Source organism: Peteryoungia wuzhouensis (genome assembly GCF_003205195.1).
Classification (GTDB): Bacteria; Pseudomonadota; Alphaproteobacteria; order Rhizobiales; family Rhizobiaceae; genus Allorhizobium; species Allorhizobium wuzhouense.
This window is the reverse complement of the sequence record NZ_QJRY01000001.1, coordinates 110,273-164,108: the sequence shown is the minus strand read 5'-3', so window position 1 is coordinate 164,108 and position 53,836 is coordinate 110,273. Positions and strand designations below refer to the sequence as shown.

Here is a 53,836-nt window from a genome sequence, read left to right as displayed (position 1 = left end):
CTGACGCCGGGCACGCTTTCGGTCGACGTCTCCGAGGACCGGGGCACGCTGTTCATCCATGCCGTCGACTGCACCGACCTCGAAGCCGCGCGCCGCGACATTGCCGACGGCTTCGAGAAGAAGATCATGGAGGCCTTTCCAGAATGACGCCGGAACTGATCGTCGATACCGCCGGGCAGTTTGCGCTCGCCGTGCTGGTCCTCGCAACGCTGCTCACCGTCTGGCGCGCCGTGGTCGGCCCGACCCTGCCGGATCGTGTCGTGGCTCTCGACATGCTGGTCGGCATCGTCATCGGCCTGATTGCCGTCTTCGCGCTTCGAACGGGCTACACGCTTTATGTCGACATCGCGATTGCGCTCGGCCTCGTCGGTTTCCTCGCCACGGTCGCCTTCGCCCGCTTCATCCTTGCCCGCGGCACCACGCGTGAACGGCCGGGGCAGGGGGCGTCCGGCCCGCAGCCGGCGGCCGTGTCCAGGGCTGCGAAGGCGAATGCAAAACCGTCGGCCGGCAAACCGGCCAAATCCGCCGCCGGCAAGGGAGGCAAGGCATGACAGAACCGCTTCAACTCGCTCTGGCGCTTGCCGTCGCAGCCCTGATGGTGATCGGCGCGCTCTTCTCGCTCGTCGCCGCGATCGGCCTCTTGCGTTTTCCCGATGTCTACACCCGCATGCATGCCGCCTCGAAGGCCGGCACGGTCGGCTCCGGCCTGCTGCTTCTTGCCGTCGGCATTCATTCCGGTGATCTCTCAACCTTCGGCCGGGCCGCAGCCGGCATCGTCTTCTTCGTGCTCACCGCGCCGATCGCCGCCCATCTCCTCGCACGCGCCGCCCACAAGGCGGGATACAGATTGTCTGATGTATCGGTGCGTGACGATATGAGTAAATAGGCAGCAACGGATGATCAGAAGTTACGTCAATTCGAACTTTGCAATCTGAGCTTTCCGTCAGCTCGGAATGATGAACTAAAGTGGAATAGAACGGCTTTGCACCCGTTACATTTGATAGAAATAGCGGGTGGACATTTGGCCGTGGAGTGATAATCCAATGTCCAGTGAGCTGATCTGCTGTTAATCACGCTCCATCATCGCATTTTCGGCTTGTCTATTATAGTGAGACAAGTATTTTCAGGAAAATGCGGTGATGTTGAATAAGGCTTCCCAGAGGGAAGCGAGGGCGGATCTGTCATAAGTGGGGGTGGTCTGTGCAGTGTACCTGTTCTGGTTGGGGCCGGCAGGTGCAGAGTTGATTTTTTGCCACGTGCATCGGCGGACGCACGTGATCCTTGAATAGGAGAATGACATGAGTGAAGTACAACAGGGCCCTGGACAGCAGTTGCTGGTTGAACTGACGGCAGACATCGTCTCTGCCTATGTGAGCAACCACGTCGTGCCGGTCACCGACCTCACCAACCTGATTGCCGATATCCATCTGGCCCTCAGCAACACGTCCTCGCCCACCCCGGCGCCGGTTGTGGTCGAAAAGCCCAAGCCCCCGGTTCCGATCCGCAAGTCGATCGAGGACGACTACCTGATCTGCCTGGAAGACGGCCAGAAGTTCAAGTCGCTGAAGCGCCACCTGATGACCCATTACAACATGACTCCGGAAGAATACCGCGAGAAGTGGGGCCTGCCGGCCGATTATCCGATGGTCGCCCCCGCTTATGCCGAAGCGCGCTCGCGCCTCGCCAAGGAAATGGGCCTCGGCCAGCGCCGCAAGCGCGGCAAGTAAGTCATCCGGCAAACGCCGTTGACCAGAGATCGGCCGGGCCCCCAGGGTCCGGCCTTTTTGTTGGGTCGAAAAGGAAAATATTCCCTTCATTGCTGTGGTGTCGAGCCGGCATGAAATCAGCCCTCAATTTGTGGGGTTTATTTCGATGGAATCTCTGTTACCAATATAGGAAGAAAATCCTATTTGGAGATCGCCATGCAGATCGAGCATCCGACGTCACCCCCCTTCAGCCTCCGGCCGGTCTCGTCCTACGATCTGGCGACTGGCCCCGAGCCGGATCAGGGCGGGGAAGGCCGGGCCTCGCAGCCCGAGACGACCGACGGTGGCCATGCGGCGGCGGACGAGGGCGATCCCGCGATCGACCCCTTCGACCGCCCGCTGACCCCGGAGCGCCGGCTGCTCTGCATGATCGTGCGCCAGCTCACCCATGAACTGCTGCAGGCCGTCGGCCTCGACAGCGACAGCGGCGGCCGTCGCCGCGCCGCCGGCCATGTCCGCCAGGTGGCGATGTATGTCTGTCACGTCGCCTATTCCATGCCGATGGGCGAGGTGGCGCAGGCCTTCGGTCGCGACCGCTCCACCGTCGGCCATGCCTGCCGCATCGTCGAGGATCGCCGGGATGACGCCGCCTATGACGGCTTCGTCACCATTGTCGAGCGCATGGCAAGCGCCGTCTATCTGCTGGCAGGACGCCGCCCATGACCCGCAACACCGATCCCGCATCCGGGCCCCAGCCTGTGAGCCGCCCTCTCACCGCCGCCATGCCGCCGGCCCGCCAAACGCCGCTCTCCGCCCTGCTCGACAGCGCTGTCGGCCGCCATGCCCACAAACGCATCCGCGTGCTCCTGCGCCGCGCCCTGGATGGTCCGATCTTGCTGACCTCCGAGCCGTGTTCCGCCATCGTCCAATCCGACCCGCAACTGCTCGACCGTCTGGTGGCCGAAGGTCTGCTGACGCGCGCGCACGGCCATCTCCATGCAACGCCCGAGACCGCCGCCTATCTCAGGCGCGCCCTGTGCGACCAGGCCGGCGATCCCTTTGCCGATCAGCACCGCACGCTGGAACCGCAAACGCTGGTGACGCAGGATGGCCGCCAGCCTGTCCGCCGCAACCTGACGGAATCCCCGCTTTTTCCCCTGCTGCGGCTGAAGGAGAAGGATGGCCGGCCTTTCCTCACCGAAGACGCCGTCGCGGCCGGTGACCGGCTGGCACGCGATTTCGACCACGGCAATCTGCAGCCCCGCATCACCGCCAGCTGGCAGCCGCGTCTGTCGAGCCGGGTCAAGGGATCAGCGCCCGCCGGCCCGGATCTCGCCAACAGCCGCATCGCGGCCCGCACCCGCGTCAACAGGGCCATCGAGGCGATGGGGCCCGAACTGGCGGGCGTCGCCCTCGACATCTGCTGCTTTGGCAAGGGCCTGGAAACGGTCGAGCGCGAACGCCAATGGCCGGCCCGCTCCGCCAAGCTGATGCTGCGCGCCGCCCTTTTGGCGCTTGCCCGCCACTACACCCCGCCACCCCCGAAACCCCGCACCCGCCACTGGGGCGACGAGGGCTTTCGGCCGGAGATCGGGTGAGGGCAGGCTTAAACGCTCAGTCGCGCTCTGGCAGAGCAAACGCGGGCAGCGTGTCATCAGCTTCCGGATCAACGGCCGGCACCCGGTCGAGAACCCGAAGCGCTGCTTGCGGGTCGCCTTGATCAGCCCGCGCCTTCAGTCCCAGGATCGCCCGCCGATGGCCGATCCCGTCGGCAATCAGGCTGGAAAACAACTGGTTTAACGACACTTCATCCTCGGCCGCCGCCTTGCGGGCCTCTTCGAGCACATGCGCCGGCAGGCGCAGGGGATAGCTGGTCATTGGTACTGCCTCCTTAGAATTTCTTCCACAATTGCGCCGGCGCTACAGGTTTTGAGTCCGAAGGCCGACAGTGCTGGATGACGGAAATGACGATCATTGCTGACGATCCGGCTGGCGCCACCATTCAGGGCGCATTCGACATAAAGATCGTCTTTCGGGTCATCGAGAAACGGACGGTAGCGAATTCTTGGTGATACCAAGTGCGCTTGTTTGAACAGGCCATCCAGGATGATGTCGATGTCAGAAGACCGCAGGTCCGAAAATTGGCCGAGAATACCGGGTCTTTTCACAACGGATTCGTATTCCAATGCGACCGCTGGTGAAACGGCGAAAGGAACTCTCCCTTCAAGCATTGCACGCAGCACAATGTGCGACGCGCCGCGAGACGATCGCAAGGCAGATAGAATGACATGACATCGACGACGATCATCCACTTAAAGTGATATCGCAGGTGATATCAGTCAAGTGGTGCCATGGACCTCACACCAGCTTCCGCGCCGCCTCTTCGCGAATGCGTTGGATCATCGAGCGCAAGCCATTGGCGCGCTGCGCCGTCAGGTGTTCGAGAAGCCCGATCTGCTTGAAGAGCTCGAGCGCGTCGAAGGCGACGACTTCCGATGCCTTTTTGCCGGAATAGGCCGCAAGCACGATGGCGACCAGCCCGCGCACGATAAACGCATCGCTGTCGCCGCGAAACGTCATGACCGGATCGGCGCCGTCACCGGCCGAGACCGAGAGCCATACCTGGCTCGCACAGCCCTGCACCTTGTTCTCAGCGGTCTTCTGGTCGTCCGGCAGGTCTGGCAGCGCCTTTCCCAGCTCGATGACATACCGCATCCGGTCCTCCCAGTCGTCGAGAAAGCCGAAGTCGTCGATCATCGCTGCAAGTGTGGTCATTCGCGCACCCGTTTGTTCCGTCCGCCCCATATAGGCCAGCCGGGCTGCAAAATGAACCGCCTGGGATGAGGAATGCAGAAAGGAATGTTGCTGGCGAAATGTGGGAGGTGCTGAGGTCGTCACTCGTCAACTGGAAAATCCGGTTCCTCGCCATCGAGCACGAGGGTCTGCATTCTGCCATGGCGGATCGTCACGATCTCTAGCCCCGGACCGGCTCCAGATCCGACAAGGCGATAGTCAATCAGGCAATCTCCGACGACAAGAGTGCGTGTGCCGGGTATCCTAAGTCCGTGCAGCCTGTTGCCCGCTTCGGGAAAATCCTGAAGCAGCAGCCGTGCTTTCTTCATGGACTGCGCAAAGGCCTTTGCGGCGGCCGGACTTCGATCTCTGAGATAGGCGCTCTCGCGTCGGATGTAATCGGCCGCCCTGGGGGAGAGCCGGATGGAGATGATGCGACCTTGCCGGCTATGATGCGATCCATCTCGGCAAGAACGTCATCGAAGTCCTCGTGCTGTCCCGCATCCAGCTGCGCACCCCCTTCGATGGCCTCAAGAATATCAGCACCTTCCTGCAGCAGATAACCACGCAAGGCTCTGAGGATGATATGGCTTCGCGAACGCTCGGTCGCCCCGGCGATCGTGTCGATATCCGCCAGTATCTCCGTCGGGATCTGCAGTGTCACGGATTCGCTCTGCTTCGCCTGAGCCATGGGTCTTCCTCACTTGACGTTATGGATCATGAGCCAATTCCTTGCCTTTCTCAAGGCAGATGGCTCGCGAGCACCCAGCCGAAAAAAAAAAGGCCGCGAGAGGAAAATCTCGCGGCCCGGCAAATGCCGATAGGTGACAGTTTAGGGACAGGCAGACAGGCATCCCGGACCCACCAATGCGGGGAGGGATGCAAGGAGAAGGGGCGGCGGGCGCCCCTGAAATCTTCGTAAGTCAGGCCGGATCGTCTCTTCGGCGGTACCCGGCTTGGATCTCTCCGCTCAAGGCTTGGGCGGCGTATAGGGTTTCGGCAGGTTCTTCGGACGGGCGCTCGGAACCACCGTTCCGGTCACGATCGCTTCCGCCTGGGCCGCATTGACCGGCGTGGCGGCAAGAGCCGGAGCGGCGTCCGCCTCCTCGACTTCGGGCTTCACGATCTCGACAGTGCCCTTCTTCGGCAGCGGCACGTCTGCAGCCAGTTTGGCCGATCCGTCATCGGTAAACTGCTTGTCGAGCAGCTGATAGGCGACAAGCGCCCCTTCGCGGGCCCGCTGGCCAAGCGCCTGGAAGGTCTGCTTGCCCTTTTCGCAGACATCCGGCTTCTCGATGCAGAGCGAGCTCATATAGGCATAGGCGTCGGTCGCGGCCGCAAAGGCGTCGCCGATCTCGAAGGTCGGACCGCCCGCAGCCTCTTCCCGCGGCGGGCTGCCGAGATAGGACAGCGCCACGAGCGCCACCGAACAATAGAAAGTTCCCTTGATCAGAAACCACATGGTGTCACCGATATCCCTGTTGCCGGTCGTTGCCGGACTGCGTCGGGTTTGTCCCGAACTCGTGATCTCGACCCTAGGTTTGATTCGCGAAAATCGCTTTTCGAAAACCGCGGGCTTTCGAGGCGAATTTGATTAAAATTCGAACGATCGCCGGTTGTTTGCCCTTTCCCGTCAAAGTTTAGCCTTCGCCGTTAAGCATAACTGTGGCAGAGCCTCGACAATCCACCGCTTTTCGACGGCACGCCGCGCCGCAAGTCTTAACGGTGTTGCGAAAAGTAGAATGATTTCAGCAATTACGCTCCGTTAACCATAAATTTGAAAGCATGGCACACCTGTCTCGTTTCGGGTCGGATCGGCCCCTGCGACGGCATTCCGGGCCTTAGCCTTATCTATTCCTTAAGCGCGTCCGGCCTATGGTCGGCCGGTGAAATGAGATGAACCCATCGCGGATTTCTGGCGTGGTTGTATTGCGTAAAATGTCGGATGCTTGGACGATGGCGATGGACGCTGCGCTGACGCACGTCTTGTCCAGCGAGGCCGGTGCGCGGGTCGCCGATGCCGCCGAACTCCGCATTCTGCGCCGTCTGACCGCCGGGTTCCTCGCCGGCCTCCTGCTCCTGCCGGCCGGCCTCTCCGCTCTGATCGGCGCGGCTGCCGGTCTCCCGATCGGCGTCTCGCTCGCCGTCAGCCTTTATCTGATCACGGCGGTTGCACTCGTGGCCGGCACCCGTTTCGGCGCCCGCCTCGCCAGCCGTGCGGCCGATCCGCAGGCCGACAACTCCGTCGATCCCTGGGATTATTGCCCCGGCCTCTTCCTGACGCTCGACACCACCGGCGTGGTGCGTGGCTCGGGTGGGCGCGACCGCGACATGTTCCTCTCCTTCCTGCGCGAGCCTTTGTCGCGGCCCTTCGTCGAACAGGTCCATGTCTCCGATCGCATCGCCTTTGCCCGCGCGCTGGATGATCTGCGCCTCGGGGCCGATGTCGTCGTCATCGATGTCAGGCTTGATCGCCCCGTGCTCGGCCTCGATCAGACCCAGTTTCTCAATGTCCGCCTCGACATGACCGCCATGCGCAACGCCGCAGGCGAACTCGTTGCCGTGCGCGCCCAGATGCTCGATATCGAAGGCGAGATGAAGATGCGCGATGCCGTGCGCGTCAAGGAGCATGAGGCGCATGCCGCCCACGAGCTGAAGAGCCGCTTCCTCGCCGCCGTCAGCCACGAGATGCGCACGCCGCTCAACGCCATTCTCGGTTTCTCCGACATCCTCGCCGGCGAATATTTCGGCAAGCTCGAAAACGACCGCCAGCGCGAATATGTCCAGCTGATCCGCCAGTCGGGCGCCCATCTCCTGTCTGTCGTCAACACCATGCTCGACATGTCGAAGATCGAGGCCGGCCGCTACGAGCTGATGATGGAGAGCTTCGATGCCGCCGAGACGCTCATCGAATGCGAGCGCATGCTCTCGCTGCAGGCAACCGCCAAGGGCGTCAAGCTCTCGAGCCGCCTGCCGCGCGGTCTCGGCGAAATCACCGCCGACAGCCGGGCGCTGCGCCAGATCGTCATCAACCTGATCGGCAATGCCATCAAGTTCACCGATGCCGGTGGCGCGGTCACGCTGGATGCCGCAAGGCGCGGTTCGGACTTCGTCGTCTCGATCAGCGATACCGGCGTCGGCATCGCGCCGGAGAAGATCGCGCTCCTCGGCCGGCCCTTCACCCAGATCCAGGATGACCTCAATCGCAATCATGAAGGCTCTGGCCTGGGGCTATCCTTGGTCAAGGGCTTGACTGCGCTGCACGGCGGCACCTTTATGATCGAGAGCCGCAAGGGCGAGGGGACAGTCGTGACCATCACCCTGCCGGCCGATGGCTCCGGCGTCCTGAACGCCGACGAGGACAACATGGTCGAATTCCCGCCGCGCCTGTCGCAGACGGTTTCGACAGACAAGGAAAGCGGGAAAGCAGCGCGGCATGACCAAGCGGAAGCGAAAATCGCCTGAGAAGAGAAAGCCGGCGCTCCGTGCGCTGTCGCTGCTTCTTGGCTGCGGCACCGCGCTCGCGCGGCTGGCCGGCCGCTATCCGCGTTCGGTGACCGGTGTCACGCTGTTTTCGCTGATCTTCGGAACGGTTGCCGCCAATGCCCTGTGGTACCAGCCCGGCCAGCATCCGTCGCCCTTCCTGCGCACCCGTGATGCCTCCGATTTCACTGCCCTGGCCGGCATGCCGAAGAGCCCGCTTCTGAAGGCTCACGATCCCGATACAGTCACCACCTTCAAGATCGAGCGGGAAGGGGAGGGCGCGACCGAGGGCGACGCTGCTGCTGCGCCCGCCGACGAGTCCGCATCGCCCCGGCCGGTGGCGACGAATGCCCCGCCGCCGGGCGTGCCCAAGGCGAGCCTTCCGGCCGCCCAGCTGCCGGCCGCCGCCAGTGAAACCGCCGCCCTGATCCGCCAGGTCCAGGCCGAGCTTCTGCGCCGTGGCCTCTACCAGGGTGAACCCGATGGCGTCGTCGGCCCGCGCACGGAAACGGCCATTGCCGTCTTCCAGAAGACCGTCGGCATGCCTGCGGACGGCCTTGTCAGCCCCGAACTGATCGCCGCTCTCGCGCTCGACCGCAATGTCACCGCCGCCGTGCCCGCCCAGCGTCCGGCGCCGGAAATCTCCGGCCCGGCCGAGGATCCCGTCGCCGCCGCGATCCGCAGCGCGGAAACCCGCGTCGTCACGGCGCCGCGCCGCCCGGTGACCGCCCCCGGCAAGGTCTCGGCACCGGCCACCCTGCCGCCGCAGGACGTGAAACCCGCCATCGACCAGCCGACGCCTGTCCAGCAGGCGAGCTTCGATCCCGGCCTCGTCATGGAAATCCAGCGTGGCCTGTCCAACATGGCCTACAAGGACGTGACCATCGACGGCGTGCCCGGCGAACAGACCCGCGCCGCCATCCGCCGCTTCGAGCGCCACTACCAGCTGCCCGAGACCGGCGAACCCAGCGCCGCCGTGCTCAAGAAGCTGAGATCCATCGGCGCTCTCTAATGCGCGCGGCCTTAAGCCTTTCGTCTAAGTGAAATGTAAGGTTGTCGACGGCAAGAACTCGTTAAGCATAAGGCCGGCATACTCCTTCGATTGGAGGAGGACCTGTCCATGAGTGCCGCGATGTCTGCTGCGACCGATTTTGCCGTGGATCGAGACCCCCTGGCCGGGGAGGCTGGGGACAATAACCCCGCGCCCGAAGCCGCGGTTGACCAGCACCCGGATGCAAACGCCGATGCGGCCAGGCTGCGCGGCATCGTCGAGCGGCTGGCAAACGAAGCCTCGACCCTGGGCGTCGATCTCGTCGATATCGCCGGTGCCATCCAGGATGTCGCCGCCGTCTCCAAGCGCCATGCCGGCACCTTCGACCAGATCACCCGCACCGCCCTTTCGATTGCCGAAACCAATCGCGATGTCGCAGCCTCGCTGCGCGCGACCGACGAGACCGCCGGCGAGGCCCGCCGCATGCTCTCCGACAGCGCGACGCGCCTCCAAGGGGCCGTCGGCAAGATCGACACCATGGTCGAGGCGTCAGAGGAAATCGGCACCGAGATCGGCAGCTTCTCCCGCTCGCTCGCGGAAGTCGACAAGGTCGCCGAGGAGATCGGCACCATCGCCCGCCAGACCAATCTCCTGGCGCTGAATGCCGCGATCGAGGCGGCCCGCGCCGGCGAGGCCGGCAAGGGGTTTGCCGTCGTCGCAGCCGAAGTGCGGGCACTCGCGCTCCAGACCTCCCAGGCGACCGGCGCCATCCAGCAGACGCTGAACGAAATCCGCCAGAAGATCATAAGGCTGACCGAAGCCGGTCGTGGCGCCACCGACAGCGCTCGCGACGTGCGCGAAACCTCCCAGGCGATGAACGCCTCCTTCGGCGCCATGGAAGGCGTCATCACCCGCATTCTCGACGGCTCCTCGACGATCTCGGCCACCACCGACCGCGTCGACCGTCAATGTTCGGAATTCGTCGCCACGCTCGACACCATGGCCGGCGAAGTCCGCCAGTCCGACCAGCATCTGCAACAGACGGCCGGCCGCATCGACAAGGTCGTCGCCCTCTCGGAAACGCTGATCCAGCTCACCGCCAGCGCCGGCATCGAGACGGCCGACAGCCGCTGGATCAACACTGCCGTTTCGGTCGCAGCCCAGATCTCCGAGACCTTCCAGCGCGCCGTGGATACGGGCCGCATCCGCATGGCCGATCTCTTCGACCGCAACTATCGCCCGATCCCGGGCACCGACCCGGTGCAGATGCTGACCGCCTTTACCGATTTCACCGACCAGGTCCTGCCGGCGATCCAGGAGCCGGTGACCCAGCTCTCCGACCGCATCGGTTTCTGCGCTGCAATCGACGAAAACGGCTATCTGCCCACCCACAACAAGAAATTCGCCCAAGCCCAGCGCCCCGGCGACACCGTCTGGAACACCGCCAACTGCCGCAACCGCCGCATCTTCAACGACCGCGTCGGTTTGGCCGCCGGCCGCTCGCAAGCCCCCTTCCTCGTCCAGACCTACCGCCGCGACATGGGCGGCGGCCAGTTCGTCCTGATGAAGGACATCTCCGCCCCGATCACCGTCGGCGGGCGGCACTGGGGCGGGTTGAGGTTGGCGGTGAAGGTGTAAAGCGTCACTTGACGCTATGCAGCCTCTCGCCTATCTTTTGGCATGAAGATCAGGTCGGTGTTGCACAGGGGATTGCGACGTTTGATCGAGGCGGATGATGCGTCCGGCCTACAACCGGCTGTTGTTCCGAAACTGCGCCGTATGCTGTCCTTTCTGCAGGACATGCAGCGTGAAGAGGAGTTGCAGTCGGTCCCGAGTTGGAAGGCGCATCGGCTGACCGGAGACCGCAAAGGCACTTGGAGCCTGTTCGTCACCAAGAACTGGCGATTGACCTTTCGCATCGACAGAGACGCAATCGAGATCGTCGATCTTGACTATGAGGACTATCACTAGAGCGATTTCAGCAAAATTGCGCAGCGGTTTTGCGTCCGAAATTGTGAGAAAACAAAGAGATAGAGCATTGAGCGCGGGATGGTTTTCGCCGGATATGCTCCAGGAGTTTTGGGCATGAACATCGACGCCGGATACCGCATGAAGTCACCGGTCCACCCAGGCGATTTCATCCGCTACGAGATCATTGAGCCCCTCGACCTCTCCGTCACCGGCGCAGCGGCAGCCCTTGGCGTGACAAGGGCTGCCCTCTCGGCATTGCTCAACCAACGGGCCAGTCTCTCGCCCGAGATGGCGCTGCGCCTGGAAAAGGCCTTCGGTGTCTCCATGGATACGCTGATGCGCATGCAGAACAGCTATGACATCGCCGCGATGCGCCAGAGAGCGGAGAGTATCGACGTAAAGCCTTATGGCGGCATTCCTGCCGATCATGGCGCCGGGCAGTAGGCTAGTCTGGCGTCCGGCATGCTGACCTGTGAGCACTACTCGCAGTAGAACCCTCACCCAAGCCCTTCCCCTCCCACCCCGCATCCCCTACAACGCCCAGATGCGCATCCGCTCCGACATCTTCGTCTCCGCTCTCACCCGCCGCGTCTTCAACGACGGCGGTTATGCGGCGGTTGTGATCAAGGGCTCGGATGCCGCCGGCGCCATCTTTGTGCGCCAGCGCTTCCGCGACGGTCTGGAAACGCTGTATGGCCCGGCACCCCAGGCCTTCATCCAGGCGGAGGACCGGGACGACCGGCTGTTCGAGGCAAGGCTGGCGCGTGTCGAGGCGGAGGCCGTCGAGGCGTTGATTGCGCGCGAGGCCAAATTCGACAGCGATCTCTGGCTGGTGGAGATCGAGGTGGAACGGATCGGGGATTATCTGGAATTGGCGGCCCCTTCACCCTCCCCATGAAGGGCAGGGTCGGACCAAAGGTCGGGGACGAGGGTAATCCACCCCCACCACGCGGCAGGCCATAAGCCTGCGGCCGACCGCCGACCGCCGACTGCCTCTACTGGCTACTGCCTAATCCCGCTGCCCCACAGCCTAACGCTTGCGGGCCCTCAGCACCTGCCGGGCATGCTCGTCGCCGACAGGCTTGCGCGATCCCGCCACCCGCGCCGTTTTTGCCAGGCCCTCGGCCTCGCGCTCCGTCGCCTGCCCATCCATGTCGCCGAACGTATACCGGTCTGCCCGCAGCCAGCTGTCGATGCGGGCCTCTGCGGCATCCGGATCGATCGAGGCGATGAGGCTTTCGGCCCGGCTCTCGCCCGCCTCGTTGCGCGCAAGATGCGGATAGATGTGTTCGAGGATGAAGACGCTGTCCGCGTCGTCCATGGCGACACCGGCAAGCGTCGTCGCCAGCTGCCGCCCGGAAATGTCGAGCAGAATGCGTTCGGCCAGCCATCGGCTGGAGCTGAGCAGGTCCGAGAGCGTGGTCGCAAAGGCCCCGCCGTCGCGTGCCCGGGCAAACCGAACGAGAAGAGCGGTCTGCACCGCCCCGATCTGCCGTCGGCCGAGCCGGTCATCGGCGGCCGGCGTCTGCTGATAGGCAAGCCGCTTGATGGTCTGGCGCAGCGCCTCTTCGCGCGACGTTCTTGCCGCAGCCGCGGCATCGGCCTCGGCCGCCACCGCCTCGGCGTCGACATTGGCCGCACCCGGCAGGTCCGTCATCGTCAGGTCCAGCATGATCCGCTCGAAGTTCGATGCGGTCGATGAAAGCTGCGGTGCGACGCGTTCCGTCTGGGCCGGCCGTTCCGGTCGCGGCGGAAGCGCGTGGCGCAGGCCGACAAGCGCATCGATGACCGTTGGCGAAAGCTTCTCGCGCTTGACGATGGCGCGCGCATGGTCGGCCCCTTGCGTGCGGGCGATCATGATCAGCATGTCGTCGGACAGTGCCGGGGAGGAGGCGAGGAACGTCGCGGCAATCGCGATCGGCTGGCTGGCAATGAAGGCCGCCACCGCAAGCGGCAGATTGGGGCTTTGCGACAGGGCCGCCACCGCATCCCGCCGCGCTTCCGGCGAGGAATTCGCATAGAGCGGCTGGAAGAGCTCGGCAAATTGTCGGAGTTCGGATTTGCCGGGATAGGAGAGCGCCTGGAAACTCGTGACGGTGGCCATCAGAACGACATCCTTGTTCCGCGCGCCGGCCGGCCTTTCAAGCTCCCTGAACTGTTCGCTCACGACTAAAGCACTCCAACGCAATACAGATGCGTGTCACATTAGAACGAATTTGTTAGCAAGCTGTTAACTAACCTATGGCTTCTTGTGGCCGAACGGATGGCTAAAGCGTGGCGATTCGTTACAAGTATAAGATATTAGGCATATGCGTGGCCCGGTTTCGCGGGCGGATCCGCGAACGGGACAGGCGTCGGAGAAAGGCGCAGATGACCCCGGGCCGTGGCGAAAACCAGGCGACATGACCCGGAATGTGCCGGCCCGCTCGAAAGCGGGGCAGGGTGAGATCCTCTCTTCATCCCTCTCGATCTTTTTTGATGAAAAGGAGACGAGCATGGCAGACATCATCAGGATCAAGGACCGGCAGGATGCGGCGCGGCGCGCCCGCGCACCGCTGAAGGCCGAGACCGGCGGCACCAAGGCCGAAATCCTCTTCTTCACCGGCATCCGCCACGAACGGCTGGATACCCAGGCCATCTGGCCGCGCGTCGAACTGCCCACCCTCCCGGCATTGCCCACGCCGCAAGGCACCGACCGCAGACCCTTTTGAAACGGGGCTGAGCGAGCCTCCCAGTTTGGCTCTGCCCTGCAGCTCGACCCTGCCAAACCGTCCGGGTCCTTGCGACTGGACGGGTGCCCGGCACGCCATGGTGCCGCCCCCAGGCCCATTCCGGACAGGTGAATTGTGCCGGATCGACAGGTCCTGTTTGTATTTTAGAATATTTACCTGCCTTCAATAATTCTCGTAAAATATAATGATAATCGAAACTGAAGCCTCTCTGCGTCTCGCGGCAGAAAGGTCGGATACCGCGGAGCGCCGTTTCTATCCATGCTCGTCAAGCTGACCAAGGACCGCATCCGCAAGGGCATGTTCATCGAAAGCGTCGCCTGCCCGAGCGGGGAGTTCGCCAAGCGCCGCTTCATTCTGACCAGCGACCGTGATCTGGCCGCCATTGCCAAGAGTTCGGCAAGCGACGTGCTGATCAATGTCGCGCTGGGTCTGGATGCGGAGGGGCGCATGCCTGAGGCGCGCCCGTCCCGGCGCCGCACAGCCCCGAATTCGGCCGCGGACGCACAGGCCGCCGAGATCCAGAAGGTGCGCAACGATCTCGACCAGTCCCGCCAGGCGCTGAAGACGCGGCTGACCGATATGGTCGCCGGTGGCGCTCTCGATCTGGATGATCTCTCGGCTGTCGCCGACAGCAATGCGCGAACCTGGAAGGACAGCGCTGTCATCGCGCTCGAAGTCACCCGGCTGAAAAGCAAGGATGAAACCACCTATGTGCATTCGCTGGCCGTCAGCGGCATGATGACCCTTCTGGGCAATGCGCTCAATGTCGATGAGGAAATGGTCGGCGTGCTCGGCGTCGCGGGCATGCTGCACGATATCGGCAAGCTGCTGATCCCCAACGAGATCCTGACCAAGCCGGGCGAACTGACCCGTGCGGAGCGCGAGGTGATCCGCAGCCATCCGGAGGTCGGCTACCAGTTGCTGAAAACCTATCCCGGCATTCCGCCGATGGTGCTCGATATCTGTCGCCTGCACCACGAGGCGCTGGATGGATCCGGCTATCCGCTGGGGCTCAAGCAGGATGCGCTCAACCTGCCGGTGCGGCTGAGCACGGTCTGCGATGTCTTCGAGGCGCTGACGTCGATCCGTCCCTACAAGCGTCCCTGGACCTCCAAGGAGGCCCTGCACTGGATGTTTGCCCGCCCGCATCTCTTCGATCGCAAGATGGTCATCCGCCTCGGCAGCGTGCTGGTCGACGGCCCGATCAACTGACGGAGCCTGACGTCGTCTTTCCGCCGCGTGAGATGTTCACGGAGACCGGGAATGCGGCAGCCGCTCAGCGCCCGGTAAAGGGCAGGCACTCGGCATCCTTCAGGAAAGCCTGCGCCTCCGGCCCGGCGCTCTCCTGCGCGGCCAGCGCCCTCAGCACCACATAACCCGCCGTGCCCCGATGTTCGACGAGAATGGTCTCGGCCAGCGCCGCAATCGGCGTCTTGCGCAATTGCGCCACCTGCACCGGGGTTGCCACCAGCATGTCGAGATCGCCGGCAACGGAGGTGCGGTCATTCATCGAATAGACCTCGTTGCCGTCCTGGTCGAAGATGCCGACCGACCAGAAATCGACGCCGTCACCGGCCGCCACCAGCGACAGCGGCTGGCGGGTGATGTCGAAATGGCAGACCGCCACCTTGAGGAAGGGGTCGAGACCGGCCAGCCCCGTTTTGTCGGGCCGGCTGCCGAGCGCATGGAAGACGAAGGGCGGCCCCTCCTGTGTCACCCGCGTATAGGCGTCCTGGCCGGTGAAATGCGGCACGCCGAGAATGATGATGATATGCAGGAGAACCGCGCCGAAAATCCCGGTGACGAGGGCATAGAGAAACTGTCTCATTGGCCGCATCCCGTCTGCTCGACCACGGGCATTTCCAGCCCCGAGAGGCCAGTCGAGGCGGCAGCCGGCGTATCGAGCAGCGTCAGCACCAGCTGGAACCCGCCCGTATCGGGCAAAGCCAGCCAGTTGCCGGCCTTGGCGGTGCGCGAAATGGCGATCTCGAAGGTTCCGTCGCGCTGGCGCAGGATCCGCTGCGAATTCTTGGCGACCGGCAGGTCCGGCCCGGCAACCAGCGGCACACCGGAGCTGTCGGCCGCATAAAGCGTCCACAGCCGCGCCACCGGCGTTCGGCCGTAAAGCCGGTAGGAACAGGTTCCGGTCAGCGAAAGCCCCTTGGAATCGCGCAGCGCCGTGAACTGCAAACCCTCCGCCGAGCCATAGAGCAACCGGCCGGCCTTCGCCCGATGCGCCTTGGCGTAAGGGTCGGCATCGACGGTCTGCGCGGCGGGAAACGCCCGCCACCCGGACACCTCGATCGCCCCGAACCCGACCGACGCCGAAAGCATCGACTGCGCCGACAGGATCGCCCCGCCAAAGGCAGTGATAAGCGCGATCGCGACGAGGAGGGGAACACGAAACAAGGGTGGCAGGACCTTCAGAACGGGCGGCTGCGCCGCGCGGATGATGAGGTCGAACGGGTATCACTGATTCGCGGGTGAGGGAAGTTTGGGGGCGGGGTGAGGGCGGCGGGCCGGCATGCGAATACCTGCTGAACCGCACAACTATGAGCTGGAATTGGCACCATATCTTCAGGTAGAACTGATTGTAGCTAGATAACTGGAGGTGGCCGTGCTTGACAAAACGCAAACGAACCCGGGGATTCACAAGCAGTTTCACTTTCATAAATTTAGCGAGGATGAGCAAAAAATCCTTCGCAACCTCTCAAAGCACTGGTACCTGACTAACTCCGGTGAGACAATAAAGGTCGCCCAGTCTGAATATAGATATTTTCTGATGAAGCCGACAAAGCAGACGTCAGAAATGTTCAATATAGAGAGGGAGATTGTATGTATATTTAGCGATTACGCGAATTTTGAGCCGAGATCATTAGATATATTCGATAAAATCATTTCAAATTTACCGAAAATGAGGACCGAGACGGTTTGCGAGATACTCATAAGTAGAGCGCAAGATGTGGAGGCGAAAGTTGATCGCTTGTTAAAGTCTGATCCAGAGCATCCGATTGTAATTCCCTTGGAGTACAAAGAGATGACTTTGGGGAGTGTAAATGAAATCGTTCTTAACAGATTTAGATCTCATTTTTATACAAGGGATTTGTTCGCATTTTTGTCGCCGCTTAAAAAGGACACATATTTCTTTGGAAGAACCAATCTAATCAATGAGATGATTGGTCGTTACAAATCTGGCGAGCATACGAGCCTGTTTGGGCTCAGAAAGAGCGGAAAGACATCGATAGTATATGCGATTGAGCGCCGCCTTCAATCAGAGGGTGGCAAAGTGCTGTCGCTAGATTGCGAGTCTCCCTCTGTGCACCTGAGGCGTTGGTACGAGCTTCTTGCTAGTGTCGCGGAAAGTTATGCAGCTCTGAATGGATTGAGAATTAGTCAAAGTGATAGATCTCGATATGATGAAAAGAACGCCGCAGAGTCATTTGAACGTGATATGCTCAGCGTATTTAAACGTGTAAAATCGCGTACTCTAATAATACTCGATGAAGTCGAGAGAATAAGTCCCGGCACGGGATCGTCTCCCCATTGGAGGACCGGCGTTGATTTCATATATTTATGGCAAACACTAAGGGGCTTTTTTCAGAAGCATCCCGGAGTGTTCTCTTACATGCTTGTCGGAACGAATCCAAGTTGCGTGGAGGCTCCAACGGTAGGCGGTCATGACAATCCAATTTATGCATCGATACCGAGTCAGTACGTTCCATCTTTCACCGTCGATCAAGTAAGGGAGATGGTTTCCCGTCTGGGTGACTATATGGGGCTAAAATTCGAGCCATTGTTGTTCGGAAAGCTAACGGAAGATTTTGGCGGGCACCCATTCCTAATTCGCCAAGTTTGCAGCTTGATAAACAGAATTGCGGGGCCAGTTAGGCCTGTTTTGGTCGACAAGGCGCTCTACCTTAAGGCGAAGTCTCAGTTTAATGATAACTCTTTCGATTACTTGGAGATGATGGTTCATGTTCTCAGGGAATGGTATCCTGATGAATATGACATGCTGAGATTTTTGGCTCAGGGGGACGCGAAAAGTTTCGAAGAATTTGCCGCAAGTCATCCTAGTTATACACGTCATTTGATTGGTTACGGTCTGATTAGCGGTGGTGACAATGGATACGTGTTCAACTTAGAAAGTCTTGCCTCAATCATACGCGAGAAACACAAATACGAGAGAATAAACCTGTCCCCAGACGCGATGGTTGAGGAAGTGTCACAGAGGAGAAATACCCTCGAAAAACGACTTCGCATGGCGGCAAAAACGTGCTTAGGCATCAAATGCGGCAAGGTAGAAGGCTTAAAGAAAGTTTTGGCATCGGTCCCTCAAGCGAGAAGGGACAAGCTTGAGAATTCGAGCTTGGCGAGTCTACTAGACAGCGACAACTCTCCATTGTTCTTATTGGAATTGATCGCTGTATTTCGAAGAGAGTGGGATGCTTTCTCCAATGTTTTTGATATTGAAAAAGAGAAGTTTTGTGTCATGCTTGAGGAGATTAATAAGTACGGACGGCCGGATGCTCACGCGAAGCACATTTCCTCAGATGACTTCATTCAAATGAGGTTGTATTTTGGGAAGCTGGATATCCTGTTGCAAGACTTCTAGTAGGTTAGGCTCGCGGCGTCTCTCGGGTCAGCTCTACCTTAACACCCCCGTCGCCAGCGCCCGTTGTATGCCGCGCACATCCGTCCCCTTCTTCAGTGTCTTCGTCACCGGCTCATGGGCGCCCGACACCCAGATCTTCAGCTCGCTGTCGAGATCGAAGGTTCCGGCGGTCTCGACGGAAAAGCGGGTGATCGCGCGGTAAGGCACGGAGGTATAGTCCACCTTCGAGCCGGTAATGCCCTGCACGTCGATCAGGATCAGCCGCTTGTCGGTGAAGACGAAGACGTCGCGGATGACCTTGAAGGCAAGCCCCACCCGTTCGTCTTCGATCAACACGCCATCCAGCCGCTTGGCGAGATCGGCCGGATCGACGCTCGATCCATGTCCCAGCAAGGCATCGAAAAGACCCATCATCATCCTCCTTAGATGTCGAGGAGGAGATGGGAAGGGGTGGCGGGGCCGTCAAGCCCGCCCACAGACAGGGTTAGATCTTGTTCTCCAGCATCTGCACCCGGCGGGCCACATCGCTGATGCTGGTCTCGATCCGGGACAGGGCGTGGTCGATGGTGGTCTGGATATTTGCAAGCGAACCGCCGAGCTCCATCTTGATCATCAACTCGATGTCGTCGCGAAGCTCGGTCTCGCGGCGCTCAACCCGTCGGGTGAGATCATAGGTACCGTTGAGAAGGCGCATCATGTCTGCCATCTCCTTGCGAAGTTGGCGCACTTCCTCGATCTGCAGCTTGGATTGCTGCGCCAGGAAATCGAGACTGATGTTGTCCGTGGTCATGGTCAGCCGGCTCCGATCAAAGCGAATTTAGCGCCTTGCGAGCAAAAGCACAAATCTTCCCGCGCTCGCAAAAATCCGATCCCCCCCAATCACCCCACCCGCTCGTAGAACGCCTCCAGGGTGGCCACCTCCACGCCGAGTTTGGTCAGCGAGGCATGCACGCTCATATGGCGCTCGTCATGCAGAATGAACCAGTCGTCGAAGCCGAAGCGGGTCTTCGAGCCATCGGCCTGCGGCACGTCCCGCGCATACTGCCAGCGGAAGGCCGAGCCCGCCTGCTCGCCCTCGGCCACGCCGTCGATCAGCGTTTCGCGCCCTTCGTAGCGGTTGGCGCCGCGCTTCAGGATCGTCCAGGTCAGCGTGTCGGAATGGCCGTCGTCGAAGAAATAGTCCTCCGTCAGTGACAGCACCTGGGCGGAGGCGTCGAAGCGGCCGCGCGCATCGATGGTGAAGCGGTTCTGGAAACCGCCGAGCCGTCCGATCGTCACGCCCCATCCCCGCAATGTCCCGGAAAAGAACGCTTCCAGGACGAATCCGGGCTCTCTGTCTGCAAAATCGTCGAGTTTCAAGGCGTCTCTCCTCGGTTCGGTGTGCCGGGAGAAACACGGGTGGCATGACTTGGGTTCCTTTGGCGCCGTCGCGGCGCATCTTCCCCCCTTACGCTTTGCCCGCCACCGCGCTATCTGGTCATCCGACAACCCAATTTCGAGGAGGAAACCCATGGGCAAGCGCATCGTGTTCACCGGCGGCAGCGGCAAGGCGGGACGTCACGTCGTGCCCTATCTCTTGGATAAGGGCCACAAGGTGTTGAACGTCGACCAGACCGTGCTCGATCATCCCGGCGTGCACACGCTTCTAACCGACGTCACCGATCCCGGCGAGGTCTTTAACGCGCTCTCCTGCCATTTCGGCTATGACGGTTACGAGGAAGGCGGCGGTCCGAAGAAGGTCGATGCGGTCGTGCATTTCGCCGCCGTCCCCCGCATCCTGATGAAGCCCGACAATGCCACCTTCGCCGCCAACACGATCTCGACCTACAATGTCATCGAGGCCGCTGCGAAACTCGGCATCAGGAAGGTGATCATCGCCTCGTCGGAAACCACCTATGGCGTCTGCTTCGCCGAAGGGAATAAGGACTATCACCAGTTCCCCCTCACCGAAGACTACGACACCGACCCGATGGACAGTTACGGCCTCTCCAAGGTCGTCAACGAAAAGACGGCGCGCGCCTTTGCCATGCGCTACGGCATCGACGTCTATGCGCTGCGCATCGGCAACGTCATCTCGCCGGAAGATTACGCCGCTTTCCCCGGTTATCTCGCCGATCCGCCATGCCGCAAGCGCAATGCCTGGTCTTATATCGACGCCCGCGACCTCGGCCAGATCGTCGATCTCTGCGTCAAGAAGGATGGCCTCGGCTTCCAGGTCTTCAACGCCGTCAACGACACGATCACGGCCACCATTCCGACCCGCGAGTTCCTCGCCAAATACGCCCCGAACACGCCGATCACGGGTGATCTCGACGGCTTTGCAGCACCGCTTTCCAACGCCAAGATCCGCGAGGTCCTCGGCTTCAAGGAAGAGCACGACTGGCGCAAATACGTAAAGGTCTGATGCAGCGCCGAAAGGGCAGGGCACCGCCCGGCCTTTCACAGCGAGCTCACACCTTTGTCAGCTTCCAGATCCCCGCTTTTTCGGAACACCGCCGGACGAGCGGGGGTTAACCCCTTGTATGAACGACTGAAACTTACAAGGGAGACAGACATGGCCCAGGCACGCCGACTGGAATTGCGCCTTCTCGACGCGGAGGAAAAGGAACTGGTGGAGGCCTCCCGCCATCCGCAACTGGCGGATTGCCCCGACACCGAGCTCACGGCCTTGCAGCGCAATCTGCGCAACCGCCGTGACCGGGCGCGCGACATCGCCAGCCGCCAGCGCCGCGAAATGCGCGGCAAGGTCGCCCCGTCGGGTGCCAAGCCCGCCGCCGACAATGCCGGCAGCCGCGAAAAATTCGCAGCCCTCTCCGCCGCCCTGCAGCGGGTCAATGCCGAGGTCGCCCGCCGCAAGCGCCTGTCGGCCCGCGCCGAACTCAGGGACAATGCCGAAAAGGCGCTCTCCCTCCGTCGCGCCGCAAAGCGGCCCGTGCGCCCGACCTCGCGCCGCGCGAAGAAAGGCATGCGGTCGGTTCCCAACGAGCGCGGTCCCGATCTCGTCAATCCGATGGAGGTTGGCCGCGTCTCGCAATTCGTCAAGGATGGCCAGGCGCGTCGCGACAACCGCAGCTGAGGTAAAAAAGCGGGCCGCGCAATGCCGGCCCGCGCCCTCACTTTCCGCAAAAGTCTGCGCAGACCCCATCCTGCGGCCGTTTTCCACATCGCCGTGGGCCTCTCCCACGAAAAGTCACAGCCTGTGCCTTTTCTTCCATCCTATTATGCGCAAAAACGAAAGAAACCCCTGGATGTATACGGGGGGGAAGGGCGGCCCGCCGCATCGGGCCTGATCAGCCAGCGCATCCGGGGAGGGAGCATGGCGCAGCAGAAACGCTTTGCCATCGCCAATGTCGCCGAAACCGCGATTGAGGGACATCGTTTCGTGTCCTTCGATGTCGCGATGCACGGCCACCTGATTTCGACCATCGACGCGCCGCTCCTCAGCGGCCGTATCCTCTGGTCCCATGCGGCGTTCCATGGCTTCGGCGATTTCGACAGCGCCGAACAGCATCTGATCGACCACCAAGTCGGTCATGCGCTGTCTCCGGCCCGCCCGCCAAGAGGGCATTGAGCCCTCAGCGCTTCGCCTCAGCTCTTCCAGTGCTGCAAACCCCAGCCTACGGCCAGCGCCACGCACAGCGCTGCGACGAGTGCGATCAGAAAGGCGATGGCAAACAGGCCGACCGCCCGCAGCGTGCCGATCGTCAGGTCGAGCCGGAACCACCGCACCTGCGCCTGGCCGTACCAGATGACCGCGACAACCAGCGTCGCGATCCCGGTATATACGCCACCGCCACCGGGCATGATCAGGAGATCCATGGCAAGCCCGAGCAGGAAGACGAAGGGTGCGGCCACGTAACACTGGCTGAAGAAGGGCGGCCGCAAGGCGTTGCGCGTCACCTTGGCCCGCTTCGACACCAGAAGCGTCACGGCCATGGCGAGCGGAAAGATGCCGAAGATCACCCCCCGCGCAATCAGCAGATTGGTGTCCGAGGCCGCAAGTTCGGCCTCTGCCGTCGCCTCCGCCGCCGTGCGCGGGATCAGGGTCGAGACCCCTTGCGCGATCAAAAGCGTGATCAGCAGGAAGAGCGGCGGGCTGATCACATCGTCATACTGGTCCTCGATCCGGTCGGCGAGTTCCAGATCGGCGTATCGCATCATCGACAGAGGCGAGACCACGGCCCGCCACAGCGTCAGCGGATAGAAGACCAGCCAGGATACCAGCTCATAGAGCAGTTCCTCCAGCGATTTCAAAACCTTCATGAAATCCATCTGGGTTCGCCCTTTCTTGCCGCTCAGCCGATGACGATGCCAGCCCGGCGAACGCCACGCAAGCCACATGCGCCAAACGTCGCCCCACGCGTTCCGGACGGCGTGATCTTTCCCGCGACGTCAGGCTCTCTTCACCGTCGAAAAATCGCAGTGCATTGCCAGGCTTTCTTGGCTTTTAAAGTCTTGGTTGCGATCTAAACTCTATGCGCCCGGCAGTTTAAGAAGCAAAAGCGATCCCTTCCTCCTATAAACCGCCATATCGAGGCCCCGCACCAGAAATAGTCTGCATTCGCAGCGACGTTCAACAGGTCTCTATTTACGGGGTCTGGTCGGCATGAATATATCGAAGCCGCTGCAAATCGCCCGCATCGCGATTTGACAAGACCTTCGAAAGGACAGCCATGAAAAAACTGCTGATAGCCTCCGTTTTCGCACTCTCTGTTCCGTTCGGCGCATCTGCTGCTGAACTGAGCTTCCCCAGCGACGCTCCTGTGGCGTCGATCACCATTCCCGACACCTGGGGACCGCAGGAAACCGAAACCGGCATTGACGCCACATCCGAAGACGGGGCTGTCTACTTCTCCATCGATGTTGCTGACGCAGCGTCGTCTGACAAGACAACCGACATTGCCATCGACTTCCTGACAAAGAACGGCGTCAAGATCGACCCCGCCACGCTGAAGGAATCGCCCGAGACCGATATCAACGGTTTCAAGATTTCCTCCCTTGATTACCAGGGCACGGACGAGAGTGGTCCGGTGGACGTCTCGATTGGCTTCGCGGCGGCCGGTGAGAAGGTTTTGATCTTCACCTATTGGGGTTCGAAGGAAACCCAGGCGGCGCACGAGAAGGAACTCGGCGAAATGCTGGCCTCCCTGAAGCCGGCGAAATGAGACTGAAATTCGGGCGCTGACGTGCCCCCTGGCTGCCTGTAAACCCGTCGATGTATCGGCGGGTTTTTCTCTGCGGTGACGTCGAACAACAGGGTGTCATCGGTGAGCGCATCCGTCTCTCGATCATCGCGAGCCGATGGAGACAGGTTGATCTATCGCGTGTTCATTGCAGAAGAACGGAAAGCTAGCCGTATCGGCGTCAGATGCCGGCTGGCCGTGGCAATCCGTTATTCGTCAGCGTCAAAGCTCTCGTCTTCGGCGCTCAAGCACATGTCGGCGCCCTTTTCGAGATCGGCTTTGCTCAGCGCGTCATAAAAAGCGACGCTGCTGCCGATCATCTGGTTGGCGCCGTCCTTGCCGCCATTGAGCTCGGCCGACTTCTCACGAAAGGTTTCGGCAGCGGCCTTGTAGTCCTCCTCGTCAGCGGCATCGATGGCGCCATTTTCGAGCGCAAGGCCGATGATAACAACGCATATCGAAGGAGAGGCATGGTCGGGCAGCGTGTCCTCCTCCGCGTAAGCGGGGGCGGAAAACACGGAAGCCAGCAGAAGGGCGTAAAGCGGCAAGCGAGACATGGGGGAAATCCTGCAACATTCGAAGACACGTCTTGTCGGCAATAGCTGCCACGTCTCTTGTTTATAATCCGTGAAAACAAGCAGCGCGCCGAGCCGCTTTGCCACGCAAGCGGCATGCCCCAAACGTCACCCCGTTCACCCTTTCAAAAACGCCAGCCGCGCGTCCACCCGGCCAGGCGAAATCTCGTGGATCTCCGCCGTCACCACGCCTTCGGCGACGAAGGGGTCTTCGGCCACCAGCGCTTCGATCATCACCCGGTCGGTGCCCTGTGCCAGGATCGCGCCGCCGGCATTCGGCTGCAGGCTGCCGGCAAGCAGGAAGAGCCCGGCGTCGAAGCCGCGCGAGAGCCAGGCATTGTGCGCCGCCATCAGTTCGGCGGCCTTGGCGCGATGCTCGGAAAAGCGCAGGAAGATGATGAACATGGAGAAGCTCCCGAAGATGTGCGGTTGGGGGACCAGAGGTCAAAGTGTCAGTTCTCGGCCCGGGATGTCGCCGCAACGGTTCGCAGCCAGTTCTTCATGGCGGCAACCTCGCGGTTGAGAAAATCCCGGTCGTGGAAGGCGTTGTAGAGTGTGGCTGCCCCCTGGCTGCGCGACAGAAGCTCGAGCGCCAGCCTGTCGGCATCCTCGGACCGGCCAAGCCCCTCGAATTGCCGGGCAAGCCAGGTGCGAAACAGTGAAAACAGCTGCACGGCCTGCGGCTGGGCGGCATGGTTGAGCTTGGCAAGTTCGCTGGTCAGCGTGCCGATCGGGCAGCCGTGCTGGCGGATCTTGTCGCCGTTGACGAGCAGGATGTCGATGAACCGTTCGATCCGACCGAGCGGATCGGCCACCTCCGCCTGCCAACCCTCCATCATCATCGCACGGTCGCAGAGCCGCTTGTCGATGACGGCGGTCAGGATCTCGTCCTTCGTCTTGAAGTGGTGATAGAAATTGCCGCGCGAAATGCCGACGGCAGACGCGATATCGGCAAAGGACGTGTGGTCGAAACCCTGCCGATAGAAGAGATCGTCGGCCGTCGCCACGATCCGATCATGCGTGTCCCGCTGCCCCATCCGCCGTCTCCCCTCTGTCATCGCGCTAGGACGCTTGTCCTGGAATAGGATTAGGACAACTGCCCTAAAGCGTCAAGAGCCTTGAGAATCGCTCATCCCCCTGCCACTGTCCGGCCCGACAGAACCCGCCGGAGAACCCATGTCCGTCTTCACCCGAACGCCGATCATTGGTGCTCTTCTCGCCCAGGTGGTCGCCATGCCGCTGGTGGCGATCGCAACGGCGCTCCTGTCTGAGAGCATCGACCGCACGCTGCTGATCCTGGCAGCCGTCCTCCTGCAGGGCCTGCTCGCAGCCCTCATCTGCCGGTTGCTCGGCCTTGCCGTCTGGTGGCTGGTGATTGCCTTCCTCTTTCCGCTGGCGCTCGCGGGCGCGCTCCTCGCCGGCAATCTGCCTGCCTGGCCCTTCGGTCTCGCTTTCCTCGTTCTGGCGCTGGTCTTTTCCAACACGGCGCGCGGCCGGGTGCCGCTCTATCTCACCAACAGCCAAACGGCGGGCGTGCTCAAAGACCTGATGGCGGAGCGCAAGGCGATCCGTTTCCTCGATCTCGGCTGCGGCCTCGGCGGCGTCGTGCGGGCTTTGGACGGCGGCGGCCGCCAGGCGCGCGGCATTGAAAACGCCCCCGCCGTCTTTCTCCTCGCCCGCCTGTTGTCCCGCCTGGCGCGCTCCGGCGATATCCGCCGCGGCGATCTCTGGCGCGCCGATGTCTCGAAGGAGGACATCGTCTACGCCTTCCTGTCGCCCGAACCCATGGCCGCCCTCTGGCAGAAGCTTTCGGCGGAGATGAAACCGGGCAGCCTCTTCATTTCCAACAGCTTCGCCGTGCCCGACCGCGAACCGGACGAGACCTGGACGCTGTCCGACAGCCGCAAGACCGTGCTGTATCTCTACGCGATGGGACGCCCTGCGGCCTGAGCCGCGCGCTGTCCCGGCGACCCGGTCGCCCTGTTCTCTGGCTGCATTCCCGCGTCCGCAAGCAGTGGTAGCGCTGTCTGGCGCCCTTCGCTTCTGCATTGAGGGATGATTAAGAAAATTCGAATATTATAGCTGCAACTCTAACGAAGCGGGATCCGGTTATGGCATCCATTCAGCGTAAAGTGACTGTGGCGAGCCTGGCGATTTTCCTCTTTGCCGGCGGCACGGCCGGCGTGGGCATGTGGTCCGCCGATGTTCTGGCCAAAAACGGCGCCGATGTCGGCCGATCCGCCGATATCCTGCGCAACCACATGCAGGCCGACATGATGCATGACGCGCTGCGCGCCGATGTGCTGGCGGCGATCCTTTCGGCCAATCCCGCAGCTGGGGTGGCCCATGCCGAGGTGACGGCCGACATGGAGGAGCACAAGGCCTCCTTCCTCGATGTGGTGAAGACGAACACGTCCCTGGTCGATGATCCCGCAACCCAGAAGGTTCTGGCCGATCTCGATGCGCCCCTGACCCGCTACATCGACGGGGCCGCCAGCATCGTCGATCTCGCGGGCAAGGATCAGGCGGCAGCCCTTTCCGCCTTGCCCGTCTTCCTCGCGCAGTTCTCCGACCTGGAAGGCGCGATGGAACACGCCGGCGATCAGATCAGCCTCGTCTCGAAGGCCGAGGTCGAGCACAGCGCCGTTGTCCAGCACACCGTCAACCGGCTTCTGGGCGCCCTCCTGGCGGCGGCCGCCGTTTTCAGCATCGGCCTCTATTTCCTCTGCGGCCGATCCGTCACCGGGCCGCTTCTGGCGCTGGCCGATGACATGCAGCAGCTCGCAGCGGGCAACACGGCCATTGCCTGTCCCGGCAAGGACCGCACCGATGAAATCGGCGCCATGGCCGTCTCGGTCGAGACCTTCCGCCAGGCCGCCATCGCCAAGAAGGCCATGGAAGACGGCGCCGAGGCCGAGCGCCGGCAGCTGGAGCTCGATCGCGTGGCCGCCCAGACCCGTGCCGAAGCCGATGCGGCAGAACGGCTGCGCACGGCGACCGCCGGCCTCGCCGCCGGCCTGCGGCGTCTGGCCTCGGGCGATCTCGCCTTCCGCCTCGATCAGCCCTTCGCCCCGGATTTCGAGGCGCTCCGCCACGATTTCAACACCTCCGTCCAGCAGCTCGGCGACACCCTGAACGCGATCTCCTCCGGCATCGGCGCGATCGACGACAGCTCGCGCGAGATCTCCAACGGCGCCGGCGATCTCGCCCGCCGCACCGAACAGCAGGCCGCAGCGCTGGAACAGACGGCCGCAGCGCTCGACCAGATCACCGCCAATGTCGGCAATTCCAGCAAGCGGACCAACGAGGCGAGGGCGGTCGCGACCGAAACCAACCGCAGCGCCGCGCAATCGGCAGAGGTGGTGGCTCAGGCCGAGGAAGCCATGCAGCGCATCGAGGCCTCCTCCGGCCAGATTTCCAACATCATTGGCGTCATCGACGAAATTGCCTTCCAGACCAATCTCCTGGCGCTCAATGCCGGCGTCGAGGCGGCACGCGCAGGCGAGGCCGGCAAGGGTTTTGCGGTCGTTGCCCAGGAGGTGCGCGAGCTTGCCCAGCGCTCGGCCCAGGCTGCCAAAGAAATCAAGGGCCTGATCCACACCTCCTCGGCCGAGGTCGAAGGCGGGGTGCGGCTGGTGCGCGAAACCGGCACGGCGCTGAAGGCGATCGGCGAACGGATCGCGCTGATCAACGAACACATGGAAGCGATCGCGACCTCCGCCCGCGAGCAGTCGACCGGCCTCTCGGAAGTCAATGTCGCCGTCAATTCCCTCGACCAGACCACCCAGCAGAACGCCGCCATGGTCGAGGAAACCACCGCCGCCTCCGCCGCCCTCTCAACCGAATCCACCAAACTCCGCGATCTCGTCAGCCAGTTCAGGCTGCATGCGAGCGCGGCGGACGGGCAGCCGGCGCACAGGCGAGTGGCCTGAGGCGGGGGGGGGAACCGGCAGGCGGGGATCAGGCCCGTTTCAAGGCATCAAGATCGCCTGTTTCAAGCGCGACGAGATGGGCTTCAATCTTGGCAAGTGGCCAATCCCACCAGGCAATGGCCAGAAGCTCGGCAACGATCTCTTCGCGAAAGCGCATCCGGATGATCGAGGCCGGGTTTCCGCCAACGACGGCATAGGGCGGCACGTCGCGCGCAACGACCGCGCTGGCCGCGATGATCGCGCCGGTCCCGATCGTCACCCCCGGCATGATCGCCGCGTCATGGCCGATCCACACATCATGCCCGACCACCGTGTCCTTCACCGGCAGGTCCTTGTAGCCGAAGGTTTCCGGCTTGAAGATGCGGAAGGGATAGGTGGTGAAGCCGGTCATCGGGTGATTGGCCGAACTGGTAATGAAGATGCATCCTCGCGCGATCTGGACGAACTTGCCGATGATCAGCCGCTCGCGGCATCCGTGACCGAGATAGGGCGCAAGCACGAGCGCCGTCTCCTCCGGCTTTCCGGCATGGGTAAAATAGCTGTAGTCGCCAATCTCCATCCGCGGATGGTCTATGACGTTTTTCAGGTAAACGGTATCGCGATAAAGAGTTCCATCCGGCAGCGTGATCGGATGCGTGGCTGTGGCGTCAAGAAGGGGCATGCGCGGCACCGTTTGCGATATGGTCAATCCAGAACCGGCGAATGCCGGCACCCGGAAAGGTCAGAATTGACCGAAGATGTCGAATGCACTCATGAATAGTTTGAATGGCCGCGTATAACGCGTGTGCCTGGGCACGGCCCGTGCTACGCGACATCACACCGCCACCATGTCCCGGAGTGATCCGCCATGAAATGCTTGCGCATCTATGCCACGCCAGACGGCGAATCCCATTTCGACGAGATCGAGATGCCGATGACGAAAGTCGCCGTCCATCCCGATGCCGTGCCCTTTGAGGTGACCACCAGTTATCCCGCGTCGCGGCTCCGCTTCACTCACATCCCGGCGGGCATGCGCGAGGTATCCTGGCACACCGTACCGGAGCCGGTCCTCACCGTCCGGCTTGACGGAGCGGTCGACTATGAGACGAGCGACGGCGACACGCGGCACGTCAAGGCGGGTAGTTTCGTGCTAGTGGAGGACACGTTCGGCAAGGGACATCTGTCACGCCATTCGCCGGAAGCACAGACCGTGATCTGGATTTCGCTGCCCAAGGGGTTGGAGGGTTTGGAATAGGCGCCCTTGCCAAAGCCCTCCCTCACTCCGCCGTCCGGAACTTCCGCAAGAATCCCGCCACGGCAGAAAACACCACGATCAGCGCGCCATAACCCAGCACGGTGGCGGTCAGCCCGAAAAACCCGACCGAGACGCCCGCCAGCAGCGTTGGCAGGCCGAAGGCGAGGTAGGAGAGGGTGAAGAGTGCGGCAAACAATTCGCCGCGTTCATCCGGCCGCACCACCGGCACGATCGAGCGCAACACGCCGTAGAAACAGGTGCCGAAGCCGGTGCCGGCAATCGACAGCGCCACGAGATAGACCGGCAGCGACGGCCAGGCGATGGCGATGAGCGACAGTGCCGTGCCGAGCGCCAGCGCAGACGTGCCGTAAAGCGTGACGCGGCGTGACGAATGCGTGCGCGCGACATAACAGGCGATCGCCCCGAAGCCGCAGAGCAGGACGATGACGAAGGCCTGGCTGACATGGTCCTGCCGTCCGAACACATGCCGCACCAGCGGCGCGCCGAGCGAGAGATAGAGCCCGCCCGTCGCCCAGCCGGCAATCACCGCCGGCGCGCTGCGCCAGAAGGCGGCGGACGCTGCCTGGGGCACGCCGATGCGCGGTTTCAGCGAGGCGAGCAGGCCCTCATGCCGTGCGGCCGTCTCCGGAACCAGCCAGATGGCAAGCGCACAGATCACGTAGGTCACGACCAGCGTGCCGAACACCTCGGCTTTCGCCCCGTCCGTCAGGTCCATCAACAGGCCGGCGGCGAGCGCCCCGAAGGCAAGGCCCGCCAGCGGCACGACCGAGTTCCAGATCGAGGCGCTGCCCGGCCGGCTCTTCGGTTCGAAATCGACGACGACGGCCGAGAGCGCCGACAAAAGCAGCCCGGCGGCCACCCCCTGCAGCACCCGCGCCAGCATCAGCGCCGTCACGGTCTCCGCATGCCAGAACATGAGCAGGCTCACCGCCATCAGCGCAAAGCCGCCGGAAATCACCGGCCGCCGGCCGAGATGGTCCGACAGCGAACCGAAGAACAGCAGCGTCGCCAGAAGCGCGATCGTATAAACCGCGAAAATCCCGGTGAGCGTCGCTGCCGAAAAGCCGATCTCCTGCTGCAGCAGCGGATAAAACGGCGAAGGCGCGCTTGCCCCGGCCATCATCGCCGCCATGGCGGCAAGGGTTAGGCGGAAGCCGAAGGGCCGCTCGCGCGGCAGGGACGTGGCCTTGTCTGTCACGGACTATCCAATTGTTCGAAGAATTTCGAACAAAGATCTACTGGAATTCCGTTCATGGTTCAACTATTTTCGAACCATGACGATCCCGAGCCCCGATCTGCCCCATCCCGACCGCCGCGACCTGCGGCTGACCGACGTGCTCTTCGCCTTGAGCGACCCCGAACGCCTCGCCATCGTCCGCCAGCTTTCCTCAGGCCCGCTCGACATGGCCCACTGCCATCTCTCCGATCCCGCGATCCCGAAATCGACGAAATCCCACCTGATGAAGGTTTTGCGCGAAGCCGGCGTCATCCGCAACGAAGCCCTCGGCCGCGGCCGGCGCCTGAGCCTCAGGACCGAAGACCTGGAGGCGCGGTTTCCGGGCCTGCTGGCCTCGGTGCTGAAGGCGGCAGGCGAGGGGGAGGAGTGAGCGGCGGGGTGGTACATCTTTGCCATTCGCGAGATCGAAATCTTGTCGTTCAAGTCATTGCGCTGGTATTGGGATGAAACGGTGGGCTGAAAGCCATCGCCGTTTGCGCGGAAACAGAGACGAACCGATGCCATTGCCCAAGGTGTGTTGTGATTATTGGCCGTAGGCGAAGGGCAAGACCATCGCCGCCAACAGCCGTCCCCCCCCCTTCACCGACACAGCGCTGTTTGAGGCGCAGGCTTCGTCTCGCGCGAAGCTGGCATTACCACGACATCCGGCATTCTGAACATCAACCACAGTGGAACATTGCACAAATGCCCGGAGTGAGCCTAAGAGGAGAGGCATGAAATCGAGGATCGTATCGGCGCTGCTGGGCACGGCGCTCCTGAGTTTGGCTGCGGCTGGTCCAGCCCCGGCGGTGATCATTCTCGACAGCACCTGGGCCGATCAGGGTGGGGCGGTGGGTGCGGAAGGCGACGGATTTGGCGCCGCCAGGGCGCTGGCCATGGAGCCGCAATTTTGCGCCATCATGAGCTTTTTCGACGGCGAGCAGATTGGCGGCTCCGGCACATGGATCGGCAATGACCAGGACGGCAACGCTTATGTGCTGACGGCGGCGCATAATTTCGGCGACGGCGCCGACCCCGCCAACTGGACCTATTACACCCGCGCTGGCACCGAATTGACCGGCAAGGCAGTGCATATCCATCCCAATTACGACGCCAGCAGCGATGAGACGCCGGGCTACGACCTCGCCATCGTGGAATTGAACGGACCGGTCGAGGATTGCGATACGCCGCCACTCCTCTATGGCGGCGACGACGAACTGGGGCAGCTCGCCACCATGGTCGGCTTTGGCTCGAGGGGCATCGGCTCGGTCGGCCAGGACGACAAATATTACAAGAGCGAAGATGCCGCTGCGGCCCGCAACATCATCGACGTGGTCCAGGACCCGGCCCCCGACGGCAAAGGCGGCAATCAGCTGCTGGTCGACTTCGACAGCGAGGATGGCTCCAGCAATGTCTTCGAAAACAGCGATCCTCTGCCGGTTGATGAATATGAAGGCGTGCTGGGCTCCGGTGACAGCGGCGGCTCGCTGTGGATCGAGACCGACGAGGGTTGGGCTATTGTCGGGGTCAACGACTGGGGCGACGATGCGGTTTATGGTTCGACCGGCGGTTTCGGCCGTATCAGCACGCAATATGACTGGGTCAAGTCCATCTTCGATGCGCGTTTCACCAACCAGTAGCTCCGGTGCGGCGAACGCCGCCTGAGCGTTTGGCGACCCACCACGGGCTTTTCGCCCATCTGCCTATGTCGGCTTTCCAAGTAGTGGAACCCTTCACGGACAGGCAGGAAACCACCCCGAGTCGGACATCCTGTCTGATGTGCGCGAGTGGCAGCTTCTGGGGCAGTCACGCGCAGGGCGAACGACCGCAATGGGGGGCGCAAAGCGGAAATCATTTCCGCTATCGGCCCTAAGCGGTCTTTGGCGTCAAGAAAATCGGATCGTTGCCCTAAGGACTTCTATGGCCTCGGCTACGGAGGGACCTTTGATCGAAGGCGGGTCGCGGCGTTCACAGAATTCTCGCCAAATAAACAGCGTGAGCTCTGCCCCATCGGTTGGGGTCTCGCCGGGGCCGTCGGCGAATTTCTGAAGCGCTCTATAACGCTCATCTTCCCAGAATAGGTCTTCGACCCACGCGTAGACAGGAATTGCGTGGAAATGGAGTGGATAGCCGGGAGAGTGACCGAAGCGGCTGAGATAGACCCTCTGTGCGCCGATCAGCTTCAATGCACGTTGAACGACCGCAAAAACATGCCCCATTGAACTCAAGGCCTCAACCGGAAGGTCACTGAGATCATTCGTCGCTTTTGTCGACGCGATGATCAGATACCCTGGTAGTGCCGAGTTAACGCGATGGTTCACCGACCAATGGGCGTTACTGGCTATGTGAAGCTGCGGCGGAATATTCGGTGTCCGGGTCATGGGGCAATCTATCACTGCAATTTGCCTCCGCAATGTCTCCTGTTGGCGCTTTGCAGACAAAGCAAACGGACCGGCAGGTTTCGGGCAAACGACAGAATATGCCCAAAGGCCGATATGGGGGCGCATAGCCGCCTGGCAGATATCGCTCCCCAATGTCGGCTTCGGGCCGACATCAAACATCAAGCGCAAGCAACGTTTCCAGCCTTCCGTACCGGGCCGGGGGCCAGCCGTCGTCCCGGATCAGCAATCGTCTCCAGACCATCGGCCATTGCCAGATCTGTCCGGGAGCGCCCACCTCGGACAGACGAGTTCCCCCTCTCGCCAATCCTCCCCGCCCGGCCCCGTTTCGCGCTAAGCTCATGCCCATCTGCGATTCTCGAGGGAGGAAACGATGAGCCGCGCTGTCATTCTGGTCGATCCGCTGCCGAGAACACTCGATCTGATCATGGAACCCGCCGTCCGGGCGCGGCTGGAGGCGCTGGGCGAGGTGATCGTCTCGGAGGATCGCCCGATGTCGGCCGAAGAGGTCGAGCGGCATCTGCCCGACACCGTGCTGATCTTCGGCCAGACCGACATGCCGAAGGAACGGCTCGAGCGGGCGCCGAAGCTCAAAGCCATCATTAATGTCGAATCCAATTTTCTGCCCAATATCGATTATCAGGCCTGCGTCGAGCGCGGCATCTGGGTGATCACCCCGGCCTCCGCCTTCGCCGCGCCGGTGGCGGAAGCAGCGCTCGCCATGGCGCTCGATCTCGCCCGCGGCATCACCGCCGCCGACCGCGATTTCCGAGCGGGCACCGAGGCTTATGGCCTCGAAGGCAATGAAAACACCTTCCGCTTCGCCGGCGCCCCCGTCGGCCTCATCGGCTTCGGCGATCTCGGCCAGGCGTTTCGCGATCTCATCCGCCCGTTCAAAAACAAGGTCCGCGTCTTCGATCCCTGGCTTCCAAACGAGATCATCGAGCGCCAGGATTGTGAGCCCGCAACGCTCGATGAGGTCTTGGAAAAAAGCCAGGTCGTCTGCGTCTTCGCCAGCGTCACCAGCGAAAACGAGGGCTTCATCGGCGCGCGAGAATTCGCCCGGATGAAACGCGGCGCCGCCTTCCTCCTGATGAGCCGCGCCGCCGTGGTCGACTTCCCCGCCATGATCGCGGCGGCCGCCTCCGGCCACATCAACGTCGCAACCGACGTCTTCCCGGAAGAACCCGTGGCCGCCGACGACCCCATCCGAAAATCCCCCAACATCCTCCTCTCCGCCCACCGCACCGGCGGCACCCGCGACGCCTTCTATGCGTTGGGCTCAATGGCGGTGGCCGACGCCGAACTGATCATGAAGGGTTTGCCGCCGAGGCTCTGCCGCCGGGCCGATCCGGCAACGGCGATGCGGATGCGGTCGAAGCCGGTGGCGGTGTCGTGAGGGGAGCGTGGCAACCAGTGACGGACCCTGTTGCGGAAGCGTTGCCGCTTTGGGCCCTCATTTCGATGCTTGGTTTCCCTGGTTATTCGGAAGTTGACTCACAGCACGAGCAATTCAAGGCGCAAGGTGTAGCCGTGTCCCAACACTGCCATCCTACGCGATCTTCAACCGCGGTTGCTTCAAATATGTCTCGTGAGGTCCCGGATCGTGTGTATGTTGCGCGATCATATTAACAAAGACCTCCGGCGTTTGCATATAGAACTCTAATTTGTGCTCGCGCATCAGCACAACAAACAACGCACATGACTTTGCTTGGCAGTTTATCGATTTGGCAGGGTTAAACTCAATGTCGGTGAAACCCGCATATTCCACATCCACGGTGATGCGCTTCATCAGCCATTCGCGGTGGGGAAATAACGCTCGCAAATAGAGCCAGTCATAAAAGACCGTTGTCGGCTGCAACGGGAAATCTTTGCCGTTAAAGCGAAAACCGACAAGAGGACCGGATTCCTTTAGTCTAGGGTCGCGTTTAGCCTCCCGTGGTTCCACTCGATAAAGATCGACAAATGGTCCACCACCTTCAAATACCTTGCTGCCTTGGAATGCGTTCTCCAACGGTATGCTGTCACCCTCGAAAGCTACCTGCAAATGAAATGCACTTAGGTGGCGACCTGCCTTGACGTCGGATTTGCTAGAGATCTCCATCAGCGGAGCATACCCGGCTTGTTCCGCCGCTCGATGCAGCGCTCTGATATTCTTCTGTTTTTGTACCTCAGCGAAGCCACTAGCCCATGGAATCTCAAAATCCACCCGCTTGACGTAGCCTTCGTGTTCACTTGTTGGAACGAAGATTGGTCTTTCTGCCATTGCTAGATGTTCCTTATCAACGCCAGCGGTATTATGTGGGGAACCAGCACCTCGCATTTTTCGGCCTGCTGAAGGCGCGCTAAGATAGTTGGGTCTCTCCAATCGGTTCGTGTGTAAAGAACTTCAAAATCGATCATTGGTTCGGCGTCGGCAATGGGAACGGGAGTTACGCCTGCCTTGTTGGCAACATCTCCCGCAAATCGGACGCCTGGCCATTGTAGGACTGAAGCGTTGATCTGCAGGAAGATAGTGTCAATGATTCGACCTTCTTTCCGGGCGATGTGCTCCATCGGATGATTGTTCCGAAAACAGAGGTGGACATCTCGGTCCACACCGTTAATGGCGTCCGCGTCATGACTCCAATCGTTGCCGCCCGGCGCGGGAATAGTGGAACCATTTTCAACGAGCATCGAATATGGATGCAATCCGCCGAGCTGTCTGATCGACTCAAGGTTCCTCCGATCAGTGAAATGATACAGGAAGGGAATCTGTCCAAGACTCGTAATCGCCATATCTATCTCCCGTCTGCGAAGCACACATGATACGGCATTCTCGACCCTGAGGCTACGCACGTAGAAAAGCGACAAGTTCCGACTGTCGTCCGTCTGCGGTAAAACATCGGTAAGTCCCAGCGCTGATGCGGGAATGTAATTGCAGGGGGGGCATGAAGCAGCCGCAACTGCGACGACTATTTTTTGCTTGAATCTGTGCAAATAGACAGTCCACGCTGTCTAACCCCGCCTTCCGATCCAAGTCCCAGAGCCACTGTTGGCAAAAGCCCCCCCCACCTACGCCACAACCCTTTCCACCTCATCCCCCTCAAACACCCGCCAACTGTTCCGCCCATCCCCCTTGGCCGCATAAAGCGCCCTATCCGCTGCCTCCAGCAGGCGCTCGTAATCGGCGCTTGAGCGCACCGCGCCGCAGGCGGCCCCGATGCTGACGGTGACGTGGCGGTTGCGGTCGCCGGTGTGGTCGTGGCCGATGCCGAGCTGGCGCACGGCGCGGCGCAGGCTTTCGGCCACGCTTGCGGCAATCTCCGCTTCGGTGCCCGATAGGATCGCTAGGAACTCCTCGCCGCCATGGCGGGCGAAATGCGCCTCGATCGGCAGCGCCCGGCGCATGGCGCGGGCAACCCGTTTGAGGCATTCGTCGCCGGCGCCATGGCCATAGGCGTCGTTATAGGCCTTGAAGTTGTCGACATCGGCGACCAGGAGGACCACGCGTTCGGCCTCGCTCTTTGCTTCCGTGGTCAGCCGCATCAGCTCCATCTCGGTGCCGCGGCGGTTGGAGAGCCGGGTTAGGGGGTCGGTCACGGAAAGCCGTGCCAGGTCCTTGTTCTGGCGGGACAATTCCCGTTTCAACAGCTCGTTTTCCTGCTGCTGCAGATAGCTTGCCACCGCTTCGGCCTCCAGCTGGTAACAGACGAGCAGGGTCATCGACATGGTCGGCAGATAGACCGAGAGATGCTGCAGGGCATAAAGCGGCGTTGCCCCTTCCAGCAACCAGATCACCCAATAGGTCAGGCAGAAGGTGAAGATGCTGGCATGCAGGCTGGGGCGGAAGGGCGAGGCGGCCGCAATCGTGATCGCCATCTGGAAGGTGCAGGCCGCGTAATAATAGCCGAGCACCGCCGGATTGTGGCTGGAGACCACGATGATCGACCAGCAGACCTGGGCAAACAAGGCGACCAGGATCGCCGCCACCTCCTTGTGCGCGATCGGATGCTCACCGGCGAGATAGAACAGCAGGCCGCCGGTCACCGGCGCGACGACGCCGAAGCGCAGCACGGCCGAAATCACCGTCACGTCGCCGAGCACCCAGAGGTCGAACAGGAAGCAGCAGAGATAGAAGATGAAGACGCTGATCACGGCCATGCGCAACATGCGATTGCGCATCGACGACCGGGATTCGAGGAATTCGTGATATTGTTCCGCAGTCATCTGCGGTCTTGCGGGAATTCCGAGCCATCTCTTCATGGATGTCCAATCGCCGAATGAAAAACCTACACGTCGAAAACCGCCGCAACCTAGTGGCGACCCCCTTAATTTGGGGTGAAGGACCTGTGCCTTATCGGGAATTGCGGGATTATCGTAACCCGCAAGGTAAACGGGACCTTTCCAGGATGAGGCGGAGCCGCAGGCCTGCGCAGGCGGCGTGCCGATCCGGCACGCGGAGGACGCGGGGCAGGGCAGGTGGCACCTCGTTTGCGGCCTTGCGGGCGCGAATCAGCCGGTCCCGCGTCGCATCCGCCGCAAATGGCGTTAGCGCGCGGTAAAACCTGCGATCGTATTAAGGGACGGTCGAACCCGTGGTCTCGGGGGCGGGCTTTGCCTGCGCGCTCTGGCTCGCGGGCAGCACCAGCGCCGGGGCCGAACGCAGCCTTTGGCCGAGCTCGCGGATCAGCCGGGTCGATTGCCCCGACAGTGAGCGGGGACGCACCATCGGCGGCAGCGCATCGGCGGCGTCGGCGCTTGCCACGGCGGGCGCCTTGTCCTTTTCCGGCATCGGCGCATCGACCCCCATGATCGGCTTCAGGTCGATGCCCTGATGGGCGTAATCCATCAGCTTCTTGAAGGTCATGGCCGGAAGCGAGCCGCCGGTCATGTTGTTGGTCGAGGTATAGTCGTCATTGCCGAACCAGACGGCGGCCGTGTAATTGCCGGTGTAACCGACGAACCAGGCGTCGCGATAGGCCTGGGTCGTGCCGGTCTTGCCGCCGGTCAGGATCCCGTCGACGGCGGCGCGCCGCGCCGTGCCGATATAGGGGATCTTGGTCATCATCTGGTTCATGTAGGCGGCGGCCTGTTCGGTCAGGATCCGCTCCGGCGGGGCTGAATCGCGCTCGAAGTCATAAAGCACGTCGCCGGCATAATTCATGATCTGCGCCACGCCGTGGCGGCGCGACTGGTAGCCGCCCGCCGGCAGCACGGCATAGGCGGTCGCCTGGTCCATCACCGTCACTTCCGATGTGCCGAGCGGAATGGTCACGTCCTTCTTGATCGGCGTTTCCACGCCCATCGCCTTGGCGGTTGCCATGATCGCGTCGATGCCAAGCTTCTCCTTGGCAAGCCGCACCGGGATCGTGTTGATTGATTTCGCCAGCGCCGTTTCGAGCCTGATCCGGCCGGCATAGCTGCGGCCGTAATTCTGCGGGCTCCAGTTGCCCCAGGAAATCGGCCCGTCGGTGACCACGCTTTGCGGCGTATAGCCGTTCTCCATGGCCAGCGCATAGGTATACATCTTGAAGGACGAGCCCGGCTGGCGCAGCGCCTTGGTGGCGCGGTTGAACTGGCTTTCGCCATAGTCCCGCCCGCCGACCATGGCGCGCACGGCCCCGCCATTCTCGATCATCACGATCGCGCCCTGCTTGACGTTATAGCTCTCGCCATATTCGCGAAGGGAAGAGGCCACCGCCTCGTCGGCCGCCTGCTGCAGCCCGAGATCGATCGTGGTGCGCACGACGAGCGTATGATCCTTGAAGCGCGCTGCAAGCCGCTGCACCTCCTCGAACGCCCAGTCGAGGAAGAAATCAGGCGCTTCCTTCTCGTCGCGGTCGATGACGGAGGCCGGGTTGCGCCGGGCCGCCACCACCTGGCCCTCGGTCATCAGCCCGCTCTGCACCATGTTGGTCAAGACGTCGTTGGCGCGGGCGCGCGCCGCCGGCAGGTTGACATGCGGGGCATATTTCGCCGGTGCCTTGAAGAGACCGGCCAGCATCGCGGCTTCCGCCAGCGTCACCTCGGTGATGTTCTTGCCGAAATAGAACTGGGCCGCTGCCGCCGCCCCGAACGTGCCGCCGCCCATATAGGCGCGGTCGAGATAGAGCGACAGGATCTCCTTCTTCGACAGGTTCGCCTCGAGCCAGAGCGACAGGAAGGCTTCCTTGATCTTGCGCTCGATCGACCGTTCATTGGTGAGGAAGAGGTTTTTCGCCAGCTGCTGCGTCAGCGTCGAGCCGCCCTGCACGACCGATCCCGCCTTGGCGTTTTCCGTCATGGCGCGGGCAAGGCCCATGAAATCGATGCCGAAATGCTGGAAGAAGCGCCGGTCTTCCGTCGCCAGGACCGCCTTCACCAGATGGTCCGGCAGCTCGTCGACCGGCACCGAGTTTTCATGGATGATGCCGCGATGGCCGATGGTGTTGCCGTAGCGGTCGAGAAAGGTCACGGCGAAATTGTCGTGGTTGCGCCAGTCCTTCTTCGTTTCCTCGAAGGCCGGCTGCGCCAGCGTCAAGAGGACCACCGTCCCGGCGGTGCCGAGCGTCATCGCTTCGCCGGCAATCTCGAAGCCGAGCTTCTTCAGGCCGCGCACGCGAAACCGGCGGAAGAAGATGGTGATCTCTTCCCAGGCTTCCGCCAGGTCGTATCCGGCATTCCACAGCGTGGAATCGAGCCAGCTGTCGATCCTCAGGAAGATGTGCCGCTTCAGCCGGGGTGGCTTGTCCGGGCGCGTCCGGCGCGGGCTTTCGGAACCGGCCGGGCTGCCGGCGGATCCCTCGTCTCCAGCCATGTTGTTCGGCTCGTCGTCTCCGGACACCTTGGGCCTTCCCGATGCATGCGGGCGCGGCATCGCCGGCCCGGAACCTGATCTGTGACTTGACGCGACCGCCCTGAGGCCTAAAGGACAAGCAGGCGGCAACGATCGATCTTATCTGAGTGATGGTCGATTTGCCGCCAAAGAACAAGTACAATCGCGGCCCGGTCGAAGTGGCCGCCGGTCGAGGCCGGTGTTTTGCCGCAAGCGTGGCAGCACGGACACCGTGCCGGACCCGGCCGGGGTCCCAAATCCGCCCGGCTGCAACACGAACGAGAGCCGGCCGGACCGGCCCCTGGATGAAGCATGCGTGACGACCCCTTCTGGAAGACAAAGACGCTCGCCGAGATGGACAATGCGGAGTGGGAAAGCCTCTGCGACGGCTGTGGCCTCTGTTGTCTCAACAAGCTGGAAGACTGGGACACCGGCGAGATCGCCTTCACCTCGGTCGCCTGCAAGCTGCTCGACGGCGACACCTGTCGCTGCAAGGATTACGAGAACCGTCAGGACACCGTGCCCGACTGCATCCAGCTGACGCTCCAGGGCCTGCGCGAAATCCAGTGGCTGCCGCCCACCTGCGGCTACCGCCTCGTCGACGAAGGCCGCGATCTCTACTGGTGGCACCCGCTGGTGTCGGGCGATCCGCGCACGGTGCACGAGGCCGGCGTCTCCGCCAAGGGGCGCACGATCTCGGAAGAGGGGCTCGATGTCGAGGACCTCGAAAACTACGTGGTCGACTGGCCGATGCGCGTGGGTGCCGAACGCGGTTAGGCCCGGGTGCGCTCGCCCGTCTTGAGCATCGTCCCGGTTCGACCGTGAAGGCTGTCCTTGATCAGGTCATTTTCCGGTAGGCGAGCGGCGTGGTGCCGACATGGCTGCGGAACGCCCGGCCAAACTGGTTGGCGCCGTTGAAACCGCAGGCTTCCGCGATGAACGACACCGGCAGCCGCGATTGCCTCAGCATGTGCTGCGCCTTCTCGATCCGCTTCGCCGTGACATATTGGAAGGGCGTATCCCCGTAGGTCGCCTTGAACGAGCGGCAGAAATGGAAGCGTGTCAGGCCGCAGATATTGGCAAGTTCGTCCAGGCCGAGATCGGTCGTCAGATGCGCGTCGATATACTCAGCGATCAGCCGGCGCTGACTGGCGCTCAGCTGGCCGCGAACCTTCCGGCTTTGGGCTGCGACGGGCGGAATGCTGATCCTGAACATTTCGAGTGCGGCGGTGAGCGCGACGGTCTCGGCATAAATCCTCGATGTCGGCCGCTCGTCGGCCATCAGCTCGCCGAGCTTGCGCATCGTCGGGCCGAGCTGCGCGTCCCGGAAATAGATGTATGGCCGGGGCTCGAACTGGTTGAACTCCGCCTGGATCTCCTCCTCCATGGCGGAAGGATCGAAGCAGACGACGGTAAAGGCGTTCATCCGGTTTGCCGGTTTGGCCCAGCCCTCGATCGACTGTCCCGCCGGCACATAGGTCATCTTGTCCCTGAGATCGCCGCCGGCGACAGGTTTTTCCCCCGTCAGCTCCATCTCGCCATCGACCAGAACCAGATCGTGATAGGCGAGATAATGCCAGTTGCCGTGCCACTCGAATTCATATTCGGCAGGCAGTTTCAGCCGCGAGTATTGAGCGGAAAGGCCGCGCCAGTTGTGTGCCGCATGGGTTTCCGCAAGACCATTCGCTTCACGGAACCTGAGCTGAAGTTCGCTTTCCTGATCCATCGAAAATCCGGACTCTTCAAAGGATTAGCTGCTCGAAATATTGCCGGCTTGGCGTGAGTTTTTCAGCAAGATGCGTAGAAAAAGAGCAATATCTGCACGGTTCTTACCGGAAGTTCACGATTCGTAAATGCATGTATGCGACTTTTAACACGGTCAATCCGAGGCTCCAACGATATCCGGTGGATGGCCTGAGATGAGCGGGATTGGAGAGGAACGAACATGCTGGGTTTTGGTGCGGCAGATAGCAAGGCAGTTCTTGAGGCGGTTGGCAGGTCCCAGGCCGTCATCGAATTCAAGCTGGATGGCACGATCCTGTCGGCGAATGAAAATTTCTGTCGGGCCCTTGGTTACCAGGCGTCCGAGATCGTCGGACAGCACCACCGCATGTTCGTGGACCCCGCGGAGGTCGCGTCGCCGGAATACCGCGAATTCTGGGCCAAGCTCGGCCGTGGCGAATTCGACAGCCGTCAGTACAAGCGCATCGCCAAGGGTGGCCGCGAGATCTGGATCGAAGCCTCCTACAACCCCGTCTTCCGCGGCGGCAAGCCCTACAAGGTGGTGAAGTTCGCCACCGACATCACGGCGCAGAAGCTGAAAGGCGCCGAGGATGCCGGCAAGCTGGATGCCCTTTCGCGTGCCCAGGCGATCATCGAATTCACGCCGAAGGGCGAGATCCTGACCGCCAACGAGAATTTCCTGACGACGCTTGGCTATCAGCTCTCGGAAATCCAGGGCAAGCATCACCAGATGTTCTGCGATCCCGCCTATACCAACAGCGATGCCTACAAGCAGTTCTGGACGAAACTGGCCGCCGGCGAATTCGTCGCCGACGAATTTCTGCGCATCGGCAAAGGTGGTCGAAAAGTCCATATCCAGGCTTCCTACAATCCGATCTTCGACATGAACGGCCACGTCTTCAAGGTGGTGAAATTCGCCACCGACGTGACCACCCGTGTCCAGAACGTCGACACGCTCGCTTCGGCCCTGAACGCCATGTCGGAAGGCGACATGACGCTGACGATCGACAAGCCCTTCCTGCCGACGCTGGACAAGCTGCGCATCGATTTCAACGGGACCTCGTCGAAGCTGCGCAACACGCTGCAGTCGATCACCGAGAATGCCGGCGCGATCGCCGCAGCCTCGCAGCAGATCCAGTCAGCCTCCAGCGACCTTGCCAAGCGCACCGAGCAGCAGGCAGCCTCCGTGGAAGAGACGGCGGCTGCGCTCGAAGAAATCACCACGACGGTCAGCGACAGCAGCCAGCGCGCCCAGGAAGCGGGCACCCTGGTGCGCAAGACCAAGGAGAATGCCGAGCATTCCGGCAATGTCGTCGGCAATGCCGTCGAGGCCATGAGCCGGATCGAGAAATCCTCCTCGGAAATTTCCAACATCATCGGCGTCATCGACGAGATCGCCTTCCAGACCAACCTGCTCGCCTTGAATGCCGGCGTGGAAGCAGCGCGTGCGGGTGAAGCCGGCAAGGGTTTTGCCGTCGTCGCCCAGGAAGTCCGCGAACTCGCCCAGCGCTCGGCCAAGGCCGCCAAGGAGATCAAGGAACTGATCAACGCCTCCAACACCCATGTGAAGGAGGGCGTGGCCCTGGTCGGCACGACCGGCAAGGCGCTGCAGGAGATCGTCAGCCAGGTGATCGAGGTCGACGTCAATGTCGTGGCGATCGTCGAGGGCTCCAGAGAGCAGTCGACGGGGCTGAAGGAAATCAACACGGCGGTCAACACCATCGACCAGGGCACCCAGCAGAACGCCGCGATGGTCGAGGAAACCACGGCCGCCTCCCATAGCCTGGCACGCGAGGCCGAACAGCTCTTCCAGCTGCTCGCCCAGTTCAAGATCGGTGCGGCAAACCAGACCCGCAACACCCCCGCCGCCGCCAACCAGCAGTCCCGCCCGCAGCCCTCACCGGCACGCCAGATGACCGCCAAGGTCGCCCAGGCATTCCACGGCAATGCGGCCGTGAAAAGCGGCGGCAGCTGGGAAGAGTTTTAAGCGGGCAAGCCGCTTTAGCGAGAAGAAGAACAAGGCCGGTCGCCACACGCGACCGGCTTTTTCGCGTTTCTGCGGGTGGGGATGAGTTATGCCGCAGACCCAAAGCAACTCCGCCAGAAGTGCGAAGCGGTTACGCATCCGGAATTGCTTAAAAACCAAGAGACGGAGCATGAAGGCGGCTCCGTTTTCGCCGCAAATGCACTAGCGGGTCCGGATATAGACGGGATCGTTGTCGTCGCCCTCATCGGCGTTGTCGCCGGTCGCCAGTCGAATGGAATGCCAGGCCGTTGCCGCCGCCGCAATCCCGAAATCCTCCTCCATCCAGCGGATGAATGTCCGCGTGCCCATCAGCGCGATATCGGCCCGAACGGCTCTGACGGCATCGCGACCGTCGCGGTCGTCCATGATGACGATGATTTCCTCATCCTGCAGCAGCGCCGATTTAAGGTCCTGGACGACGGAGAGCACGCTTCGCTCGCCCCGGTCCGACCAATCCGGGTGAAGATCCGGAGGTCTGCCCGCCTTCTCCCACAATTGCATTTCACGCTGGTATCGCCGGCCCTCGGCGGTTTCCAGAACGGTGATTCTGCTGCGGTTTTCGTTCAGCCATCGCGTCACATAGGCCCGGCTGGCCCGTCGCTGATCGCGGCCTTCGCCCGGTTCGCGCGTGGCCTCGGCGATGACCATGTCGGTGATCGTGACATCGCAGCCCGGCACAAAGAACCAGTCGAGCGCCTCTATGGTGCCGAGCAGGGACAAAGGCGTATTGTCCATGATCAGGAAGCGAGGTCTTCGTCTGTCGGCCGGCTCGGGTTGGTCGATCACCGTTGACCTCTGAGAAACACGGCGCGCACGCGGTCGAGTTCCGCATCCACGGCCTCTGCATGGACGCCTTCGATCGCATCTCTGGACATCTGCACTGAAGCGTGCCGAAAATCTCTGACGTCGTAACCAAGCGGATCGGCACTGTGACGGATGACCGGACTTTTGCGCGCCAGAAGATGCGTCGGCACGCTTTCTTGTGCCACGCGCTTCAGGCGGCAGAACTCTTCGACGGAGAGCATCACGTTTCTCGGCTTGCCATGCGAAGTAATGACCACGCCGCCCTGGGACGCCGCCCGTTGCACATCGCCGGTCTGTCTTTGCAGGTCGAGGGAGGTGAAGATTTGCATGACACGCTCCAAAATACATGTTTTATGTATTTTAGCCGAGTGTAGACCTCGGCGCAAGCCAACCGACTTCGGACGCCCCCCGCATGCGGCATAACCGCCCCATCACGTCACAAGCGGTTCGCCCACTTCGACGGCATGCCCGTCCGGATCGGTGAAACGGAACACCCTTTGCCCCCAGGCCTGTGTTTCCACGGGATGGATGAGGTCGACCTCAGGCGCGATGCGCGCGAATGCGGCGTCGATGTCCGCCGTTTCGAAATAGAGCAGGAGGTTGCGACGGCCATAAGAAGTCGAGGCGTCACCGTCGCTCTGTTTCCAGACGGTCTTCTCGAGGCTCCGGCCCTCATGCAGGGCAAAGCCACCCTCAAACAGCACGAAATTCCCGTGATCCGCGCGGATCTCAAGCTGCATCACATCGCGGTAGAAGGCGCGGGCGCGCCCGATGTCGCGGACGAAGGGGATGGGATTGATGAAACGCATGGCGGTATTCCCGGGGCCGAGGGGCAACGGACTGTTGGAACGAACGTTGGATCGAAGGGGGCGGTCTGCCCCATCCGGGCAATGCATCCGTGCCTCTCACGCCCAGAGATCGCGCACGCAAGCGCCGCGTGACGGCAGGTCTTCAAACGTGTCGAGGCCGTCGAAATGGTCGATCGGCAGGTCGCCGACCGCGTCCGGCGGCGCAAGCCTGAGATTGACGGCGATCCGCCGCCGCCCGTCTTCGCCGGTGCGCAAGGCCCGCCAACTGAGCACGCAGCCGCAGGTCGGGCAGAACAGGATTTCGAGAGAGGATTTGTCTGGCCCGGCGCGCAGATAGGATGAGGGCCAGCCGGTAATCTGGATGCGCTCATTCTCATGGTCATAGGCCCAGAGGGCGCCGTAGCGGCGGCAGAGCGTGCAGTTGCAGGCCGTGGCCGGCCCCGGATCGCCGGTCAGCGTCCAGCCCGTCTGGCCGCAATGGCAGGTCCCGATCAGCATTGGCCATCCCTCCTTGTTCCTCGGCCTTGCAGGATAGTTTGCTCCCGGTATCGGATCTCGGCAAGTCGCCTTGGCCAGTGGCTGGCAGGATGCCGATCAAACTTTTCGCCAATTCTGCCGTCCACGATGCATGGTTTCGCCAAAGTTTTGCAGGCACAGGAGGATACGCGGGAGGATGCCGAGGATGTCGCGGTGACGGAGTTCTTTGCTGCGTTCAGAGCGTCTGCTCAAGAAGGAAGCGTAGAAGCTAATTAAATTATTGGCTGTGCAGTCTGTGGTGTGTGCTACCTTGTTCTGGGGCAATATTCGTGCTCGGGGACAAAATATGAGCGCGCTGTGGAAGTGGATCTTTAGTGGGGGCGTAGCTGTGGCTGGTGCCATTTGGCTCGGGATGCAGCAGTATGTTCAAGAGCAAACTGTTAAGCTTCTTGCTTCTTTGAACTTATGGCATCCGACAACTGCTGTGGAAGAACCTTTGCTAAAGGGGAAGTGGTATCTCACGCTCTATTACATGAACCAGGACGTTGCCGGTGGCTGGAATCCCGCTTTTGAAGAGTACAGCGTAACATTCGACAGTAGCCCCGACATAGGAGGGCAGATGACCCATGTCGAAGGAGGCGGGCGAGTGTACAAGATTGCGGGATTCAAGTGGCCCAAAAAATTGCGTTTACGTACAAGCCTATCGACGATGAAGGCCCGGGTTTTGGCACCTATATCTTGCAGCGCGTGGATAAGGTAAATGTTGGCCTCGATGTTTACGTCGGAAGCGCCTATGTCAACGCTTGCGCCAACACGACAAATAACAGCTGTGATGAAGCAGGCCCGCAAAAGGTTTGCCGGGCAACACTGTCTGAGAAGGCAGAGATTGTTATGAATGTACAGTATAAAAAACACTTCAATACGCCGTGCGTACAAATAGACGGTGGACTTCTTGGCGAGTTTTCACCCAAGCTCAATGAAGCGGTTCTTAGATAGAGTTAGATACTCGTTGCTCCGTGGGGGAGATGTCCGCTCCCTCAAAAAAATCGTCACCCCACCCCTTGACCCTCCCATGATGGGAAGGTCCATGTAAGATGGCGGAGGTGACCGCCATGAACATGCAGTCCCGGCCCGATGCGGCCAAGAATATCAGCGAAACCATCCTCTTGCCCGTCGAGGGCATGACCTGCGCGTCCTGTGTGCGCCGGGTGGAAAAGGCCGTTGCCGCGGTGCCCGGCGTTGAGCAAAGCGCGGTGAACTTTGCCACCGAGACGCTGTCGGTCACGCCCGGCACCGGCTTTTCGGCCGCAGCCCTGCTCGCCGCCATCGACACGGCAGGTTACGAGGCGAAAGCCGAGACGCTGGTGCTCGAAGTCGAGGACATGACCTGCGCCTCCTGCGTTTCCCGCGTGGAAAAGGCGTTGAAGACGGTGCCCTCGGTCGAGACGGCGAACGTCAATCTGGCGACCGGCGAAGCGGTGGTGACGGTGCTGGGCGGTGTCTCCGCCCTGCCGGCGCTGACGGCCGCCGTGGCAAAAGCCGGCTATGCCCTCAGGCTCTCCGGCGGCGATACGGCCGAGCTTTCGGCGGACGATGCGGCGGGCGAAAATGCCGGTCCGGCACAGCGGCAGGGCACTGGCGCGCCGGGCGGCCATGTCGGGGCCGGCGGGGCGTCCGCCCCGATCCGCCAGCCGGCGTCGGCACGTGCCGCCGTCGACAGCCGCGAGGTGCGCCGCGCGAAGGAGATTTCGGGCTTGCAGCGCGATTTCGGGATTGCCCTCGTCCTGACGCTGCCGCTTTTCGTCCTGGAAATGGGCACCCACATCTATCCGCCGCTGCATCATGTCCTGATGCAGATCTTCCCCGGCAACACGCTGTATATCCTGCAATTTGCCCTGGCGACATCAGTGCTGGCCGGCCCCGGCCGTCGCTTCTATCTGAAGGGCATCCCGGCGCTCATTCGCCTGGCCCCCGACATGAACGCGTTGGTCGCGATCGGCACCGGGGCCGCCTATCTCTATTCCGTCGTCACGACCTTTGCGCCGGGCCTGCTGCCGCTGGAGGCCCGTCATGTCTACTACGAAGCCGCAACCGTCATCGTCTCGCTGATCCTGCTCGGCCGGCTGCTCGAAGCCCGCGCCAAGGGCCGCACGGGGGCGGCGATCCGCAAGCTTGCGGGCCTGCAGGCGAAGACTGCGCGGGTGGAGCGGGACGGGCAGACACGCGATCTGCCGCTGTCCGAGGTGAGACTCGGCGATGTCGTGGTGGTGCGTCCGGGCGAGCGCATTCCGGTCGATGGCCGGGTGATCGATGGCAGAAGTGCCGTCGACGAGGCGATGATTTCCGGCGAGCCGATCCCGGTCGAGAAGAGCTCTGGCGCCACCGTCATCGGCGGCACGGTCAATGGCTCCGGCTCCTTCCGTTTCGAGGCGACCGGTGTCGGCGCCGACATGATGCTCTCGCGCATCATCCGCATGGTGCAGGAAGCGCAAGGGGCGAAACTGCCGATCCAGAAACTGGTCGATGACGTCACCGCCTGGTTCGTGCCCGTGGTCATCGGCATCGCCGTTTTGACCTTCCTGATCTGGCTGATCTTCGGGCCGGCTCCCGCCTATACGCACGGGCTCGTCGCGGCCGTTGCCGTCTTGATCATCGCCTGCCCCTGCGCCATGGGACTTGCCACCCCGACCTCGATCATGGTCGGCACGGGCAGGGCCGCCGAGCTTGGCGTGCTCTTCCGCAAGGGCGAGGCCCTGCAGAGCCTCAGCCACATCGACTGGGTGGTGATGGACAAAACAGGCACGATCACCGCCGGAAAACCAGAGGTGACGGAGATCGTCACGGCAGAGGAGTTTGAGGAAGCGGAGGTTCTGCGTCTGACGGCAAGCCTCGAGGCCCGCTCGGAGCACCCGCTGGCGGATGCGATCGTGCGGGCGGCGCAGCGGCGAGGGATCGCGCTTGCGGCTGTTGAGAATGTCGGGGCGGTGGCGGGTTTTGGTGTGACCGGCATGGTTGATGGCCGGCGGGTTGCGGCCGGGGCTGACCGCTTCATGGTGAAGTTGGGCGTGATGCCACATGGTCTCTCCCCCCTTGTGGGGGAGATGGCCGGCAGGCCAGAGGGGGACTTTGTTTCTGGTTCGTCACGTGAGGAACGTCCCCTCCCCAACCCCTCCCCACAGGGGGGAGGGGCCAGTGCGGCTGACCTTCAGGCCGCCGTCACCCGCCTGGCCGACGAAGGCGCAAGCCCGCTGTATGTGGCGATCGACGGAAAGCTCGCGGCAGCGATTGCGGTTGCCGATCCGATCAAGCCGACGAGTGCGGCTGCCATTGCGGCGTTGAAGGCCCGTGGCCTGAAGCTAATGATGGTGACCGGCGACAATGCGCGCACGGCAGAGGCTGTGGCGAGAAAGGCTGGCATCGATGCGGTGGTGGCCGAAGTGCTGCCGGAGGGAAAGGTGAAGGCCATCAAAGAGTTGCAGGCGAAGGGCGGCAAGGTCGCCTTTGTCGGCGACGGCATCAATGATGCCCCGGCGCTTGCCACCGCCGATGCCGGGATTGCGATTGGCACCGGCACGGATGTGGCGATCGAAAGCGCCGATGTGGTGCTGGTCGGCGGCGATCTCTTCGGTGCGCTGCATGCGATCGAACTCTCGGACCAGGTGATGGGCAATATCCGCCAGAACCTCTTCTGGGCCTTCGGCTACAATGTGGCGCTGATCCCGGTGGCCGCAGGTGTGCTCTATCCGCTGTCAGGCGTGACCTTCTCGCCGATGCTGGGGGCGGCGGCCATGGGGCTTTCGAGCGTCTTTGTGCTCTCCAATGCGTTGCGGCTGAGGGCGGCGAGGGTGACGTTGTGACGAAGCAGGGTCCCAACGTTGGGGTAGTAGCTTTTGGAGAGAGTGATCATGAGGCGAGACTGGTGGCAGGTATTGTTCGGCTTTTCAACAGGTATATTAGCCTTGTCGATCATTTTTGTTGCCGCCTGCAAAATTACCGCTTTTGGAGCTAATTCATTAATATACTTTGTTTTCTGGCTTGGTGGGTTGGGTTGGCTCCACGATTATCAGGGATTAATTACGGGAATTGGAGCTCTGGTCGCCGCTTACTTCAGCGTTCGCGAGATACGCTGTCAAATTGCATCCTCCGAAGCAATAGCCCAAAAGCAAATCGCAAGCGCTGAGAACTTAGAGAGGGAGCGCCGGGAAGCTAGGAAGTCGGCGAACCTCGCCGTTTCTCCCCTAATCCTGTCCTCAATCTGCCAATATGCCGAGACAAATGGGCGTATTTTGGAAAGCTTGCTCAGCGAAACAATTGAAAAAATACTTCCTAATAAAGTTAAATTTGAAGATTTTTCAAAGCTTCCCACCGATGTCACGCCGGCGCTGAAAGAACTGGTTGAGGTTCTGTCCGCGAAGGAAAGGTGGTATTTCCAGCGTCTTCTGTACATTTTGCAGGTTGAAGCGTCAAAGCTATCTGCCCTCAAGCCCGATCTAATGCGCGGCACAATTGTGACAAGGAGCAATCTGGAGTCGCTGATCTTGGGACAGGCGGCGGTATACGCCGAAGCGTCAGCGCTCTTTGGTTTCGGTCGCAGTTCAGGCTTCGAGCTACCGAGATCAATAACGAAGGCAGATATCTCCACAGCTCTGTTCTTGCTGGGCTTGCACGGGATTCGAGACGATTTGATAGAGCGATATAAGCTTGATGAAGACAAAGTTTGGAACCCCTACAGCTTTGGAGCCCATTTAAAATCTGAGTCTGACACATTCGGTTGGAAGAAATGACGATGAACATCGGCGAAGCCTCTCACGCCTCGGGTGTCTCGGCCAAGATGATCCGGTACTACGAGGAGATCGGGCTGATTTCCCCGGCGGGGCGCACGGCCTCGAATTACCGGGTCTATGATCGAGACAGCGTCAACCGGCTGCGCTTCGTGCGCCGCTCGCGCAGCCTCGGCTTTTCCCTGGAGGAAACCGAGCGGCTGCTGAAGCTCTGGGACGACAAGGCGCGGGCGAGCGCGGAGGTGAAGGCCATGGCGCTCACCCATGTCGAGGAGCTGGAGACGAAGATCGCCGAAATGCAGGCGATGCGCGACACGCTGGTGCATCTCGCCGAGCGTTGCCATGGCGACAACAGGCCGAACTGTCCGATCCTCGCCGACCTCGAGGGGCATCCGCTGCGGCAAACCGCCACTGCGCCAAGGGCGGGCGGAGACTGTTGCGGGGATTGACCTTGCCTCCATGGGAAGGTTGAGAATGACGATGAATGGCCCCGCCGGGGCCGCAAGACAGGGAAGACGAACATGACCGGACAGACGGTATTCAGGATCGAGGACATGACCTGCGGGCATTGTGAAAAGACGGTGGTCAAGGCCTTGGCGGACGTGCTGCCGGGAAGCATCGTCACCATCGATCTCGCCGCCCGCAAGGCTGTTGTCGAAGGCGACGCGGCGCTTGCCGAGCAGGCGATCCGCGAGGCGGGTTATACGCCGGTTCGGCAAGGGTGAGGGGAGGGGATAGGGATTAGGCAGTAGGCAATAGACAATAGGCAGTAGGCAGTAGGCAGTAGTTTGTAGGGTTGGGAACTGGGGGCGACATCAGCCAGTGCAAGGATTGGCTGCGCATCACCGGCTGCTTGCTGCCCACTACCCACTACCCACTACCTACTGCCTACTGCCTACTGCCCACCGCCTAACCCATCCCTTGCAATCCTCCCGAACCTCAATATATATGAAATATAGTATATATTGAGGAGGCTTCGCCGTGAGCAAGGACTACATCGCCATCACCCGGGACATTTCGAGCGGAATCAAGACCCTGCGCAAGGACATTCCGGATGTGATGCAGGGCTTTTCCGCCATGGCGGGCGCCGCGACCAGGGACGGGGCGCTGTCGAAGAAGGTGAAGGAACTGGTGGCTTTGGGCATTGCCATTTCCACCCGCTGCGACGGCTGTATCGGTTTCCACACGGAAGCGCTGATCAAGCTCGGGACGACGAAGGCGGAATTCGAGGAGGCGCTGGGCCTCGCCGTCTATATGGGCGGCGGCCCCTCGCTGATGTATGCGGGCGATGCCATGGCGGCCTGGGAGCAGTTCGGCGGGCCGGAGGCCTGACGCCAAGCCCCAAGCCGCGCGAGCCGCCCGCTCTGGCGGCACCGGGCACCGGGCTGCGGGCTGCGGGCTGCGGGCTGCGGAATATCGCGCGATCGGACTATTTATCCAAGCTAAATTAGGGGAATTTTTGCAAGCCGGGTGCATGATCTCGGGAGCGCCGGTGTGGGTCGGTGCCGATGGGGGAATGACCTGGGTGAGTGACGCAGAAACGATCGTCGGGGGAGCGGGCGCTGGAACGACGAAGACCGGACGGGCAGGCGGTCGGCTGGACTGGCTTTTGCGCATGCCATCCGAGGTGGAGCGCGCCCATGAGCGGGATTTCGGCGCCGAGCGGATCAAGCATCTGCGCCACGCCATCATCGTCGGCCTGATCGTCTACAACATCTACAATCTCACCAGCCTGCATCTGATGGCGGACATCCAGCCCTTCACGGTGATGATGCGGCTTTGCGTGCTGGTGCCGGGTTCGCTTGCGATCTTCTTCCTGGTGCCCCGTGTGCCGCCGGCCATCCGCGAATTGCTGCTGCTCGCCGGCATGTTCGTCGCGAGCCTCCTGCCGCTCTATCTGCTCTATGTCTCGGCCTCGCCCTATGCCAGCTACACGCTGGGTGAACTGCCGCTGGTGCTGCTCTTCGGCAACATGCTGCTGGTGCTCCGGTTTCGCTGGGCGCTGCTTTTCACCACGGTCACCTGCCTGACGGCGCTGCTCGTCATCCAGCACAAGCCGGGCCTCGATCCCAATCTCGTCTTTCCCCTGACTGTGCAGGTGGTCACTGGCCTTTTCTTCACGCTCTACGGCAACTGGCATGTCGAGCGACAGCGCTGTCTGACCTATCTTGCCCAGTATGACGCGCAGAACCGCGCCGACCGGGCGGAGCGCCGGGGCGACGAATTGCGCGACCTGACGCTGACCGACATGCTGACCGGCATTGCCAACCGCCGGCACCTCGACGAAACGCTCGACGCTTGGCTCGCGACGCGCGGCGACGTCCTGTTGCTGATGGTCGATGTCGACCACTTCAAGGCCTTCAACGACCGCTTCGGCCATGTCGCGGGCGACGACTGCCTGCGCCGGATCGCCTCCACGCTCTCCCTCTTCGCCAGCCGCCACGAGGGCTTTGTCGCCCGTTACGGCGGCGAGGAATTCACCCTGCTCTTTGCCGCCGACGCCGAGACCGGCGGCGCCTTCCTCGCCGACCGCCTGGTCCGCAGCATCCGCGATCTCGCCATTCCCCACCCCGCCCGCATCGACGGCATCGCCACCGTCACCGTCTCCGTCGGTTATGCCGGCACCGGAGAAAACCGGCTGCGCGACGCCCGCGACCTCGTCATCCGGGCGGATCTGGCGCTGTATGAGGCCAAGAGCGCCGGGCGGAACAGGTCGAAGGCGGGGTGAGGGTTAGGGAAGATTGAAATTGTTCCGCGACGGGATGTAGCGCCCCTGAAAATTCGGCCACTATATGTTGAGTTTTGCGTGGAATCGCACTATTTAAATACCGAGCCCTGCTTCTGCCGAAGGTTCTAGTTCCACTAGGATTATTTATGTAGGCATTAGCGGGGCTTAACTGCGTTTAAATCTATCTCATATTCGCTGGGCTTGAAGCACCAGTGCCTGTAATTCTGAAACCACCGATCGATTTCGCCATTCGCGCAACCCGTTGTTATGCCTACATTGAAGTTCGGATGAATTGTGCGAATCTGTCTATTAATATCGTTGTAAACCGTCTCTTTTGCGATGGTGCGTTTTGATCTAAGTCGCTGCCCCGCAGGCTTTTCTTGGTGCAGGTTGTTCAGCCGAAAGTGCATTGACCCAAGGATTATGTCTAGCCCTTGTAGTATCGAGTGATCGTGAGAGTTTACGTTTGAGATATCGTCGTGCGGAAAGAATATACCTCGGCCACGATACTGAATTGTGTTTTCGATAGATGATATGAATTTTCTGAATTTCTCAATTTTTTCATTATTGTGGGGTATTTGATCGAGCATGCTTGCGATGAAAACGCGGTCAATATTATTCGGATTGCAATACTGGAAGCCGAATGCATGCTTTATCATTTGATAGTATAATATGAAATATTGGTTTTCACGATGATCTTCTGATAAATTTTTCGCTTTCATATAGTTATGTGTGAACATTATTCTAACACGTATGCGACCCGACCTGACAAAATCAAAATAAGTCGACATGAATTCTATATATTTTTCTTGATAGTTTCGAGT

The 53,836-nt window shown here is 61.5% G+C and carries 63 protein-coding genes (2 of these 63 cut by a window edge); 34 read left to right on the top strand and 29 right to left on the bottom strand.

The window, feature by feature from the left end:
- The 6 genes from DMY87_RS00865 to DMY87_RS00840 form a co-directional block, all read left to right on the top strand.
- A protein-coding gene (locus DMY87_RS00865; RefSeq protein WP_245408791.1) for a Na+/H+ antiporter subunit E crosses the window boundary here: on the top strand, positions 1–147 show its 3' end. 330 nt of this gene lie to the left of the window's left edge; the window shows 147 of its 477 coding nt (coding positions 331–477); its start codon lies beyond the left edge, outside the window; its stop codon occupies positions 145–147.
- Positions 144–551, top strand: a complete 408-nt coding sequence (locus DMY87_RS00860) for a cation:proton antiporter (protein WP_110789407.1) — start codon at positions 144–146, stop codon at positions 549–551. The genes DMY87_RS00865 and DMY87_RS00860 overlap by 4 nt, the downstream gene beginning before the upstream one ends.
- On the top strand, positions 548–886 hold the full coding sequence (gene mnhG, locus DMY87_RS00855) for a monovalent cation/H(+) antiporter subunit G (protein WP_110789406.1): 339 nt from the start codon (positions 548–550) through the stop codon (positions 884–886). The genes DMY87_RS00860 and mnhG overlap by 4 nt, the downstream gene beginning before the upstream one ends.
- 412 nt (positions 887–1,298) lie before the next feature.
- Positions 1,299–1,727 carry a Ros/MucR family transcriptional regulator gene (locus tag DMY87_RS00850; RefSeq protein WP_110789405.1) on the top strand — a complete coding sequence of 143 codons (429 nt, stop codon included), beginning with the start codon at positions 1,299–1,301 and terminating at the stop codon, positions 1,725–1,727.
- A gap of 195 nt (positions 1,728–1,922) precedes the next feature.
- Complete coding sequence (locus DMY87_RS00845) at positions 1,923–2,429, top strand: helix-turn-helix domain-containing protein (protein ID WP_245408790.1); 507 nt, start codon at positions 1,923–1,925, stop codon at positions 2,427–2,429.
- Entirely contained in the window at positions 2,426–3,304 is an 879-nt protein-coding gene (locus tag DMY87_RS00840) for a DUF6456 domain-containing protein (RefSeq protein WP_245408789.1), read from the top strand. The genes DMY87_RS00845 and DMY87_RS00840 overlap by 4 nt, the downstream gene beginning before the upstream one ends.
- 16 nt (positions 3,305–3,320) lie before the next feature.
- Here DMY87_RS00840 and DMY87_RS00835 read toward each other — a convergent pair whose 3' ends face one another.
- The 6 genes from DMY87_RS00835 to DMY87_RS00810 form a co-directional block, all read right to left on the bottom strand.
- Positions 3,321–3,584 (bottom strand): hypothetical protein, encoded by a 264-nt coding sequence (locus tag DMY87_RS00835; RefSeq protein ID WP_110789404.1) that lies wholly within the window; start codon positions 3,582–3,584, stop codon positions 3,321–3,323.
- The gene (locus DMY87_RS00830; RefSeq protein ID WP_110789403.1) at positions 3,581–4,018 is read right to left on the bottom strand and encodes a PIN domain-containing protein; all 438 of its coding nucleotides are present in this window, start codon (positions 4,016–4,018) and stop codon (positions 3,581–3,583) included. The genes DMY87_RS00835 and DMY87_RS00830 overlap by 4 nt, the downstream gene beginning before the upstream one ends.
- Positions 4,019–4,064: 46 nt before the next feature.
- Positions 4,065–4,481: a SufE family protein gene (locus DMY87_RS00825; protein WP_110789402.1), complete on the bottom strand. Its 417-nt coding sequence runs from the start codon at positions 4,479–4,481 to the stop codon at positions 4,065–4,067.
- A gap of 119 nt (positions 4,482–4,600) precedes the next feature.
- Positions 4,601–4,894: a type II toxin-antitoxin system RelE/ParE family toxin gene (locus tag DMY87_RS00820; RefSeq protein ID WP_245408828.1), complete on the bottom strand. Its 294-nt coding sequence runs from the start codon at positions 4,892–4,894 to the stop codon at positions 4,601–4,603.
- Positions 4,825–5,190 (bottom strand): CopG family ribbon-helix-helix protein, encoded by a 366-nt coding sequence (locus tag DMY87_RS00815; RefSeq protein WP_110789400.1) that lies wholly within the window; start codon positions 5,188–5,190, stop codon positions 4,825–4,827. The genes DMY87_RS00820 and DMY87_RS00815 overlap by 70 nt, the downstream gene beginning before the upstream one ends.
- Positions 5,191–5,469: 279 nt before the next feature.
- Positions 5,470–5,961: a DUF5330 domain-containing protein gene (locus tag DMY87_RS00810; RefSeq protein WP_110789399.1), complete on the bottom strand. Its 492-nt coding sequence runs from the start codon at positions 5,959–5,961 to the stop codon at positions 5,470–5,472.
- Positions 5,962–6,461: 500 nt separating this feature from the next.
- On the opposite strand from DMY87_RS00810, the gene DMY87_RS00805 reads away from it, so the two are divergent.
- The 6 genes from DMY87_RS00805 (at position 6,462) to DMY87_RS00780 (ending at position 11,842) form a co-directional block, all read left to right on the top strand.
- On the top strand, positions 6,462–7,964 hold the full coding sequence (locus DMY87_RS00805) for a sensor histidine kinase (RefSeq protein ID WP_425353464.1): 1,503 nt from the start codon (positions 6,462–6,464) through the stop codon (positions 7,962–7,964).
- Positions 7,936–8,994: a peptidoglycan-binding domain-containing protein gene (locus DMY87_RS00800; protein WP_110789397.1), complete on the top strand. Its 1,059-nt coding sequence runs from the start codon at positions 7,936–7,938 to the stop codon at positions 8,992–8,994. The genes DMY87_RS00805 and DMY87_RS00800 overlap by 29 nt, the downstream gene beginning before the upstream one ends.
- Before the next feature lie 108 nt (positions 8,995–9,102).
- The gene (locus tag DMY87_RS00795) at positions 9,103–10,611 is read left to right on the top strand and encodes a methyl-accepting chemotaxis protein (RefSeq protein WP_245408787.1); all 1,509 of its coding nucleotides are present in this window, start codon (positions 9,103–9,105) and stop codon (positions 10,609–10,611) included.
- A gap of 42 nt (positions 10,612–10,653) precedes the next feature.
- Positions 10,654–10,944: a type II toxin-antitoxin system RelE/ParE family toxin gene (locus DMY87_RS00790; protein ID WP_110789396.1), complete on the top strand. Its 291-nt coding sequence runs from the start codon at positions 10,654–10,656 to the stop codon at positions 10,942–10,944.
- 114 nt (positions 10,945–11,058) lie between these two features.
- Positions 11,059–11,388: a HigA family addiction module antitoxin gene (locus tag DMY87_RS00785; RefSeq protein ID WP_110789395.1), complete on the top strand. Its 330-nt coding sequence runs from the start codon at positions 11,059–11,061 to the stop codon at positions 11,386–11,388.
- A gap of 100 nt (positions 11,389–11,488) precedes the next feature.
- Positions 11,489–11,842: a DUF1491 family protein gene (locus DMY87_RS00780; RefSeq protein ID WP_110789394.1), complete on the top strand. Its 354-nt coding sequence runs from the start codon at positions 11,489–11,491 to the stop codon at positions 11,840–11,842.
- Between the two features lie 132 nt (positions 11,843–11,974).
- On the opposite strand, the gene DMY87_RS00775 is transcribed toward DMY87_RS00780, so the two are convergent.
- Positions 11,975–13,048 (bottom strand): DUF2336 domain-containing protein, encoded by a 1,074-nt coding sequence (locus DMY87_RS00775; protein ID WP_110790315.1) that lies wholly within the window; start codon positions 13,046–13,048, stop codon positions 11,975–11,977.
- Between the two features lie 391 nt (positions 13,049–13,439).
- On the opposite strand from DMY87_RS00775, the gene DMY87_RS00770 reads away from it, so the two are divergent.
- Both DMY87_RS00770 and DMY87_RS00765 read left to right on the top strand, forming a co-directional pair.
- Entirely contained in the window at positions 13,440–13,655 is a 216-nt protein-coding gene (locus tag DMY87_RS00770) for a hypothetical protein (protein ID WP_133252988.1), read from the top strand.
- A 279-nt stretch (positions 13,656–13,934) separates the two neighbouring features.
- Positions 13,935–14,888, top strand: coding sequence for an HD-GYP domain-containing protein (locus DMY87_RS00765; RefSeq protein ID WP_110789392.1), 954 nt, complete (start codon positions 13,935–13,937; stop codon positions 14,886–14,888).
- Between the two features lie 64 nt (positions 14,889–14,952).
- On the opposite strand, the gene DMY87_RS00760 is transcribed toward DMY87_RS00765, so the two are convergent.
- Positions 14,953–15,504, bottom strand: a complete 552-nt coding sequence (locus DMY87_RS00760; RefSeq protein ID WP_110789391.1) for a DUF1254 domain-containing protein — start codon at positions 15,502–15,504, stop codon at positions 14,953–14,955.
- Complete coding sequence (locus DMY87_RS00755) at positions 15,501–16,085, bottom strand: DUF1214 domain-containing protein (RefSeq protein ID WP_110789390.1); 585 nt, start codon at positions 16,083–16,085, stop codon at positions 15,501–15,503. The genes DMY87_RS00760 and DMY87_RS00755 overlap by 4 nt, the downstream gene beginning before the upstream one ends.
- Before the next feature lie 208 nt (positions 16,086–16,293).
- On the opposite strand from DMY87_RS00755, the gene DMY87_RS00750 reads away from it, so the two are divergent.
- Complete coding sequence (locus DMY87_RS00750; RefSeq protein WP_110789389.1) at positions 16,294–18,288, top strand: ATP-binding protein; 1,995 nt, start codon at positions 16,294–16,296, stop codon at positions 18,286–18,288.
- Between the two features lie 33 nt (positions 18,289–18,321).
- Here the strand turns inward: DMY87_RS00750 and DMY87_RS00745 are convergent, their stop codons facing one another.
- The 3 genes from DMY87_RS00745 to DMY87_RS00735 all read right to left on the bottom strand — a co-directional run bounded on the left by DMY87_RS00745 (position 18,322) and on the right by DMY87_RS00735 (position 19,647).
- Complete coding sequence (locus DMY87_RS00745; protein ID WP_110789388.1) at positions 18,322–18,699, bottom strand: PH domain-containing protein; 378 nt, start codon at positions 18,697–18,699, stop codon at positions 18,322–18,324.
- Positions 18,700–18,772: 73 nt separating this feature from the next.
- A complete protein-coding gene (locus tag DMY87_RS00740; protein WP_110789387.1) occupies positions 18,773–19,078 on the bottom strand; it encodes a hypothetical protein in 306 nt (101 codons plus the stop codon).
- Positions 19,079–19,167: 89 nt separating this feature from the next.
- Positions 19,168–19,647, bottom strand: a complete 480-nt coding sequence (locus DMY87_RS00735) for a DUF3833 family protein (RefSeq protein WP_165826115.1) — start codon at positions 19,645–19,647, stop codon at positions 19,168–19,170.
- A gap of 151 nt (positions 19,648–19,798) precedes the next feature.
- On the opposite strand from DMY87_RS00735, the gene DMY87_RS00730 reads away from it, so the two are divergent.
- The 3 genes from DMY87_RS00730 (at position 19,799) to DMY87_RS00720 (ending at position 21,859) form a co-directional block, all read left to right on the top strand.
- Complete coding sequence (locus DMY87_RS00730) at positions 19,799–20,692, top strand: NAD-dependent epimerase/dehydratase family protein (RefSeq protein ID WP_110789385.1); 894 nt, start codon at positions 19,799–19,801, stop codon at positions 20,690–20,692.
- 150 nt (positions 20,693–20,842) lie between these two features.
- Positions 20,843–21,364, top strand: a complete 522-nt coding sequence (locus DMY87_RS00725) for a hypothetical protein (protein WP_110789384.1) — start codon at positions 20,843–20,845, stop codon at positions 21,362–21,364.
- Between the two features lie 240 nt (positions 21,365–21,604).
- On the top strand, positions 21,605–21,859 hold the full coding sequence (locus tag DMY87_RS00720) for a hypothetical protein (RefSeq protein WP_110789383.1): 255 nt from the start codon (positions 21,605–21,607) through the stop codon (positions 21,857–21,859).
- A gap of 17 nt (positions 21,860–21,876) precedes the next feature.
- On the opposite strand, the gene DMY87_RS00715 is transcribed toward DMY87_RS00720, so the two are convergent.
- A complete protein-coding gene (locus tag DMY87_RS00715; RefSeq protein WP_245408784.1) occupies positions 21,877–22,551 on the bottom strand; it encodes a permease in 675 nt (224 codons plus the stop codon).
- Positions 22,552–22,961: 410 nt separating this feature from the next.
- Between DMY87_RS00715 and DMY87_RS00710 the strand changes: the two genes are divergently transcribed.
- The gene (locus DMY87_RS00710; RefSeq protein ID WP_110789382.1) at positions 22,962–23,453 is read left to right on the top strand and encodes a histidine kinase; all 492 of its coding nucleotides are present in this window, start codon (positions 22,962–22,964) and stop codon (positions 23,451–23,453) included.
- A gap of 227 nt (positions 23,454–23,680) precedes the next feature.
- On the opposite strand, the gene DMY87_RS00705 is transcribed toward DMY87_RS00710, so the two are convergent.
- The 3 genes from DMY87_RS00705 to DMY87_RS00695 all read right to left on the bottom strand — a co-directional run bounded on the left by DMY87_RS00705 (position 23,681) and on the right by DMY87_RS00695 (position 25,083).
- The gene (locus DMY87_RS00705; RefSeq protein ID WP_110789381.1) at positions 23,681–24,028 is read right to left on the bottom strand and encodes a hypothetical protein; all 348 of its coding nucleotides are present in this window, start codon (positions 24,026–24,028) and stop codon (positions 23,681–23,683) included.
- A 135-nt stretch (positions 24,029–24,163) separates the two neighbouring features.
- Complete coding sequence (locus DMY87_RS00700) at positions 24,164–24,451, bottom strand: YciI family protein (RefSeq protein WP_110789380.1); 288 nt, start codon at positions 24,449–24,451, stop codon at positions 24,164–24,166.
- Positions 24,452–24,498: 47 nt separating this feature from the next.
- Positions 24,499–25,083 carry a TetR/AcrR family transcriptional regulator gene (locus DMY87_RS00695; RefSeq protein WP_110789379.1) on the bottom strand — a complete coding sequence of 195 codons (585 nt, stop codon included), beginning with the start codon at positions 25,081–25,083 and terminating at the stop codon, positions 24,499–24,501.
- A gap of 139 nt (positions 25,084–25,222) precedes the next feature.
- Between DMY87_RS00695 and DMY87_RS00690 the strand changes: the two genes are divergently transcribed.
- Entirely contained in the window at positions 25,223–25,996 is a 774-nt protein-coding gene (locus DMY87_RS00690; RefSeq protein WP_110789378.1) for a hypothetical protein, read from the top strand.
- Between the two features lie 161 nt (positions 25,997–26,157).
- On the top strand, positions 26,158–27,978 hold the full coding sequence (locus DMY87_RS00685; RefSeq protein WP_110789377.1) for a methyl-accepting chemotaxis protein: 1,821 nt from the start codon (positions 26,158–26,160) through the stop codon (positions 27,976–27,978).
- Between the two features lie 28 nt (positions 27,979–28,006).
- Here the strand turns inward: DMY87_RS00685 and DMY87_RS00680 are convergent, their stop codons facing one another.
- Positions 28,007–28,639: a CatB-related O-acetyltransferase gene (locus DMY87_RS00680; protein WP_110789376.1), complete on the bottom strand. Its 633-nt coding sequence runs from the start codon at positions 28,637–28,639 to the stop codon at positions 28,007–28,009.
- Positions 28,640–28,825: 186 nt separating this feature from the next.
- Here DMY87_RS00680 and DMY87_RS00675 point away from each other — a divergent pair, with 186 nt between their 5' ends.
- A complete protein-coding gene (locus tag DMY87_RS00675; RefSeq protein ID WP_110789375.1) occupies positions 28,826–29,212 on the top strand; it encodes a cupin domain-containing protein in 387 nt (128 codons plus the stop codon).
- A 22-nt stretch (positions 29,213–29,234) separates the two neighbouring features.
- On the opposite strand, the gene DMY87_RS00670 is transcribed toward DMY87_RS00675, so the two are convergent.
- Positions 29,235–30,431, bottom strand: coding sequence for an MFS transporter (locus tag DMY87_RS00670; RefSeq protein ID WP_205908122.1), 1,197 nt, complete (start codon positions 30,429–30,431; stop codon positions 29,235–29,237).
- A gap of 76 nt (positions 30,432–30,507) precedes the next feature.
- Here DMY87_RS00670 and DMY87_RS00665 point away from each other — a divergent pair, with 76 nt between their 5' ends.
- Together DMY87_RS00665 and DMY87_RS00660 are read left to right on the top strand one after the other, a co-directional pair.
- A complete protein-coding gene (locus tag DMY87_RS00665; protein WP_110789374.1) occupies positions 30,508–30,840 on the top strand; it encodes an ArsR/SmtB family transcription factor in 333 nt (110 codons plus the stop codon).
- 343 nt (positions 30,841–31,183) lie between these two features.
- Positions 31,184–32,089 carry a trypsin-like peptidase domain-containing protein gene (locus DMY87_RS00660; RefSeq protein ID WP_110789373.1) on the top strand — a complete coding sequence of 302 codons (906 nt, stop codon included), beginning with the start codon at positions 31,184–31,186 and terminating at the stop codon, positions 32,087–32,089.
- Between the two features lie 246 nt (positions 32,090–32,335).
- Here DMY87_RS00660 and DMY87_RS00655 read toward each other — a convergent pair whose 3' ends face one another.
- Complete coding sequence (locus DMY87_RS00655; RefSeq protein WP_110790312.1) at positions 32,336–32,830, bottom strand: HIT family protein; 495 nt, start codon at positions 32,828–32,830, stop codon at positions 32,336–32,338.
- A 391-nt stretch (positions 32,831–33,221) separates the two neighbouring features.
- Between DMY87_RS00655 and DMY87_RS00650 the strand changes: the two genes are divergently transcribed.
- Entirely contained in the window at positions 33,222–34,247 is a 1,026-nt protein-coding gene (locus tag DMY87_RS00650) for a hydroxyacid dehydrogenase (RefSeq protein ID WP_110789372.1), read from the top strand.
- A 153-nt stretch (positions 34,248–34,400) separates the two neighbouring features.
- Here DMY87_RS00650 and DMY87_RS00645 read toward each other — a convergent pair whose 3' ends face one another.
- The 4 genes from DMY87_RS00645 to DMY87_RS00630 form a co-directional block, all read right to left on the bottom strand.
- Positions 34,401–35,114, bottom strand: coding sequence for a DarT1-associated NADAR antitoxin family protein (locus tag DMY87_RS00645; protein WP_110789371.1), 714 nt, complete (start codon positions 35,112–35,114; stop codon positions 34,401–34,403).
- Positions 35,115–35,116: 2 nt separating this feature from the next.
- The gene (locus tag DMY87_RS00640) at positions 35,117–35,626 is read right to left on the bottom strand and encodes a DarT ssDNA thymidine ADP-ribosyltransferase family protein (protein ID WP_110789370.1); all 510 of its coding nucleotides are present in this window, start codon (positions 35,624–35,626) and stop codon (positions 35,117–35,119) included.
- Between the two features lie 276 nt (positions 35,627–35,902).
- On the bottom strand, positions 35,903–37,057 hold the full coding sequence (locus DMY87_RS00635) for a GGDEF domain-containing protein (RefSeq protein WP_245408783.1): 1,155 nt from the start codon (positions 37,055–37,057) through the stop codon (positions 35,903–35,905).
- A gap of 349 nt (positions 37,058–37,406) precedes the next feature.
- Entirely contained in the window at positions 37,407–39,626 is a 2,220-nt protein-coding gene (locus tag DMY87_RS00630; RefSeq protein WP_425353463.1) for a transglycosylase domain-containing protein, read from the bottom strand.
- 330 nt (positions 39,627–39,956) lie between these two features.
- On the opposite strand from DMY87_RS00630, the gene DMY87_RS00625 reads away from it, so the two are divergent.
- Positions 39,957–40,421 carry a YcgN family cysteine cluster protein gene (locus DMY87_RS00625; protein ID WP_110789369.1) on the top strand — a complete coding sequence of 155 codons (465 nt, stop codon included), beginning with the start codon at positions 39,957–39,959 and terminating at the stop codon, positions 40,419–40,421.
- Between the two features lie 61 nt (positions 40,422–40,482).
- Here DMY87_RS00625 and DMY87_RS00620 read toward each other — a convergent pair whose 3' ends face one another.
- The gene (locus tag DMY87_RS00620) at positions 40,483–41,370 is read right to left on the bottom strand and encodes a helix-turn-helix domain-containing protein (protein WP_110789368.1); all 888 of its coding nucleotides are present in this window, start codon (positions 41,368–41,370) and stop codon (positions 40,483–40,485) included.
- A gap of 219 nt (positions 41,371–41,589) precedes the next feature.
- Between DMY87_RS00620 and DMY87_RS00615 the strand changes: the two genes are divergently transcribed.
- Positions 41,590–43,374 carry a methyl-accepting chemotaxis protein gene (locus DMY87_RS00615; RefSeq protein WP_110789367.1) on the top strand — a complete coding sequence of 595 codons (1,785 nt, stop codon included), beginning with the start codon at positions 41,590–41,592 and terminating at the stop codon, positions 43,372–43,374.
- A gap of 201 nt (positions 43,375–43,575) precedes the next feature.
- Here the strand turns inward: DMY87_RS00615 and DMY87_RS00610 are convergent, their stop codons facing one another.
- The 4 genes from DMY87_RS00610 to DMY87_RS00595 form a co-directional block, all read right to left on the bottom strand.
- A complete protein-coding gene (locus DMY87_RS00610) occupies positions 43,576–44,199 on the bottom strand; it encodes a hypothetical protein (RefSeq protein WP_245408781.1) in 624 nt (207 codons plus the stop codon).
- Positions 44,196–44,546, bottom strand: coding sequence for a type II toxin-antitoxin system prevent-host-death family antitoxin (locus DMY87_RS00605; RefSeq protein ID WP_110789365.1), 351 nt, complete (start codon positions 44,544–44,546; stop codon positions 44,196–44,198). Before DMY87_RS00605 ends, DMY87_RS00610 begins: the two co-directional genes overlap by 4 nt.
- Positions 44,547–44,648: 102 nt before the next feature.
- Positions 44,649–45,026 carry a VOC family protein gene (locus tag DMY87_RS00600; RefSeq protein WP_110789364.1) on the bottom strand — a complete coding sequence of 126 codons (378 nt, stop codon included), beginning with the start codon at positions 45,024–45,026 and terminating at the stop codon, positions 44,649–44,651.
- A 96-nt stretch (positions 45,027–45,122) separates the two neighbouring features.
- Positions 45,123–45,524 carry a GFA family protein gene (locus DMY87_RS00595; protein ID WP_110789363.1) on the bottom strand — a complete coding sequence of 134 codons (402 nt, stop codon included), beginning with the start codon at positions 45,522–45,524 and terminating at the stop codon, positions 45,123–45,125.
- Positions 45,525–46,172: 648 nt separating this feature from the next.
- Here DMY87_RS00595 and DMY87_RS24000 point away from each other — a divergent pair.
- The 7 genes from DMY87_RS24000 to DMY87_RS00560 all read left to right on the top strand — a co-directional run bounded on the left by DMY87_RS24000 (position 46,173) and on the right by DMY87_RS00560 (position 53,012).
- The gene (locus tag DMY87_RS24000; protein WP_133252987.1) at positions 46,173–46,499 is read left to right on the top strand and encodes a hypothetical protein; all 327 of its coding nucleotides are present in this window, start codon (positions 46,173–46,175) and stop codon (positions 46,497–46,499) included.
- Between the two features lie 116 nt (positions 46,500–46,615).
- A complete protein-coding gene (locus DMY87_RS00585; RefSeq protein ID WP_110790309.1) occupies positions 46,616–49,360 on the top strand; it encodes a heavy metal translocating P-type ATPase in 2,745 nt (914 codons plus the stop codon).
- A 48-nt stretch (positions 49,361–49,408) separates the two neighbouring features.
- Entirely contained in the window at positions 49,409–50,287 is an 879-nt protein-coding gene (locus tag DMY87_RS00580; RefSeq protein WP_110789361.1) for a hypothetical protein, read from the top strand.
- A gap of 2 nt (positions 50,288–50,289) precedes the next feature.
- On the top strand, positions 50,290–50,733 hold the full coding sequence (gene cueR, locus DMY87_RS00575; RefSeq protein WP_110789360.1) for a Cu(I)-responsive transcriptional regulator: 444 nt from the start codon (positions 50,290–50,292) through the stop codon (positions 50,731–50,733).
- A 72-nt stretch (positions 50,734–50,805) separates the two neighbouring features.
- Positions 50,806–51,009, top strand: a complete 204-nt coding sequence (locus DMY87_RS00570) for a heavy-metal-associated domain-containing protein (protein WP_110789359.1) — start codon at positions 50,806–50,808, stop codon at positions 51,007–51,009.
- Between the two features lie 256 nt (positions 51,010–51,265).
- Entirely contained in the window at positions 51,266–51,616 is a 351-nt protein-coding gene (locus DMY87_RS00565; RefSeq protein WP_110789358.1) for a carboxymuconolactone decarboxylase family protein, read from the top strand.
- A 193-nt stretch (positions 51,617–51,809) separates the two neighbouring features.
- Complete coding sequence (locus tag DMY87_RS00560) at positions 51,810–53,012, top strand: GGDEF domain-containing protein (RefSeq protein ID WP_245408780.1); 1,203 nt, start codon at positions 51,810–51,812, stop codon at positions 53,010–53,012.
- A 155-nt stretch (positions 53,013–53,167) separates the two neighbouring features.
- On the opposite strand, the gene DMY87_RS00555 is transcribed toward DMY87_RS00560, so the two are convergent.
- Positions 53,168–53,836, bottom strand: the 3' portion of a protein-coding gene (locus DMY87_RS00555) for a DUF3800 domain-containing protein (protein ID WP_110790307.1). Its footprint extends 177 nt past the window's final position; the window shows 669 of its 846 coding nt (coding positions 178–846); its start codon lies off the right edge, out of view — the gene reads right to left on this strand; it ends in the stop codon at positions 53,168–53,170.

Bases quoted from the DNA above. Each gene is read 5' to 3' on its own strand.
- DMY87_RS00710 (WP_110789382.1), top strand. From the start codon at position 22,962: ATGAAAAAACTGCTGATAGCCTCCGTTTTCGCACTCTCTGTTCCGTTC.
- DMY87_RS00635 (WP_245408783.1), bottom strand. From the start codon at position 37,057: ATGACTGCGGAACAATATCACGAATTCCTCGAATCCCGGTCGTCGATG.
- DMY87_RS00805 (WP_425353464.1), top strand. From the start codon at position 6,462: ATGGACGCTGCGCTGACGCACGTCTTGTCCAGCGAGGCCGGTGCGCGG.
- DMY87_RS00775 (WP_110790315.1), bottom strand. From the start codon at position 13,048: ATGGCCACCGTCACGAGTTTCCAGGCGCTCTCCTATCCCGGCAAATCC.
- DMY87_RS00730 (WP_110789385.1), top strand. From the start codon at position 19,799: ATGGGCAAGCGCATCGTGTTCACCGGCGGCAGCGGCAAGGCGGGACGT.
- DMY87_RS00675 (WP_110789375.1), top strand. From the start codon at position 28,826: ATGAAATGCTTGCGCATCTATGCCACGCCAGACGGCGAATCCCATTTC.
- DMY87_RS00810 (WP_110789399.1), bottom strand. From the start codon at position 5,961: ATGTGGTTTCTGATCAAGGGAACTTTCTATTGTTCGGTGGCGCTCGTG.
- DMY87_RS00790 (WP_110789396.1), top strand. From the start codon at position 10,654: ATGAAGATCAGGTCGGTGTTGCACAGGGGATTGCGACGTTTGATCGAG.
- DMY87_RS00690 (WP_110789378.1), top strand. From the start codon at position 25,223: ATGTCCGTCTTCACCCGAACGCCGATCATTGGTGCTCTTCTCGCCCAG.
- DMY87_RS00645 (WP_110789371.1), bottom strand. From the start codon at position 35,114: ATGGCAGAAAGACCAATCTTCGTTCCAACAAGTGAACACGAAGGCTAC.
- DMY87_RS00840 (WP_245408789.1), top strand. From the start codon at position 2,426: ATGACCCGCAACACCGATCCCGCATCCGGGCCCCAGCCTGTGAGCCGC.
- DMY87_RS00580 (WP_110789361.1), top strand. From the start codon at position 49,409: ATGAGGCGAGACTGGTGGCAGGTATTGTTCGGCTTTTCAACAGGTATA.
- DMY87_RS00605 (WP_110789365.1), bottom strand. From the start codon at position 44,546: ATGCAAATCTTCACCTCCCTCGACCTGCAAAGACAGACCGGCGATGTG.
- DMY87_RS00700 (WP_110789380.1), bottom strand. From the start codon at position 24,451: ATGTTCATCATCTTCCTGCGCTTTTCCGAGCATCGCGCCAAGGCCGCC.
- DMY87_RS00615 (WP_110789367.1), top strand. From the start codon at position 41,590: ATGCTGGGTTTTGGTGCGGCAGATAGCAAGGCAGTTCTTGAGGCGGTT.
- DMY87_RS00640 (WP_110789370.1), bottom strand. From the start codon at position 35,626: ATGGCGATTACGAGTCTTGGACAGATTCCCTTCCTGTATCATTTCACT.
- DMY87_RS00740 (WP_110789387.1), bottom strand. From the start codon at position 19,078: ATGACCACGGACAACATCAGTCTCGATTTCCTGGCGCAGCAATCCAAG.
- DMY87_RS00725 (WP_110789384.1), top strand. From the start codon at position 20,843: ATGGCCCAGGCACGCCGACTGGAATTGCGCCTTCTCGACGCGGAGGAA.
- cueR (WP_110789360.1), top strand. From the start codon at position 50,290: ATGAACATCGGCGAAGCCTCTCACGCCTCGGGTGTCTCGGCCAAGATG.
- DMY87_RS00685 (WP_110789377.1), top strand. From the start codon at position 26,158: ATGGCATCCATTCAGCGTAAAGTGACTGTGGCGAGCCTGGCGATTTTC.
- DMY87_RS00620 (WP_110789368.1), bottom strand. From the start codon at position 41,370: ATGGATCAGGAAAGCGAACTTCAGCTCAGGTTCCGTGAAGCGAATGGT.
- DMY87_RS00845 (WP_245408790.1), top strand. From the start codon at position 1,923: ATGCAGATCGAGCATCCGACGTCACCCCCCTTCAGCCTCCGGCCGGTC.
- DMY87_RS00795 (WP_245408787.1), top strand. From the start codon at position 9,103: ATGAGTGCCGCGATGTCTGCTGCGACCGATTTTGCCGTGGATCGAGAC.
- DMY87_RS00680 (WP_110789376.1), bottom strand. From the start codon at position 28,639: ATGCCCCTTCTTGACGCCACAGCCACGCATCCGATCACGCTGCCGGAT.
- DMY87_RS00585 (WP_110790309.1), top strand. From the start codon at position 46,616: ATGAACATGCAGTCCCGGCCCGATGCGGCCAAGAATATCAGCGAAACC.
- DMY87_RS00660 (WP_110789373.1), top strand. From the start codon at position 31,184: ATGAAATCGAGGATCGTATCGGCGCTGCTGGGCACGGCGCTCCTGAGT.
- DMY87_RS00715 (WP_245408784.1), bottom strand. From the start codon at position 22,551: ATGAAGGTTTTGAAATCGCTGGAGGAACTGCTCTATGAGCTGGTATCC.
- DMY87_RS00785 (WP_110789395.1), top strand. From the start codon at position 11,059: ATGAACATCGACGCCGGATACCGCATGAAGTCACCGGTCCACCCAGGC.
- DMY87_RS00655 (WP_110790312.1), bottom strand. From the start codon at position 32,830: ATGACCCGGACACCGAATATTCCGCCGCAGCTTCACATAGCCAGTAAC.
- DMY87_RS00835 (WP_110789404.1), bottom strand. From the start codon at position 3,584: ATGACCAGCTATCCCCTGCGCCTGCCGGCGCATGTGCTCGAAGAGGCC.
- DMY87_RS00720 (WP_110789383.1), top strand. From the start codon at position 21,605: ATGGCGCAGCAGAAACGCTTTGCCATCGCCAATGTCGCCGAAACCGCG.
- DMY87_RS00665 (WP_110789374.1), top strand. From the start codon at position 30,508: ATGACGATCCCGAGCCCCGATCTGCCCCATCCCGACCGCCGCGACCTG.
- DMY87_RS00595 (WP_110789363.1), bottom strand. From the start codon at position 45,524: ATGCTGATCGGGACCTGCCATTGCGGCCAGACGGGCTGGACGCTGACC.
- DMY87_RS00630 (WP_425353463.1), bottom strand. From the start codon at position 39,626: ATGGCTGGAGACGAGGGATCCGCCGGCAGCCCGGCCGGTTCCGAAAGC.
- DMY87_RS00825 (WP_110789402.1), bottom strand. From the start codon at position 4,481: ATGACCACACTTGCAGCGATGATCGACGACTTCGGCTTTCTCGACGAC.
- DMY87_RS00570 (WP_110789359.1), top strand. From the start codon at position 50,806: ATGACCGGACAGACGGTATTCAGGATCGAGGACATGACCTGCGGGCAT.
- DMY87_RS00860 (WP_110789407.1), top strand. From the start codon at position 144: ATGACGCCGGAACTGATCGTCGATACCGCCGGGCAGTTTGCGCTCGCC.
- DMY87_RS00760 (WP_110789391.1), bottom strand. From the start codon at position 15,504: ATGAGACAGTTTCTCTATGCCCTCGTCACCGGGATTTTCGGCGCGGTT.
- DMY87_RS00600 (WP_110789364.1), bottom strand. From the start codon at position 45,026: ATGCGTTTCATCAATCCCATCCCCTTCGTCCGCGACATCGGGCGCGCC.
- mnhG (WP_110789406.1), top strand. From the start codon at position 548: ATGACAGAACCGCTTCAACTCGCTCTGGCGCTTGCCGTCGCAGCCCTG.
- DMY87_RS00815 (WP_110789400.1), bottom strand. From the start codon at position 5,190: ATGGCTCAGGCGAAGCAGAGCGAATCCGTGACACTGCAGATCCCGACG.
- DMY87_RS00650 (WP_110789372.1), top strand. From the start codon at position 33,222: ATGAGCCGCGCTGTCATTCTGGTCGATCCGCTGCCGAGAACACTCGAT.
- DMY87_RS00780 (WP_110789394.1), top strand. From the start codon at position 11,489: ATGCGCATCCGCTCCGACATCTTCGTCTCCGCTCTCACCCGCCGCGTC.
- DMY87_RS00765 (WP_110789392.1), top strand. From the start codon at position 13,935: ATGCTCGTCAAGCTGACCAAGGACCGCATCCGCAAGGGCATGTTCATC.
- DMY87_RS00770 (WP_133252988.1), top strand. From the start codon at position 13,440: ATGGCAGACATCATCAGGATCAAGGACCGGCAGGATGCGGCGCGGCGC.
- DMY87_RS00745 (WP_110789388.1), bottom strand. From the start codon at position 18,699: ATGGGTCTTTTCGATGCCTTGCTGGGACATGGATCGAGCGTCGATCCG.
- DMY87_RS00625 (WP_110789369.1), top strand. From the start codon at position 39,957: ATGCGTGACGACCCCTTCTGGAAGACAAAGACGCTCGCCGAGATGGAC.
- DMY87_RS00800 (WP_110789397.1), top strand. From the start codon at position 7,936: ATGACCAAGCGGAAGCGAAAATCGCCTGAGAAGAGAAAGCCGGCGCTC.
- DMY87_RS00705 (WP_110789381.1), bottom strand. From the start codon at position 24,028: ATGTCTCGCTTGCCGCTTTACGCCCTTCTGCTGGCTTCCGTGTTTTCC.
- DMY87_RS00850 (WP_110789405.1), top strand. From the start codon at position 1,299: ATGAGTGAAGTACAACAGGGCCCTGGACAGCAGTTGCTGGTTGAACTG.
- DMY87_RS00695 (WP_110789379.1), bottom strand. From the start codon at position 25,083: ATGGGGCAGCGGGACACGCATGATCGGATCGTGGCGACGGCCGACGAT.